Genomic DNA, 54,448 nt, shown 5'->3' with positions numbered 1-54,448 from the left:
GAAGGCGGCCGCCCCCGCCGCCAGTATTCCAACGCCCAGCAGCAGTGCCAGTTTACCGCCGCCACGGCCGCGGTCTTGTCCCGTCTCGTACGTGTCCATGGGAAAACCTCCGTTCGAGTCGGTAACAACCGGGCGGAGGGCAATGTTCCCGAGATACGCCACCACGGGATCATGCCGGGACAACACGCGAAAAAACGCTCAGGTGAAAACCGGAAACCAGTAACCCCCAAATGACGTCGGACCGAAAGGCGGTCAGTGACAGCACTGGCCCGCACGACCTTCGTCACGAACCGCCACCCCGGTCCCAACCGTCAGACCACCCGCCGGCGCCTCAGCGCCACGAAGTTCGACACCAGAAGCGCCCCGATCACCACCGCGCCCCCGATCATCGCCCAGCGCCCCGGGTCCTCGCCCACGATCGCCCAGACCAGCAGCGGCGCCAGCACCGATTCCAGCAGGATCAGCAGCGACACTTCCGGCGAGCTGATATAGCGAGGCCCCAGCGTCAGGAAACAGGTTGCCACGGCAATGAACGCCCCGTGGCCCAGAAACAAGTGCCACTGCGCCTCTACCGGCGGCCCCGGCTCGATGAACGGCCAGATCAAAAGCGCCGCCCCGATATAGGCCAGCGGAATCGCCGGGATCATCGAGATATCCTTCAGCCCCCTGACCGCCGTCAGCGCCCCCGAATACGCAATGCACACCGACAGCGCGTAGAGATCCCCCGACCAGTGCGCCACCGCGTTCTCACCCGAGCCATAGGCGATGATCGCCAGCCCCCCGATCACCGCCAGCATGGTCATCACCACCCGCCGGCTGATCGGCTCGCCCAAAAACACCCGCGCGAAGATGGCCGAGAAGATCGGCATCGAGGCGAAGATGAACACCACGTTCGCCACGCTCGTATGCGTCACCGCCAGCACGAAGCCCGGCGCCGTGTACCCGATCAGCACCATGTAGATCACCCCGGGCCAGCCCGAGCGCAGAACCTGCCCGAACCCCTTGGTGCCCTGCACCGCCAGAAGCCCCAGAAGGATGATCCCCCCGGCACTCATCCCGCGCCAGAACGCGGTCACCATCGGCTCGGCATCAATGAGCCGCACGTAAAGCGAATCCGGCACCACGAACAGCACGCCCAGCGTGGTGATGATCAGACCTTTGAGATGCTCGTTCATGGCGCAAGCTGAACGGGTTTTTGACCGGAAAGTAAAGTCCCGCGCCTACCGCCCGCCGGCCAGCCGTTTCAGCATCGACCGCAACAGCGCCGTCTCCTCGTCCGAGAACTGCGAGGTCAGCCTTGCATCGTATTGCCGCGCCACCTCGTGCAGGTCGCGATAGGCCGCCCGACCGGCCGTCGTCAGGTCGAGATACTCGAACCGCCGGTCCGCCGCGTGCCGCTCGCGCGTGATGAACCGCCGCGCCGCCAGCTTCTGCACCGCCCGGCTCACCTTGGTCTTGTGAATGACCGCCCGCTCGCCGATCTCCTTGGCGGTCATCCGGCCATAGATGCCGAGGTGGAACAACACCCGCCACTCGGTCCGCAACATCCCGTAGCGGCCCTTGTAGATCGTCTGGAACTCCTGCCCCGAGGCCTCCGCCGCCTGGTTCAACAGGTAAGGCAGGAAATCCGCCAGCTCGAATGTCTCGTCACATGTATCGCGCATCATGGTCAGCCATGTAGCCTTGTTAGTTACAAATTCAACTGTTAGCTCCATGGGACAAGGAGGACCGCTGCCATGAACCGCCAGACCAAGTCCCATGGCCTGACCCAGGCCGCCACGCCCGTGGGCACGCATGAAGGCTACATGCCCGGTTTCGGCAATGATTTCGAGACCGAGGCCCTGCCCGGCGCCCTGCCCCAGGGCATGAACTCGCCCCAGAAATGCGAATATGGCCTCTACGGCGAACAGCTCTCCGGCACCGCCTTCACCGCCCACCCGCCGGAACGCACATGGACCTACCGTATCCGGCCTTCCGTCAAGCACTCGGCGCGCTACACGAAGATCGACCTGCCCCACTGGAAATCTGCCCCCAACGTCGATCCCGACGTGATCTCGCTGGGCCAGTACCGCTGGAACCCCGTCCCCCATTCCTACGAAAGCCTCACCTGGCTCACCGGCATGCGCACCATGACCACCGCCGGAGACGTGAACACGCAGGTGGGCATGGCCAGCCACATCTACCTCGTCACCGCCTCGATGGAGGATGCCTATTTCTACTCCGCCGACAGCGAGCTGCTGGTCGTCCCGCAGGAAGGCCGCCTCCGCTTCTGCACCGAGCTCGGCATCATCGACCTGGAACCGAAGGAAATCGCCATCCTCCCCCGCGGCCTCGTCTACCGGGTCGAGGTGCTGGAAGGCCCCTGCCGCGGCTTCGTCTGCGAGAACTACGGCCAGAAATTCGAGCTCCCCGCCCGCGGGCCGATCGGCGCCAACGGCCTCGCCAACCCGCGCGACTTCAAGGCGCCGGTGGCGGCCTTTGAGGACCGCGAAACCCCCTCCACCCTCACCATCAAGTGGTGCGGCCAGTTCCACGAAACGCAAATCCCGCAAAGCCCGCTCGACGTGGTCGCGTGGCACGGCAATTACGCCCCCTGCAAGTACGACCTGCGCACCTATTCCCCGGTCGGCGCGATCCTCTTCGACCACCCCGACCCGTCGATCTTCACCGTGCTCACCGCCCCCTCCGGCGTCCCCGGCACCGCGAATATCGACTTCGTCCTCTTCCGCGAACGCTGGATGGTGGCCGAGGATACCTTCCGCCCGCCCTGGTATCACAAGAACATCATGTCCGAGCTGATGGGCAACATCTACGGCCAGTACGACGCCAAGCCGCAGGGCTTCGTCCCCGGCGGCATGAGCTTGCACAACATGATGCTGCCCCACGGCCCCGACCGCGACGCGTTCGAGAAGGCCTCGAACGCCAATCTCGGCCCCGACAAGCTCGACAACACCATGTCCTTCATGTTCGAAACCCGCTTCCCCCAGCACCTCACCCGCTTCGCCGCGACCGAGGCGCCGCTGCAGGACGATTACATCGATTGCTGGGACAGCCTCGAGAAGAAATTCGACGGCACGCCGGGTCGCAAATGATGCGCAATCGAGTATTTCCGGAACAATGAAAGCCCCGGACAGCGCCCCCATGGACAGCGTGACGATCCTCGGCAGCAAGGGCGGCCCGGCGATCCGCCCGGGCTCGGCCATGCCGACCTCCATACTGGTGCGTATGGCTGGGCAAACCGTGCTGATCGACGCAGGGCTGGGGGCGGCGGCGGGCGTCTGCCGCGCGGGCGTGGCCCTGACGGAGATCGACGCGGTGCTCGTCACCCACCTGCATTCCGACCACTACCTCGAACTCGGGCCGCTCCTCCACACCGCATGGACCGCCGGCCTCAAACGCGAGGTGCCGATCTATGCCCCCTCCGGCCTGCCCGCCTACTGGGAGGGTTTCCGCGCCTCGATGGCCTACGATATCGACACCCGCACCGAGGATGAAGGCCGTCCCGATTTCGACAGCCTCTTCCCCATCCACCGGCTCGACGACCACCTCGACCTGACGCTCGGCAGCCTGCGCATCACCGCCCTCCCCAACCACCACCCGCCCGTCACCGAAAGCTACGCCCTCCGCTTCGACGCCCCCTCCGCCAGCGCCGTTCTCTCCGGCGACACCGCCCCCATCCCGGCCATGGTCGACTTCGCCGAGGGCGCCGACCTCCTCGTTCACGAGGCCATGCTGACCGACCACATCACCGCCATCGTGAACCGCATGGGCTATGCCGATGACCGCCTCCTGAAGCACATCCTGCGCAGCCATACCGCCGCCCATGACGCCGCCAAACTGGCCGAGCGCGCGGGCGTGTCACAGCTCGCCCTCAACCACCTCATCCCCTCCGGCGAGCCCGGCGTAACCGAAGACACATGGCGCGCCGAGGCCGCCCCCCATTTCTCCGGCACGCTCCACGTCGCCCATGACGGGCTGACCCTCCCCCTGAAAGCCACGCCATGAAATACGCCACCCTCGACAACGGCACCCCCGACGGCCAACTCGCCCTCCTCTCCGATGACGGTGAAACCTGCCGCCTGCCCGACGGCGCCACACTGCAATCCCTCCTCGACGGCACCGAACCCGCCCCGGATGGCCCGGAGACGCCCTTCGTTGAGACAGACTGCCTTTCCCCCCTCCCCCGCGCCTTCCAGTTCCTCGACGGCTCGGCCTACGTGAACCATGTCGACCTCGTCCGCCGCGCCCGCGGCGCCGAGATGCCCGAGCGCTTCTGGCACGACCCGCTCATGTACCAGGGCGGCTCCGACAGCTTCCTCGCCCCCACGGCGCCCATCCCCGGCGACCCGTCATGGGGCATCGACTTCGAGGCCGAGGTTGCCGTCATCACCGGCCCGGTCCCCATGGGCGCCACCCGCGATCAGGCCCGCGCCGCCATCCGCCTTGTCCTCCTCTGCAACGACATCTCGCTCCGCGCCCTCATCCCCGACGAGCTCTCCAAGGGTTTCGGCTTCGTCCAGTCGAAACCCGCCTGCGCCTTCTCGCCCCTCGCCATCACCCCCGACGCCCTGCCGGGCTGGGACGGCGACAAGCTCAACGGCACCGTGCACGTGGAGCTCAACGGCAAACCCTTCGGCCGTGCCGATGCCGGCGAAGACATGACCTTCGACTTTCCCACCCTCATCGCCCATGCCGCGAAAACCCGCCACCTCGCCGCCGGCACCATCATCGGCTCCGGCACCGTCTCCAACCGCGACGCGGATGGCGGCCCCGGCAAACCCGTCCGCGACGGCGGCCGCGGCTATTCCTGCATCGCCGAACAGCGCATGGTGGAAACCCTTCTCGAAGGCGAGGCCAAGACCCCCTTCCTCCAACCCGGCGACCGCGTCAGGATCTGGATGGAGGACGACACGGGCCGCCCGCTCTTCGGCACCATCGACCAGACGGTCGCCTCATGACCTCAGCCAGCGGCCTGCCATTCCTTCACCGCCTCCAGCGGCCACAGCAGCATCAGGATGTTGAGCGCCAGCCCGTCGCGGATCACGATCGCGGTCAGCACCTCGAACCCGATCACCACCGCCACGCTCACCCAGACCGGCACGACCCGGGCCAGCGCGAACCCCACCCACATCGCCGCGATGTCGGACACCGAGTTGAGAACGCTGTCCCCCATGTAATCGGAAGAGACCGTGGAATCCCGGTACCGCTGGATCATCGCATCGGTGTTCTCCACGATCTCCCACCCGCATTCGACCACCGTGGCAATCACCAGCCGCCAGCCAATCGGCACCCGCGGCACCACCAGCCAGAGCGCGCCATAGAACAGCAACCCGTGCAACAGATGGCTCGGCGCGTACCAGTCCAGAACCTGCTGGTTCGCCTCCTCGGTGCCGATCGTGCCCCACAGGTCGACATAGCCACAGGGGCACACCCCCGCCCGGCCCATTGCCAACAGGATCACCGCCGTCACAACGGTGATCAGGAACGTCAGAACATAGGGCAACCGGCTCTGCATCATGTCACGAACCCAAGCACAGCCCCCCGCCCCTGTCCATCTCAGAAAGGAGCCCCCCATGTCCAAGGCCTTCGCCTCCCAAGGTGATCTCACCGAGAAAACCATCAGCTTCACCGAGGTCGGAAACGGCCTCTGGGCCTTCACCGCCGAGGGCGACCCCAATTCCGGCGTCATCATCGGCGACGACAGCGTCATGATCGTCGAGGCCCAGGCCACCCCCCGCCTCGCGAACAAGGTCATCGAGAAGGTCCGCGAGGTCACAGACAAGCCGATCACCCACCTTGTCATGACCCATTACCACGCCGTCCGCGTCCTCGGCGCCTCGGCCTACGGCGCGCCGCAGATCATCATGGGCGACACCGCCCGCGCCATGGTCGCCGAACGCGGGCAGGAAGACTGGGACAGCGAATTCCAGCGCTTTCCCCGCCTCTTCGAAGGGCATGAGAGCATCCCCGGCCTGACATGGCCCACCACCACCTTCTCCGACAGCATGACCGTCTATCTCGGCAACCGCCGGGTCGACCTCATGCATCTGGGCCGCGCCCATACCGCGGGCGATATCGTCATCCATGTCCCGGACGAGAACGTCATGTTCACCGGCGACATCGTCGAATACCACTCCGCCTGCTACTGCGGCGACGGGCATTTCTCCGACTGGGGTGACACGCTCGATGAAATCAAGTGGTTCGACGTCGACGCCATCGCGCCCGGCCGGGGCGACGCGCTGATGGGCCGCGAAATGGTCAACGCCGCCATCGAGAACACCCGCGATTTCGTGGAAAGCACCTACCGCCCCGCCGCCCGCGTCGCCGCTCGCGGCGGCACGCTGAAAGAGGCGTGGGACGCGGTGCGCGCCGCCTGCGACCCGAAATTCTCCGATTACGCGATCTACGAGCACTGCCTGCCGTTCAACGTCGCCCGCGCCTATGACGAGGCGCGCGGCATCGACACCCCCCGCATCTGGACGGCCGAGCGTGACGTGGAGATGTGGGAACAGTTGCAGGGCTAATGATGCACTTGCCCGTCAGCCCCGGCCTTCCGGCCTCACAGCGTCAGCCGCGCCTCCGGCTTGCACACCTCCTGCTTCAGCGCCACGGCGCCGGGCAGGTTGGCGGGTTTCGGCATGTGCCACGCGGCGGGGTGGATCACCTTGGCCGTGGGCCGCGCCTCGTCGGCCTCGGCGGCGGTCTCTTCCACCGCCTCTTCCTCGACGGGACCCATCAGGTAAACCGTGGCAAGCGTCGCGAACACCACCAGCGTCGCCAGCGTCAGCAGGATAAGCCCCGCCAGCGGATTGACCAGGAACGACACCGCGAACACCACCAGAAGCAGGCCACCGGCAACCCCGGCCCCGCGATGGAACGGATCGGCCCGCCGCAGAACCGCGCCCAGCGCCGCCATCAACAGCCCGGCCCCGGCCACGCCCGTCATCGCCAGGTTGACGGGGTTCAGGTTGATCGGCCGCAGGCTCTCGCCCACCACCGGCACCACGGCGACCGCGAGGCCGCCCAGGATACCGGCGCCGGCCAGCCCGATCAGGCCCAGCCCGGCCTCGCGGCCCTGTTTATCACTAGCACTCATATCGGCGGCAGACACGTCGTTACTCCCCAGGTCTGTTCGTTCTGGAGGGTCAACACCGCCGCCGCCCGCCCTGTTCCGAAAATTCCGCGCCACCCCACCGCCCGTTGCGCCCGCGCCACACAAGACCGTCTCGAGCCCCGCCCATGACCCGCCTCTTCGACACCCCGCTCTACCCCTATGCCCGCCATCCCGACCAGGACGCCGCAAACCCCGTCCGCCACCCGGTCATCGTCATCGGCGCCGGCCCCGTCGGCCTCGCCGCCGCGCTCGACCTCGGCCAGCAGGGCGTGCCGGTCGTGGTGCTCGACGAGAATGACAAGGTCTCCCACGGCTCCCGCGCCATCTGCTTCGCCAAGCGCACCCTCGAGATCGCCGACCGCCTCGGCTGCGGCGACCCGCTGACCGACCGCGGCGTGCGCTGGAACCTCGGCAAGGTCTTCTTCGGCGACCGCAAGGTCTACGAGTTCAACCTCCTCCCCGAGGACGGCCACCGCCGCCCGGCCTTCGTCAATCTCCAGCAATACCACCTGGAAAACGACATGGTCGCCCGCCTCCGCGAATTGCAGGAGGGCGGCGCCCCCATCGACCTCCGCGGGAACAGCCGCGTCACCGACATCGCGGCCCATCCCGACCACGTCGCCCTCACCGTCGACACGCCCGACGGCCCCTATGCCCTCGAAGCAGACTACGTCATCGCCTGCGACGGCGCCGGCTCCCCCACCCGCGACAGGCTCGGCCTCGGCTTCACCGGCCGCGTCTTCGAAGACAACTTCCTCATCGCCGACGTCACCATGCAGGCCGATTTCCCGACCGAACGCTGGTTCTGGTTCGACCCGCCCTTCAACCCCGGCCAGTCGGCGCTGCTGCATAAACAGCCCGACGGCGTCTGGCGCATCGACCTGCAGCTCGGCTGGGACATCGACCGCGAAAAGGAGAAAGAGCCCGACCGCGTCCGCGCCCGCGTCCGCCAGATGCTGGGCGACGACGTGGCGTTCGAGCTCGAATGGGTCTCCATCTACACCTTCCAGTGCCGCCGCATGGACCGCTTCCGCCACGGCCGCGTCCTCTTCGCCGGCGACGCCGCACACCAGGTCTCGCCCTTCGGCGCCCGCGGCGCCAATTCCGGCCTGCAGGACACCGACAACCTCTGCTGGAAGCTCCGCCTCGTGCTGGCGGGCGAGGCGCCCGAGACCCTGCTCGACAGCTACGACAGCGAACGGGTCGAGGCGGCCGACGAGAACATCCTCAACTCCTCCCGCTCCACCGATTTCATCACGCCCAAGTCGAAAACCAGCCGCCTCTTCCGCGACGCCGTGCTCGACCTCTCCGAACACCACGCCTTCGCCCGGCCCTTCGTCAATTCCGGCCGCCTCTCGGTGCCCTGCATCCACGCAGGCTCCCCGCTCAGCGCCCCCGACGCCCTGCCCGGCGGCCCGTCCCGCACCCGCCCCGGCGCCCCCTGCCCCGATGCGCCGCTCGGCAATGGCTACCTGCTCGACCGGTTGCGAAACGGCTTCACCCTCCTCGCCCTCGGCCGCGCGGCCCCCGAAATCCCCGGCACCACGCCCCTCGGCCTGCCGGAGGTCACCGACGCCCTGCGCACCCGCTACCTAGGCCAAGCCCCAAGCGCCCTTTACCTCCTCCGCCCCGACCAGCACGTCGCCGCCCGCTGGGCCGACGCCACACCGGCAGAGATCGAAACCGCCCTCACCCGCGCCAAGGGAGGCCACGCATGACCCTCACCCTTACCCCCAACATCGACGCCCCCGACGACCTCTACGCCGACCTCCTCGCCGCCCACGAGGGGCTGACCGACGACCAAAGCGCCGCCCTCAACGCCCGCCTCATCCTCATCCTCGCCAACCACATCGGCGACCGCACCACCTTCCGCGAAGCCCTGAAGGCCGCCGCCCCGAAACCCTGACCCCCCGCTTTCATCTTTCCAGAAATACTCGATCCCCCCGGCCGCCTCCCATGCCACGGCCGCGGCGACCCCCCGCATTTTCATTGTTCCAAAAATACTCAAATCCTCCCGCCCCAACCCACCAGCCCGCTCCCGAGTCCCCGTAGGGTGGGTGACCCCCCCCCAGGTCCCCCCGTCCCACCACTTCCTGTAGACCCCCGCACCCCATCCCGCGTAGGGTGCGCCAAGACCAACACGAGGAAAGGCCCGCCCCATGTCCGCCCCCGAAAACACCTTCAAGACCGCCCTCAAACGGGGCGATCCCCTCTACGGCTGCTGGGCCGGCTTCGCCGATCCCTACCCGACCGAGGTACTCGCCACAGCCGGGTTCGACTGGCTCGTGCTCGACGCCGAGCACGCCCCCAACGACCTGCGCACCATCATGGCCCAGCTCCAGGTGCTCGAGGGCAAACCCTGCCACCCCGTCGTCCGCCTGCCCATGGGAGAGGCATGGGCCATCAAGCAGGTGCTCGACGCCGGCGCCCAGACCCTGCTGATCCCCATGGTCGACAGCGCCGATCAGGCCCGCGACCTCGTCCGCGCCATGCGCTACCCGCCGCAAGGGATCCGCGGCTCCGGCGCGGCCCTGGCCCGCGCCTCGCGCTTCTCCTCGGTGCCCGACTACATCACCACCGCCAATGACCAGATGTGCCTTCTGGTGCAGATCGAAAGCCGCGCCGCGGTCGCCGCGCTCGACGACATCCTCGCGGTCGAGGGCGTCGACGGCATCTTCATCGGCCCCTCCGACCTTGCCAACGACATGGGCCATGTCGGCGACAGCAACGCACCCGAGGTTCGCGACACGATCAAGGATGTCCTCGCCCGCGCCGCCGCCTCCGACACCGCCGCCTGCATCCTCGCCACCGACCACGAGACCGCCCTGACCTACCGCGACTGGGGCGCCCAGGTCATGGCCGTGGGCATCGACGTGCTGATGCTGGCCCAGACCGCCCGCGCGGTCGCGCAGAAATGGCGCGATGGCTAGGCGGCACCTGCTGGCCGATCTCGGCGGCACCAACACGAGGCTGGCGCTGGCCCAAGACGGCCGGCTCCTTGCCGGCACGCACCGCCGCTACCGCAACGACGATTTCGCCAGCTTCGAAAACGTCGTCACCGCCTACCTCGCCGACCTTTCCCCCGGCCCGGTCGACGCAATCTGCGCCGGCGTCGCCGGCCCGGTGCTGGGCGAGACGGCGCAGCTCACCAACCACCACTGGCACGTCGACGCCGCCCGCCTCCGTGACGTCACCGGCGCGGGCCCCATCCACCTGATGAACGACCTGCAGGCCCAGGGCTACGGGCTCGACGATCTGCCGCCCGACACGGTCCAGACCATCTTCCCCGGCCAGCCCGCCCCGCAAGACGCCCCCCGCCTCGTCCTCAACCTCGGCACCGGCTGCAATGTCGCGGTGATCCACAGCCGCGCCGATGGCATCTTCGTCCCGCCCGCCGAATCCGGCCATTCCGCCCTGCCCCACGCCACTGGCCGCGTGGGCGCGCTCTTCGACCACCTGCGCGGCGTGCAATCCCACATGCCGATGGAAACCGCCATCTCCGGCCCCGGCCTCTCCAACACCCACGCTTTCCTCACCGGCGCCGACCTCTCCCCCACCACCATCGCCACCGCCGCGGCCCGGGGCGACCCGGCCGCCCTCGACACGCTCGCCCTCTTCGCCGAAGCCCTCGGCCTCATCGCCGGCAATTTCGCCCTGCACCACCTGCCCGCAGGCGGCCTCCACCTCACCGGCAGCCTCGCCCCCGTCATCGCCCCGCACCTGCCCGCCTCGGCCTTCCTCGCCCGCTTCACCGCTCGCGGGCCCTATACCGACATCGTCCGCGCCATCCCTGTCCGGCTCGTGACCTGCGACACGCTCCCCTTGCTGGGATGTGCGCGATATCTGCGACAGGTAACGGCCGGTTAAGCCGATCCGGCACATACTCCACCCCGACACCAACGGAGTCCTCCCATGTCTCGAACCCCACCCCGCACCACGTGCGCACTCAATGACCTTCGCGACATCGAAACCGTCCTCGCCCATTCCGGCGGCGAGCCCGTTGAAATCCTCACCGAGTCGGGCCGCATCGGGCATTTCGTCCCGCAGGCATGGGTAGAGAAGCACGAGATCATGACGGAAGACGCGCTGATCGAAAAGCTCCGAGAGCACGCGACCTGATCACCGCATTGGAAATGGCCCAATGGCTCCGCACAAAACCTGGTGAATCCGGCCCCGCCTGACCACAAGCCCTTCCCCCGTCCCGCGCCCTCTGTCATACTGCCTTCAACCAACAAACCAAAGAGCAGCAGCATGGCCGACGACCTTCTCACCGCCACGGAACCCTCCGACTACAACGCCGCCTCCATCGAGGTGCTGGAGGGGCTCGAGCCCGTCCGCAAGCGCCCCGGCATGTATATCGGCGGCACCGACGACCGCGCGCTGCACCACCTCGTGGCCGAAATCCTCGACAACTCGATGGACGAGGCCGTCGCCGGCCACGCCTCCCGCATCGAGGTCACGCTGCACGAGGATCACTCCGTCACCATCACCGACAACGGCCGCGGCATGCCGGTCGACGAACACCCGAAATTCCCCGGCAAATCCGCGCTCGAGGTGATCCTCTGCACGCTGCACGCCGGCGGCAAGTTCTCGGGCAAGGCCTACCAGACCTCCGGCGGCCTGCACGGCGTCGGCGCCTCCGTGGTCAACGCCCTTTCCGACATCATGATCGTCCAGGTCGCCCGCAACAAGGCGCTCTACGAACAGCGCTTCTCGCGCGGCAAGCCGCTGGGCAAGCTGGAACAGGTAGGCCAGGCCCCCAACCGCCGCGGCACCACCGTCACCTTCCACGCGGACGAGGAGATCTTCGGCTCCCACCGCTTCAAGCCGCACCGCCTCTTCCACTCGATCCGCTCCAAGGCCTACCTCTTCTCGGGCGTGGAGATCCGCTGGAAATCCGCCATCCCCGACGGCGACACGCCGATGGAGGCCAGTTTCCACTTCCCCGGCGGCCTGTCGGACTTCCTCCGCGAAACCCTCGGCACCGCCTCGACCTATGCCGAACGCCCCTTCGCCGGCACGGTCGAGTTCCAGGAACGCTTCGGCACCCCCGGCAAGGTCGAATGGGCCATCAACTGGACCCCCTCGCGCGATGGTTTCCTGCAGAGCTACTGCAACACGGTCCCCACCCCCGAAGGCGGCACCCATGTCGCCGGCTTCTGGGCCGCAATCCTCAAGGGCATCAAGGGCTATGGCGAGCTCGTGAACAACAAGAAGGCCGCCAACATCACCCGCGAGGACCTGATGACAGGCGGCTGCGCCCTCGTCTCCTGCTTCATCCGAGAGCCCGAATTCGTCGGCCAGACCAAGGACCGCCTGGCCACCACCGAGGCCCAGCGCCTCGTCGAGAACGCCGTCCGCGACCATTTCGACAACTGGCTGGCCTCCGACACCAAATCCGCCGGCGCCATCCTCGATTTCCTCGTCCTCCGGGCCGAGGAGCGCCTCCGCCGCAAGCAGGAGAAGGAGACCCAGCGCAAATCGGCCACCAAGAAGCTCCGCCTGCCCGGCAAGCTGGTCGACTGCACCTCCAACGCCCGCGAAGGCACCGAGCTTTTCATCGTCGAGGGCGACTCGGCCGGCGGCTCCGCCAAGATGGCCCGCTTCCGCCAGACCCAGGCGCTCCTGCCCCTGCGCGGCAAGATCCTCAACGTGCTCGGCGCGGCCAGCTCGAAGCTTGGCTCCAACGCCGAGATCAACGACCTCACGCAAGCGCTCGGCGTGGGCCTCGGCTCCCGCTTCCGCATCGACGATTTGCGCTACGACAAGATCATCATCATGACGGATGCGGATGTCGACGGCGCCCACATCGCCTCGCTGCTGATGACCTTCTTCTTCACCCAGATGCGGCCCCTCATCGACAACGGCCACCTCTACCTCGCCTGCCCGCCGCTCTACCGGCTGACCCAGGGCGCCAAGCGCGTCTACTGCCTCGACCAGGCCGAGCGGGACGACTGGCTCGCCAAGGGCCTCGGCGGCAAGGGCAAGATCGACGTCTCCCGCTTCAAGGGCCTCGGCGAAATGGACGCCAAGGACCTCAAGGAAACCACGATGGACCCCGCCACCCGCAAACTCATCCGCGTCACCATCGACGAAGACGAACCGGGCGAAACCGGGGATTTGGTGGAGCGGCTGATGGGCAAGAAGCCGGAATTGCGGTTCCAGTACATCCAGGAGAATGCGCGGTTCGTGGAGGAGTTGGACGTTTGACCCTACGGTCAACGCCAACGTCACCCCGTCGGGTGGGTGCCAACCCACCTACCCCCGACTTCGACGACCCACAAAAAGGTGGGTTCGCACCCACCCTACGCCCCTTGTCTCTCGCCGAATTCCCCCTCTACCGGGGCGCCCCATTCTGGCGGCACGCGTCCCAGGCGCATATCTCGGTGTATCGACGAATACCGCCATTCCGAAGCGTCTTCGACCAGCCCGTGCTTTACCGGGTTCCCCCAGCAATAGGCCACGTGTGCCCGATAGTCGGCTTCGTCCCTGATGCGGTGCTCCCAATAACGCCGTTGCCACAGGCCCCGCTCGCCCTTGATACGCTTGCTCCGGCTCCTTCCTCCCGACAAACCGGTACGCTTGGTGAAAATCGTCTTGATCTCCTTCCAACGCGTCGGAAAATCGCAGTCTCTCTCGGGCAAAGACCAGACAGCATGCAGATGGTCGGGCAGTACAACCATCGCCTCGATCACGAACGGACGTGCCAGACGCACCATACGAACTGCTGCCCGCAGATCCTCGATATGCGTGGTCAAGGCATCTGACCCGCGATCCGCAAGATTGACAGTAAAGAAGTACAGGCCGCCAGCGGCAAGAGAGCGACGATAGTTCGGCATGACAGGATTATCAGCGCAATGTGGTTAACGGCGCGTTATCCCCCGATCGGCACTTCGCATCCCTCGAAAAAAGGTGGGACAATTCAACTGCATAGGATGCACTATCCAGGTTACCCGGCCGGGACGACACGCCTCGGCCCCCGATACCTTCCATCCCCGCCGGGCGCGCACCCCCATTTTCGCCCGACCCACTCCCCCCCACAACCCCAACTTGAAATCCCCCTCCTCCAAGCTCAAATACCTCCATAACTCCCCGTGACACCCGGTAAATCATGCGCCGCGCCATCGCCCTCCCCACCGCTCTCCTCTTCGCCGCCGCGCTCGCCGGATGCGCCACCCCGCGGCAATCCTGCATCTACAGGGCCACCGGCGATTACCGCGCCGCGCAGGAGAAGATCGAAACCATCGAGGAGAACCTCGAACGCGGCTACGCCCTCCACCGCGAGCAGGAACCCTACTTCGCCGGCCGCACCTGCTACTACCGGCATCCCGCCACGCTCGAAGTGCTGCCCTATTCCTGCTCCTCGACCTACTGGCGCACACGCACCACGCCGGTCGCCATCGACGCCGATCTCGAGAAGGAAAAGCTGCAACGCCTCCGGCGCGAGCTGCCCGCCCTGCAGGCCCGCGCCGCCGCCGGCACCCGCCAGTGCCAGGCCCAGTACCCGGAGGAAGGCTAGGCACTGCCGCCACGCCTCAACCCCATGCTGAAACCCCTCCTCCTCCTCGCCGCCCTCGCCCTCACCGCCTGCACCCCCCTGCAGAACTGCACCTACAGCGCCACGCGCGATTTCCGCACGCTCGAACACGACATCCGCGAAACCGAGGAAGCCCTCGCCCGCGGCTACCGCACCGAGCGGCGCACCGTCCCCCGCACCGTCTTCACCACCTGCGTCCGCCGCGACCCGGCCACGCAGAAGCCCATCGCCTTCCCCTGCCGCGACACCGTCTTCCGGACGGAAACCATCCGCGTCCCCATCAACCGCGCCCGCGAGGCCCGCAAGCTGGCCGAATACCGCGCCGCCCTGCCCGCCGCACAGGCCCGGGCCAGCGCCGGCGTCCGCCAGTGCCAGACCACCTATCCCGAGGATGCCTGACCCGCGCCCCATTGCGTCCCGCGCGGCCCGTTAACCCCGCCTCCGCCGGTGAAAAACACCGACAAAATACCGACGTTATACCGACGCGATACCGACACGGCATTTTGCCCTGAAATCAGCCCGTTAACCCCGATTCGCCCCCTGGCGACACGCGTGGGAGGAATCTTCCCTCTACCCGCCCCGTTAATCCCTTGCTAACGTCCCGGTCATGCGCTGGTTCATCCTCCTCTCCTGCCTCCTGCTTCTCTCCTGCGGCCGCCCCCTGACGCCCGCGGAAAAGAGCTTTGCCAAGCAGATGCACGGCGACACGCTCGACGTCTCCCGCATCCGCTTCAACAACGGCGCCCTGATCGGAGAGACCACCTATCTCCGCCAGAAACGCCCCCGCCTCGCCTGCCGCGAGCGCATCCTGCCGGAACCCAGGACCGAGAAGGTCACCGTCTCCCCGGCGGCATTTGTCTTCAACAACAACGTCTTCTTCGCCCGCGACTGGTACGCGCCCGACTACATGTCCGAGTATCCCGAGAAGTTCGACCTCGTCAGCGCCATGCTCTTCGCCCATGAAATCGTGCATGTCTGGCAATGGCAGAACCGGGCGAAAACCGGCTACACGCCCTTCCGCTCCGCCGCCGAGCATTCCCGCTCCGACGATCCCTACCTGTTCGACATCACCACCAACGCGAACTTCCTCGATTACGGCTACGAACAGCAGGCCTCGATCGTCGAGGAATACATCTGCTGCGCCACGCTCGACCCCGACGCGCCACGCACCAAGCGCATCGCCGAGATGCTCCGCGGCGCCTTCCCGATGAGCCGCCTGCACATTCCCGAGAAGGTGCTGATCCCCTGGAAAGACGCGGAAATCGAGAATATCTGCCGCTAGGCGCTAGCCCTCGGCCTGGATGCTCGCGAGATACACCATCAGCGCCGCCAGCGGCCGCGGCGTCGGCGTCAGAACCCCGTCGCCCGTATCCACCGGCACCGTCTCGCCCTCCAGCAGCAGGCCGAATTCCGGCATCTCCTGCCCCGGCTGCCCGGCCCGCTCGTACCCGTCGATCACGCTCAGCACATGCGCCGTCGGAAACGCGCCGCCCCGCTCCAGCCGCGTCAGGTCCGCCGGCCGCGGATCCTGTGACGCCGCCCACGGCCCGTCGCCCTTGCCCGACACCCCGTGGCACTGCGCGCAATTCTCCATGTAGAGCGCCTGTCCTTCCGACGGCTGCGGCATCGACGGCGCGACACAGGCCACGGCCGCACCCCCCAACAGTCCAAGGATTATCCAACGTGTCATGCCTGCCCCCTCGCTCCGGTTCTGCCGGGAATTGTCAGTTGCCCCTGTTCTAGTCCGGCGGCAAACTCCGCGTCAACGAGGGGGAGGACACCCATGCGCAGCTTCGACGAGATTTTCGCCATCGCCGCCGAGCGGAAAGGCGGGCCGGACGCGCTCGAGGCGCAGCTTTCAAGGCCGAAATCCCCCGCCGACCTCGCCGCCATCCCCGACGACCGCTGGCTTTCCCAGATGTCGAAATCCATCTTCCAGGCGGGCTTCAACTGGAAGGTCATCGAGAACAAGTGGGACGGCTTCGAAACCGCTTTCGACGGGTTCGACGTGGGCCGCTGCGCCTTCATGGACGACGCGAAATTCGACGCGCTCGTCGCCGACAAAAGCATCGTCCGCAACCCGATCAAGATCGCCACGGTCCGCGACAACGCCGCATTCCTGCTGGAACTGCGCGACGAGGGCGGGGCGGGCCAGGTGCTCGGCGGCTGGCCGTCCGACGACTACGCAGCACTGCTCGACATGCTGAAGAAACGCGGGTCACACCTCGGCGGCAATGCCGGGCAGTACGCCATGCGCTTCATGGGCCGCGACAGCTTCATCATGTCCCGCGACGTGGTCGCCCGCCTCGTGGCCGAAGGCGTGATCGACAAGCAGCCCAGCTCGAAAACCGCGATGAGATCGGTCCAATCCGCCTTCAACACCTGGATGGACCAATCCGGCCGCTCCCTCACCGAGATCAGCCGCGTGCTCGCCATGTCCGTCTGATTGGGGGCCAGCCACAACAAACAGAGGCGCCCCCGCCCTTCATCTTGCCAAAAATATTCCCGCCGGAGGCATCCGACAGCACAGCCGGACGCCTCCGCCAAAGGGGTCAGGCCAGCTTGCCCGCCAGCGCGTCGTCGATCAGCTTGACCGTTTCGTCGACACCGTAAAGCGCGATGAACCCGCCGAAACGCGGTCCCTGGGAGGCCCCCAGAAGCACCTCGTAAAGCGCCTTGAACCAGTCGCGCAGCGGGTCGAACCGGTCCCGCCCCACGGCATAGACCACCGATTGCAGCGCCTCGTCCTCGACCGGCCCGTCATAGGCGGCCAACTGGTCACGCAGCTCGGTCAGCGCCTCGCGCTCGGCCTCCGTCGGCGCGCGGTAGGTCTTGGCCGGCGCCACGAAATCCTCGTAATACTTCACCGCGAAGCCGGCAGCCGCATCGAGGTCCGGATGCGTCTCGGGACTGGCCTCGGGCGCGTAGCGGCGGATGAAGCCCCAGAGCTGGTCCTTGTCATGCGCATGCGCGACCGAGGCGAGGTTCAAGAGCATCGCGAACGGCACCACCATCCGGCTTTCCGGCACGTCGCCGTTGTGGATGTGGTAGACCGGGTTCGCCACCTGCTGCGCCGCGTCCTGCCCGGGATAGGCGCGCAACTGCTGGTGATACTCGTCCACCGCCCGCGGGATCACGTCGAAATACAGCCGCTTCGCCGTCTTCGGCTTCTGGTACATGAAATACGACAGGCTCTCGGTCGAGGCATAGCTCAGCCACTCGTCGATCGAGATGCCGTTGCCCGACGACTTGGAAATCTTCTGCCCGTTGTCGTCGAGGAACAGCTCGTAGGTGAAATGCTCCGGCGCCTTCCAGCCCAGGATCTCGCAGATCCGGTCATAGATCGGCGTGTTGGTCGAATGGTCCTTGCCATACATCTCGAAATCGACGCCCAGCGCCGCCCAGCGCGCGCCGAAATCCGGCTTCCACTGCAGCTTCACGTTGCCGCCGGTGACAGGCAGGGTCCATTCCTTGCCATCCTCGTCGTCGAAGGTGATCGTGCCGTCCTTGGCGTTCACCTCCTTCATCGGCACATAGAGCACGCGGCCGGTCTCGGGGTGCAGCGGCAGGAAGATCGAATAGGTCTGCTGCCGCTCCTCGCGCAAGGATTTCAGCATCACCTTCATCACGTCGTCATACCGCTCGGCGGCGCGCAGCAGCACCTCGTCAAACTGGCCCGTGTTGTAGAACTCGGTGGCCGAGATGAACTCGTACTCGAACCCGAACGTGTCGAGGAACCGGCGCAGCATCGCGTTGTTGTGATCGCCGAAACTGTCATGCGTCCCGAACGGATCCGGCACCGAGGTCAGCGGCTTCTGCAAATGCTCCTTCAGCATCTCCTGGTTCGGCACGTTGCCCGGCACCTTGCGCATCCCGTCAAGGTCGTCGGAAAAACAGATCAGCTTGGTCGGGATGTCCGAGATCAGTTCGAACGCCCGACGGATCATCGTGGTGCGCAACACCTCGCCGAATGTGCCGATATGCGGCAAGCCGCTCGGGCCATAGCCCGTCTCGAACAGCACGTAACCCTTCTCTGGCGGCGCCTTCTCGTACCGTTTGAGAACGCGGCGCGCTTCTTCAAAAGGCCAGGCTTTCGATGAGAGGGCGGCGTCGCGCAACTCTGACATTTGGGTCTCTCCGGTTCATAAGCGTCGCGCATGGCTATACGCGAAGGTCGCACGGCTTCCTATTGCCGACGGGCGGGACAGTCAATATTCTGCACTGCAACAAGACCCGGAAAGGACAGCCCGTGCCCGAGCAAATTCCCCACCCCCTCACGCCGCAGGATTGCCTCGTCGCCGTGATGATCGCGGTCTCGGCCTCCGACGAGTCGATCCGCACCGCCGAGCTTCTGACGATCGAAAGCCTGGTGAACAACCTGCCGATCTTCGCCACCTACGATCTCGACCGGATGAAGGTGATGTCGCAGATGGTGTTCGAGCTGTTCTCCGAGGAGGACGGGCTCGACGCGCTGTTCGGCCTTGTCCGCGACAACCTGCCCGAGCGGCTGTTCGAGACCGCCTACGCGCTCTCCTGCGACGTGGCCGCCGCCGACGGGGCGCTGACGGAAAGCGAGCTGCGCCTGCTCGAGGAAATCCGCTTCGAGCTCGAGCTCGACCGCCTGCACGCCGCCGCCATCGAGCGCGGAGCGCGCGCGCGCCACATGACGATCTGAGCTTGCCGGGTTCCCTTGCCGGCATTTCGCGCTTAACTGTGACAGACAGACAACCGGAGGTGATCCCATGCGCTGCGTCTTCGTGAACATCCGCTGCAAGCCGGGCACGTCCTACCGCGTGGCCGAGGAGATCGCCCTGCGCGAAATCCATTCCGAGCTCTACTCGACCTCCGGCCCCTTCGACCTGCTGCTCAAGCTCTACGTCCCCGAACCCGAGGATGTGGGCCACTTCATCAACGAGCACCTGCTCGACATCGAGGGCATCGAACGAACCGAGACGACCCTGACCTTCAAGGCGTTCTGAAGCGGTCACGGCCGGTGGGTTCGCACCCACCCTACGGGCGATCGGCGCCCTTGCCACCTCCCGCCCCGGGCCTGACCCGGGGCCTCCGGTGGGCCGGAACGGGTGAGTGGCACCGGCGTTGCGCAGGGTGGGTGCCAACCCACAACGGAATACGGGGCGCTTGCCACCTCACGCCCCGGGCTTGACCCGGGGCCTCCTGTGGGCCGGAACGGGTGAGTGACGCAAGTGTTGCGTAGGGTGGGTGCCAACCCACCAAACCACCCCGCAGCCTTAACCCGTTCTCCACCCTTCGCCCCGATCCCCCCCCTACGCGATGATCTCGAACTTCGTCACGTCGACCATCCCGCGGTCGGTGATCTTCAACGCCGGAATCACCGGCAGCGCCAAAAATGCCAGTTGCAGGAAAGGTTCCGTTAACTCCACGCCAAGCCCCTTGGCCGCATCGCGCAGCTCGACCAGCCGGTCGCGCACCACCTCGAACGGCTCCAGGCTCATCAACCCCGCCACCGGCAGCGCCAGCTCCGCCAGCACGTCACCACCCCGCGTCACCACGAACCCGCCTTCCAGCTCGCTCAAACGGTTCGCGGCCAGCGCCATGTCCTCGTAATCCTGCCCCACGCAGACGATGTTGTGATGGTCATGGCAGACGGTCGAGGCAATCGCCCCCGCCGTCATCCCGAACCCCCGCACGAAGCCCGTGGCGATGTTGCCGTTCTTCCCGTGCCGCTCGACCACCGCGATCCGCGCCAGGTCACGCGCCACGTCCGGGCGCTTGTCGCCATCGGCAATGGCAATCTCCTCGCGCAGATGCTCGGTGATGATCTTTCCTTCAAGGATTCCAATCACATCCGTCTCTTCCCGGTTGCCCGTGGCCCGGAAATCCTCGGCCCGAACCCGCGGCGCATTGACCGAACCACGCCCCACCGGCGCGATCTCCTCCCTTGCCGCGAAAGCCGCGTCATCCGCCACCACGCCCCCGCACAGCACCACCCGCGCATCGCAGGCTTCCAGCGAGCTCACCGCCACGATATCCGCCCGGTATCCCGGCGCCACCAGCCCCCGGTCCTTCAGCCCGAACGCCTCCGCCCCGGAAAGCGACGCCGCCCGGTACGCCGCCAAGGGCGAACAGCCCAGCCGGATCAACTCGCGTATCATGAAATCAAGATGCCCGTGCTCGGCGATATCCAGCGGGTTCCGGTCGTCGGTACACAGGCACATGTAAGGCGCCGTCACGTCGCTCAGCACCGGCTGCAACGCCTCCAGATCCTTGCTGACCGACCCCTCCCGTATCAGCACCCGCATCCCCTTGCGCAGCTTCTCCAGCGCCTCTTCCGCACTGGTCGCCTCATGCTCCGTGCGGATCCCGGCGGCGCAATAGGCGTTCAGGTCCTTCCCGGACAGCAGCGGGCAATGCCCGTCCACATGCCCGCCCTCGAAGAGCCGCAGCTTGGCCATCGCCCCGGGGTCACGATGAATGACACCGGGATAATTCATGAACTCCGCCAGCCCGATCCCCGAGGGATGCCCCCTCAGCGGCGCCAGATCCTCCGCCTCGATCCGCGCGCCGGCGGTCTCCATATCCGTCGACGGCACGCAAGAGGACAGCTGCACCCGGATATCCATCACCGTCCGCTCGCTGGCCTGCTGGAAATACCGGATGCCTTCCACCCCGATCACGTTGGCAATCTCGTGCGGGTCGCAGATCACCGTCGTTACGCCCCTCGGCGCGACACAGCGGTCGAACTCGAACGGCGTCACCAGCGAACTTTCGATATGCAGATGCGTGTCGATGAACCCCGGCACCAGCACCAGCCCGCTGACGTCGATCACCTCGCGCCCCTCGTACTCCTCGCCGACGCCGACGATCCGGTCGCCACAGATCGCCACGTCCCCCCTGATCCGCGCGCCGGTCACGAGGTCGAACACCTCGCCCCCGCGCAGCACCCTGTCCGCCGGTGCGTCCCCGCGCCCCTGCGCGATGCGTGTCTCCAGATCGGCCATGTCCACTGCTCCTTCTTGGTCCCGCGATGTTGCCCGTTTCGCCCCGCCCCGCCAATGCCGCATTTTTCCAACGGTCAAGCCCTTTGCGCCCTCTCGCGCCTTCCTTGGCAAGAACCCGCGTGCTAAGGTCCGGCAAAACAAGGCGATGCGGGCACACAATCGGAATGACAGCCAAAGACAGGCGGGACGAGATGCCGGTCCTCGTGGTGGACCTCGACGGAACCCTGATCCGGTCCGACTCGCTGTATGAGACCTTCTGGGCGGGCATGTCCGAGGATTGGGGCACCGCCCTGGCCGCCCTCCGCGCCCTGACCAGCGGGCGCGCCGCGCTCAAGAAATCCATGGCCGGCCGCACCGTGCTCGAGCCCGAGCACCTGCCCTACAACACCGTCGTGCTCGACTATGTCCGCGACTGGCGCGCCAATGGCGGCCGCGCGGTCCTTGTCACCGCCGCCGACAGCAGCATCGCCAGCGCGATCTCCGATCACCTCGGCCTCTTTGACGAGGCGCATGGCTCCGACGGCCAGCACAACCTCAAGGGCGCGGCCAAGGCCCGCTTCCTCGAAGAGCGCTACGGCGCCGGCGGCTTCGCCTACATGGGCGACAGCAGCGCCGACCTGCCGGTCTGGGACGCGGCGGCCAAGGCGGTCTCAGTCGATGCCTCGCCCGCCCTGCAACGACAGGTCAAGGCCCGGGGCGGCGACAGCGAACACCTCCGAAGCGACACGAAATCCGGCTACCTCGCCGCCCTTCGCCCGCACCAGTGGCTCAAGAACGTGCTGGTCTTCGTGCCGCTCGTCGCGGCGCAATCTTTCACCGGGCCAGACATCCTCAACACCCTCCTCGCCTTCATTGCCTTCAGCCTCGTCAGCTCCAGCGGCTACCTCCTCAACGACCTGATGGACCTGCGCGCCGACCGCGCCCACCCCCGCAAATGCAAGCGCCCGCTGGCCGCGGGCCGGGTGCCCATCGCCCACGGCACGGCGATGATGCCGCTGCTGCTGCTGGGCGGGCTGCTGACGGCGTTCATCGCCGGGCCGCAACTGCTGGGGGTGATCTTCGGGTATTTCGTGCTGACCACGGTCTACTCCACCTGGCTCAAGCAGCGCGCCGTCGCCGATATCGGCACGCTGGCGGGGCTCTACACCCTGCGCATCATCGCCGGGGGCATCGCCACCGGCCTCGGCCTGTCGGTCTGGCTGCTGGCCTTCTCGATGTTCTTCTTCTTCGCCCTGGCCGCGGTCAAGCGGCTGGCCGAGCTGGTCGACCTCGAGAAACGCGGCATCCGCACCGCCAAGCGCCGCGGCTACCATGTCGAGGACGCGCCGCTGATCTCGCAGATGACCACCGCCTCGGGCTATATCTCGGTGCTGGTCCTCGCGCTCTACGTCAACACCTCCGCGGTGCAACAGCTCTACACCGCGCCCTGGTTGCTCTGGGGCATCTGCCTCGTGCTGATGTACTGGATCAGCCGCGTCGTGCTGGTCACCCATCGCGGCAGGATGGATGACGACCCGATCGTCTATGCCATGCGCGACCGCACCAGCCTTGTCTGCATCCTTCTGGTCGCGCTCTTCGCCGGCGGAGCCTCGGTGCTGTGAGCCGCGGAACGCTCATCCTGCGCTATGCCGGTTTCGCGGTGCTCGCGGTGCTGGTCAACCTCGCCACGCAGCGGCTGGTGCTGGCCTTCGACTGGCCCACGCCCGGCGCAGGCCTGGCCGCCGCCATCGCGGCGGGCACGGCCACCGGGCTGGTGGTCAAGTACCTGCTCGACAAGCGCTGGATCTTCTACGACACCGAAGGGGGCGTGGCCAATCACGGCCGGAAATTCGCGCTCTACACCACCATGGGGCTGGTCACCACGGCCATCTTCTGGGGCACGGAAACCCTGTTCTGGCTGCTCTGGAAGACCCACGCCATGCGCGAGGCGGGCGCGGTCCTCGGCCTCACCATCGGCTATGTCACCAAGTACCAGCTCGACCGCCGCTTCGTCTTCGCGCCCATGGCCCGGGCGGAGGCGGCGGAATGAAGCTCTCGGGCTGGGGCCGCTACCCGGTGGCCGACTGCACGGTGACCGCCCCCCGCACGCCCGACGCGCTGGCCGAGGCCCGCAAGAACGGCCCGCTCATCGCCCGCGGCAATGGCCGCGCCTATGGCGACAGCGCCATGAACGAGGACAACACCGTCTCGATGCGCCATTTCAACCGGCTCATCGCCTTCGACCACACCACCGGCCAGCTCACCGCCGAGGCGGGCGTCCTGCTGGGCGACGTGATCGCTGCGTTCCTGCCGCGCGGCTGGTTCCCGGCGGTCACGCCCGGCACCAAGTTCGTCACCCTGGGCGGCATGGCGGCGGCGGATGTTCACGGCAAGAACCACCATGTCGACGGCGGCTTCGGCAACACTATCGACTGGCTCGGCATCATGGGGCCCGACGGCACCGTCACCCGCTGCTCGCGCGAGGAAAACGCCGAGCTCTTCGACTGGACCATCGGCGGCATGGGCCTGACCGGCGTGATCCTCCGAATGGCGATCCGCCTGCGCCGCGTCGAAACCGGCTGGATCCTCCAGCACGCGCAACCTACCCCAAACCTCGCCGCCGCGATGGAAGCGTTCGAAGCGGCCCCCGACGCCCCCTATTCCGTCGCATGGATCGACTGCCTCGCCACCGGCGCGAACCTCGGCCGCTCCATCGTCATGCTGGGCGAGCATGCCCCCCTCGACCGCCTGCCCAACCGCTACCGCCAGATCCCCTTCGGCCCCCCGCCCGGCCGCACCCGCAGCGTGCCCTTCCCCCTCCCCGGCTTCGCCCTCAACCGCTGGACGGTCGGCGCCTTCAACGCCACCTACTACCGCGCAGGCACCCGCAACGCCGGCACCAGTTACGTGCCATGGGACACCTATTTCTACCCGCTTGACGGCATCCTCGGCTGGAACCGCATCTATGGCCGCCGCGGCTTTCTCCAGTTCCAGTGCGTCCTGCCCGACGACACCGCCCGCGCCGGGCTCGAGGCCCTGCTCACCGCCACGGCCGAGGCCGGCCAGGGCTCCTTCCTCGCCGTCCTCAAGAAGATGGGCCCGGAAGGCGGCCGCTTCTCCTTTCCCATGCCCGGCTACACGCTGGCGCTCGACTTCCCCGTTTCAGACAAGGTGCTTACCCTCATGACCCAATTGGACCGGATCACGCTCGACCATGGCGGGCGCTTCTACCTCGCCAAGGACGCGCGGCTCTCGCGCGACATGTTCCACGCCACCGATCCCCGCGCCGGGGCCTTCGCCGCCATGCGCCGCGAGACCGGCGCCGATACCGGCTTCGCCTCGATGCAATCCGAAAGGCTGGGGCTATGAGCGGCGGTCCGGTCCTGATCCTCGGCGCCCGGTCCGATATCGGCATGGCCATCGCCCGCGCCTATGCCGCCGACGGCCACGCCGTCCAGCTCGCCGCCCGCAACGCCGACACGCTCGAACCCGAGCGCAACGACATCGCCCTCCGCCACGGCACCGAAATCACCCTGCACGAACTCGACGCGCTCGACTACGACAGCCACGACGCCTTCCTCGACAGCCTGCCCGCCCTGCCCGACACCGTGGTCTGCGCCGTGGGCTACATGGGCGACCAGCCGGAGAACGAGGCCGACATGCAAGCCGCCCGCCTCGTGCTGCGCTCCAACTTCGAGGGCCCCGCCAACCTGCTCGCCCTCCTCGCCAACCGGTTCGAGACCCGCGGCTCCGGCACGCTCATCGGCATCAGCTCCGTCGCCGGCGACCGGGGCCGCGCCACCAACTACGTCTACGGCTCGGCCAAGGCGGGCTTCACCGCCTTCCTCTCGGGCCTGCGCAACCGTCTGGCAAAGAAGGGCGTCCACGTCATGACCGTCAAGCCCGGCTTCGTCGCCACGAAGATGACCGAAGGCATGGACCTGCCCGAGAAGCTGACCGCCGACCCCGACAAGCTCGCCCGCGCGGTGCTGCGCGCCGCGAAAATGCGGCGCAACATCATCTACGTCAAACCGGTCTGGTGGCTGGTGATGCTGATCATCCGCAACATCCCCGAGGCGATCTTCAAGAAGCTCAGTATCTGACGCCTACTGCTGCGCCAGCTGCGCGGCAGCGCCCAGCGTGCCCCGCCCGATCATCGCATCGAGCGCCCCGGTATACAGCCCGCGCTCCTGCAGGATCGTCTGGAAGTTCAGCGCCGTCTCCCGGTCCCAGCGCGGCGTATAGCCGTTCACCGTGCCACGCAGCTCGTCCACCCTTAGATCGCCGGTTTCCAGCGCCGCGATATACAGCTCCGCCGCGCGCACCGGGTCGTACTCTACACCGTCGCCCTGCTCGTACATGAAGCCCAGCTCGTTCATCGCCTTGGCATCGCCCTTGTCGGCGGCGCTCTGCACCCATTTCAGTCGCACCTCCGGGTCGTCGAACATGCCGTCGCCCTCGTAGAACGCCTTCAGCGCCGCCTCGGCCTCGGCACTGCCCTGCGCGGCGGCCTTCTCGTACAGCTCCGCCGCCTTGATCGGGTCGGGCAGGTCCAGCTCCCGCGCCAGTCGGCCCGGAACGCTGCGCGGGTTCATGTAGATCTCGGCCAGCCGGAACTGCGAAAAGTGATAGCCCGCATCGGCCGACTCCGTCAGCAATTCGAGCATCCGGTCGAAATCCTGCCGCACGCCCCGGCCAAGCTGGTACATGATCGCCAGCGTCGACATGGCCGGAATGTCGCCGCCATCCACGGCCTTCTGATACTCTGCCACCGCGCGCTTGTGATCCTCCCGCACCGGGCCGATCCCGAAATTATAATAGTCGCCCAGCTTGGTATGCGCGGCCGCGACACCCGCCTCACCGGCCATGCCGAACACCTCGAGCGCCCGCTCGTGCACGCCCTCGCGCTGCATGATCACCGCCAGATGGAACATCGCCCCGGCATCCGGCTCGGCTCCGATCACGGCGGCCTCGCAATGCGGGCGGGCGGTGCCCAGCGTGTTGAAATACGTATTCAGCGCCTCCCGGCTGACCGGCGCGCCGGCATCGGGCGTTCCGGCAATCTCGGCACAGGCCTCCGCCGCGGATTGCGCGAAACCGCCGTCCGGCACCATCGCCGCCCCCAGCAATGCCGTTGTTGCCGCAATCCCCAGTGTCACACGCCGCATGTCAAATCCCTTTTCAAAACATGACCGAACAAATCCATCGGGCCCAGGCCCCCTGCTATATACCGATCAAATTGCCAGCCCTTCCGGCAAAAAGCTACTGGTCATTGCAGCGCAGGTTGTTGACGCGGCAGAAACAATGCCGGCCTAACCCCCCGGCTTTCCCCGCCAACCGGCGAAGTACCGGCAAATCCCCGCAAAGCCTTGCCGATATGGGCGGGTTCCTGCCGCTTGACGCGGCGTTCGGACACCATCGTTGACCGGTTTATTGAAGCGTCAATTAATCGCTTCTAAGGGACAGTGCATGACAACCGAATCTGCAAACCAGCCGGAAACCTTGATGCCGCGCGATTTGCCCCGTCGTGCTGCGCCGAAAGGCGCGGCGATCGTCGGGGTCTATTTGCTGGGTATGACCGCCATCGCGGCCAGCGCCTACGCGCTGCGCGACCAGGGTTTCACCGCACCCGATATCGTCACCGAAATCACCGACAGCCTGCCCCTGCCCGATGGCCTCGCCGACCTCGATGCCGCGCCGCATCTCGGGCTGCTCTCCCGCCCGGCCGGCCCCGCCGAGGCGCCGAAGCTGGCCGCGCTCAGCGCGCCCGACACGCGCCTGACCGAAGATCTCTTCTCGCCGCTCTCGCGCATCTTCGCGGGCAAGCCCTCGGTCCTCCCGCCCGAACGCCCCGCCTTCGGTGAGGCGCCGTCGCTCGAAATCCTGCCCGACGGCACCGAAATCGCCGAACCGCTCGAGCTTGACGCGCTCACACCGGACGAGCCTGGCATCGTCACCGCCTCCCTGCGTCCGCGCCTGCGCCCGCAGACGCTCGAGACCGGGCCGGCCGACGACAGCTCCGACCTGCGGCTGGCCAGCCTGTCGCCCGCCCAGATGAAGGCGCTTCTGGCCCCGGAAACGCCCGCCGAAACGCCCGCCACCCCCCGCATCGCCAACAGCTCGGGCAAGTGCCCCAGCCAACTGGCGCGCGACATCCCCCGCCGCTCCGGCAGCGCCCGCGGCGCCCAGGCCGTGCTTGCCAGCGTCAAGAACGTCGATGGCGTCAAGCGCGACCAGGCGGTGCTGCGCGAAATCCTCGGCGGCAACATGCCCGGCTTCATCCGCAACCTCGCGCCGGTCAACATCGGCGGGCGCGCCGCCGATGGCAGCAATGTCAGCATCACGCTCTGCGTGACGCCCGATTACCTCGCGCTCGGCAGTGACCGTGACTACGTGCGCGTTCCGCTCGGCCTGCGCGCCGCCACGCGGATCGGCGAGCAGTTCAACATGATCCTGCCCACCCCGCGCATGGTCGACACGATCTACCGCCAGGCCGACCTGCGCCTCTCGCCCCGCCCGATGACCCCGGGGCCGCAGATGACCTCGACCAACTATTTCATGCGCCACAACGCCACGGTCGAGGCCCAGCGCCAATCGGCCGGCGCCGCGCCGGGCACGCTGATTTCCGGACACAAGAAAGACGTGGTACTGACGACGCGCCTCGCGTCGAACCGGGGCCGCGTGGCGATCTACGGCTGGCACCGCAGCAACGGCCAGCCGATCCAGCCGCTCAGCACGGTCCACGGCGCGGGCTATGCCGATTACAGCCACGGCGTCCGGCTGGTCAGCCGCACGGCCTTCCTGAATGGCAAGTCGATCGACCTGCGCACGCTGATGGCCGACCCGCGCTATGCCGGCCTGCTCAGCAGCGAAGGGCCGATATCGGGGCCGAACCTGCGGATGGCGGCGCTCGCCTCCAACTGAGGCAAAAACGCTGAAGCGACACGAAAAAGGCGCCCACAGGGGCGCCTTTACGTTTTGTTAACCGCGGTTAACGAAACCTTACTTCACATCCTTGAAGCAGCGGAAGCCCAGGTGGTAATTCCGATGGCTGTTCGACGCCATCACCCGCCCGCCATGCCAGTATGGCGCGCGCCAGCGGCTCCAATGCGTATGCGCCCGCACCGTATCCCAGATGAACCAGCTCCCCTTCATCTCGGTCACGCCCAGCTTGCGGCTGCCCCGGCTCGACATCTCGTCGGGCGACAGCGGCAGGTTCATGTGCTCGGCGGCATTGCCGTCGATATCATAGACCCCCAGCGGGCTCTTGCAGGCCGGAAAGCTTCCCGCCGGATAGGTGTTCGACCCACAGCCGGTAAAGCTCCCGCCATTGCACCCGCCATTCTTGAAGCTGCCGGTGGCACAGACCCCCGCCTTCCACTGCGGCCCGATCGAATACCGCGCCGACGCCTGGTACTTCGCGTTATGCGCCGCCCGCGCCGCCTGAACGCTGCGCCCGAAGAAGTAATCCGGCGGCGTCAGCGCCCCGTGCGAGGCGCCTTCCCACTCATGCGCGTCGCCGATCCGCTTGCCCTCGGCCCAGCACAGCTCGGCCGCCTCGTTCGCCTGCACCCATGTCACCGGGTACATCCCCGGCACGTTCGGATACTCGAACATGTCGGCACAGACCTTCGCATCGCCCGGGCTCTCCGACGCCGGATCGTAGAGCGGCGCCATGTAGGGCTCGCCACAGATCCGTTCGAACTCGGCATTGCGGTAATAGCTCTTCGGGTCCTGCCCCAGCTTCGCCGCCAGTTGCTGCGGCGTCAGCGGGTGGCGCGTCACCGACGGGTTGCCCTGCCCCATGTAGCGCGACCCGGCAAAGATCGACCGGATCCGCTGCATTTCCGCCCCGCTCAGGCCCCGCGCGGCCTGCATCTCGCGGAACATCCTCTCGTTGTTTTCCTGAAGCGTCTGCGCCTGTCCGGGCAGCGCCCCGACCATTACCAGAAGCCCCGCCGCCAGAACGGCCCTCGAACGTTTCAGCATGCTCTCTCCCCGATAGTTATTTTCTGAGCAGGTAAACAAAGTCACGGTTGTCGGAGAACCCGACGAAACGGGCGATCGGATGGCCGTCATTGCCCTGCGCATCCACCGCCGACATCCCGTTCACAAGGTGATGCGGCACCACGCGCCCCTCCTCGTTGGTATAGAGCGCCATGTAGGTATGCTCCTGCGAGTTCATGTCGAGCAGCATGGCATGGTCACAGCCATAGGCCTGGAAGGTCCGTGCCTGCGCCGACGGCGTGGCCGAGGAGAAATAGGCGTAAATCAGGAACTTGCGGCCATTGACCTCCTTCATGCAGGCCCCGCCGCGCAAGGTCCGCAAATCGGCTTCGGCCGAACCGGACCAGTTGCCACCAAGCCAGCTTGTCACCTGGTCGCCCGGCACGCCGTTCTCGATCAGCGGCACGCCGTTCTGCCGCGCGAACCGCACCCGCGGCAGCAGCTCGCGATCCGCCTCGGTCCATGTCCGCATGTGGATCGAGCCGTCATCCAGCACGAAGATCGTCGACAGGCCCGGATGCAGCTTGCTGAAGATCACCCCGTTGGCCAGGAACCCGTAATGGTGGCCGTAATTGGTGAACGCCTTGTCCCCGGCGCGCCACGCCCCGTGATCGCGCTTGAACCCGCCGGCGAACGTCGCCGCCACACGGTCGGTCAGCGACGGGCTCAGCATCCCGGTCCGCACCAGCGGGTCGGACCGGTTGAACCCGTCCGGCCCCGGCAGTTGCCAGTTCTTGCCCGCCCCGCTCGGCCGCGGCGACCAGTCGAGGCGCGGGTGATCGGTGCCCACCTCGTAGCCCAGCTCGAACTGCGACAGGTCGAACGCCACGAGATACACGTCGGCCCGGTTCTCCACGCCATCGAGCCAATGCGTCTCGCCCTTCCGGTTCAGGATATCGGGGTGGATCATGCCGGGCTGCATCGCGCTGGCATAGATGCCGGGCGCGTCCTTCACGGCATACCAGCTTCCGGCCTGCATCCCGCCATCGGCCCCTTCCAGCTCGAAGCCGAAATAGGCCCGGAACACCGGATGCTGCGACAGGTTGGCCTTGCCGAGCGAGGCCGCCACATCGCCGGTATCGCCCCCCGCGACCACTTCGCCCGACACCATGTAGGCATCTTCGTAAAACGAGCCCTTGATGATCCCGACGATGCTCTCGCCAAAGATCACGTTGTCGCGCAGGAACTCCGCCACCGCCTCGCGGTTGCTCCGCGAGCCGCGCACATGGTTGCGCACGAACGCCCGGTCATCGCAGATCGGCGCATAGGGCAGGCCCGAATTGACCGCCTTGTCCAGCTCCGAATTCCGCCCGTTCCACGGCGTACAGCGTTCGACCAGCCCGTTATTCTCGAAGATCAGCGCCGGGCTGTCCGTCGTCCGAAGCGAGACAGTCGTCTCGTCCGGGTCGGTCAGCTCGAGGTGATAGGTGGTGGTCTTGGTATGCCGCGCGACGGTGGTGACATCGAGCAGGAACCACGTATTGAACGCCGGGTTGAGCGAGGTCAGGGTAAATTCCGTCCCATCCGCATCCTGCGTCGTGGCGGACCGCCGGAAAGGCTGAACCTCCCGAATCGACTTCGGCCTGTCGGCCTCATACTCCGCCCATTGTTTCTCCAGAAGCGCCCCGTCAGCCGATTCAAGATCCGTGGCCCCCGCATGCGGCGCAGATCCCAAGGCAGCCGCAACAACCGCGGCGCCCGCGGTCGATTTCCAAAAATTCCTGATTTTAAACACCGATTCATCCCTTGCAATTGCCTGTAATACAGGCGTTTGCGTTTCCCCTTGAAGGGTCCCCGAAAATGCAGGTGACGCCCCCAAGCACACCGAACGGAATCATGCTATTGCGAGAGCGTTGCTTTCTCAAGATGTTGATCAGGGTCGCGGTAAAAGCAGCGGCGGCTGTTGCCGGGCTGCTTCGCAGGCACGGCCGACCGCCCCACTGGGCCGATCGCTCAGACCCGCTCGGCCACGAAGGGCGCGGCATACGCCCCGGCCTTCGACGTGCGCAGCCCGGTGGAGACCAGCGTTTCCATGAAGCCCACGGCACAGCCGATCCCGTCGATGACCGGCAGGTCGAACCGTCGCGACAGGCGCGACCGCAGCTCGGACATGCCAGCACAGCCCAGGATGATGCAATCGGCCATGTCCTCGTCGATGGCCCGTTTCACCTGGCCCGTGATCAGGCGTTCCGCATCGCGCCCGCCGCCTTCGACCTCCAGCACCGGCACGTCGCTCGCCCGCACCGAGACACAGCGCGCCATCAGCCCGTAGCGCGTCAGGTTCGCCTCCAGCCCCGGAACGGATCGCGGCAGCGTCGTCACCACCGAGAACCGGGCCGAGATCAGGCTGGCCGCGTGATAGGCGGCCTCGCCGATCCCGATCACCGGCACGTCCAGCATCGCCCGCAGCGCGTCGACCCCGGTATCGTCGAAACAGGCCACGACCAGCGCGTCGATGTCCGGATAGCGCGCGGCCTCGGCCATCAGCCCCGGCAGGCAGGCCGCCACGTCGTAATAGCCCTGTATGCTCGCCGGGCCCCTCGCCGGGTTGCTGGCGACGATCTCGGTGCCCGGCCGCGCCGTCGCCCGGGCCACCTCGGCGATGGCCCGCGTCATCGACGCGGTCGTGTTGGGGTTCACGACATGGATCTTCATCCTTTCGCCCCTGTCCGTTCGCCGGGCTGCCAGGGGTTGCCGTCCGACGGGTCGAACCGGCTCGCGCCCCACATCCCCGCGGGCTCGTCGATCAGGCAGGCAAGCCCCGTCCGCTCCAGCGCGCGGATCAGCTCCGCCTGCGCCGCATCGAGCACGGCATCGACCTCCATCGTCAGCACCCGGCGGTTCTCCATCACCAGCCGACCGTCGCTCACCACGCTGTCCACATCCGAAGCGGTGGCGAAATGGGTGAGCCGCGTCAGCGGCATGTTCGCCGGGTAAAGATGCGGCTTGCGCATGTCGACCAGCACGATATCCGCCTTCTTGCCCACCTCGAGCGAGCCCAGCTCGTCGCCCAGCCCCAGCGCCTCGGCCGCGTCGATCGTCGCCATCTCCAGCACCTTGCCGGGCGGCATCCATGCCGGATCGGCAAAGTGGCGGCGGTGGTAAAGCATCGCCTGTTTCATGTGCCGGAACATGTCGAACCCGCGATCCGGCGCCCCGGCATCCGAGCCCAGAACGACGCGGATCCCTTCGTCGATCAGCTCCGGCGCCGGGCAGCGGCCATAGATCGACATGATGGCGGTCGGGTTGTGAACGATGCTGGCGCCGGTCTCCCGCAGCGCGGCAAAATCCGCCTCGGTCAGGTCGACACTGTGCGACAGAAGCGCAAAGGGCCCCAGCGTGCCCAGCTCCTGCGCCAGCGCGATGGTGCCGTCGCGGTGGCCATCCTGCGTGTAGATCACCCCGTGGCGGACGCGCAGGTCGGCCACGGTCTCCGACATCTCGCGGATCGCCTTCGCGTCGCCCGCCTCCTCCATGTGGTGCTCGTGATAGACCGGCATGATCAGCGCGATCCCGGTGCGCCTGTCGAGCACGCCGTCATGGCGGCGGATCAGGTCCTCGCACACCTCCATCTGGCGTTCGAAACCCAAGGCAACGTCACGCGCCTCGCCCCCCTCGAATACCTTGTAGGGTTTCGGAAAGGGCGGCCGCCCCGGCCCCACGGCCAGCACGGTGCGCAGCCCGGATGCGGTGGTCGCGGCACAATGGGCATCACCGAAAACCGGGTCGTCGGTGCGGTAGATATCGGCCCCGCCCCCCAGCAATGTCAGGTTCGTCGTCACCCCCGCCATCAGCCGCTCGAGCTGCGCCAGATCCGCCTCGGCGCGCCAGAAATCGACGGTCGAGCCGCGGGCATAGATCTCCTCGCAGGCAGCGAACCAGGCGCCGGTGTTCCCCGCCCCGAGCGACCGCACGAGGCCGTGCCCGGCATGGGAATGGCTGTCGATCAGCCCCGGAATCGCGGCCATGCCGCGCCCGTCGATCACCTTCTCCGCCGTGGCGTGCTCCGCCGGCAGGTCGGCATCGGGGCCGACATGGACGATCCGGTCACCGTCAACGGCAATCGCCGCGTCCTCGATCACCCGGCGCCCGGCATCCACGGTCAGGGCGGTCACGTTGCGGATCAGCAGATCGGTCATGAGGCGGCCCTCCGGAGCGGGTAACTTGAGGAAAAGATCTCGGACAGCGGCGGGTGGCCATGCGTCCGGTCGGGATACTGGCGGACCAGCCCGTCGAACTGGGCCTGCGCCCGGGCCTGCATCGCCGCCTCGTCCACCCCCGGGATCACGCCGTCGCGCATCACCACGCGCCCGTCGATCACCACGGTGCGCACGTCCCGGCCCGAGCCGTTGAGCATCAGCGTCTGGATCGGGTCGATCACCTGCCCCATCGCCGGGTCGTCCAGCCCGATCACCGTGATATCGGCGCAGGCCCCCGGCTCCAGCCGGCCAAGATCGGACCGGCCCAGCGCCTTGGCCCCGCCCAGCGTGGCGGCGTCGTACATATCCTCAGACCGCACCGCCTGCGCGCGGCCGGCCGCCATCCGGCCCATCATCAGCCCGACCTGCATGTTCAGGATCATGTCAGGCGGGTGCGTGTCGGTGCCCATGCCGATGGTCAGGCCGGCCTCGCGATAGGTGGCGAAATCGTCCAGCGCCAGCCCACCCCGCGCCATCACCAGCGGGCAATGGGCCAGGCTCGCGCCCGACTCGGCGAGGATCCGAAGGTCCGGCGCCTCGTGGGTGATGCCGTTGCGCCCAGAGATCACGGTGAGATGCGGCAGGATGCTCCGCTCCGACAGGAAGCCAATCGCCGACAACCATTCCGCCGGGCTCTTGCCGTGAAGCCGCAGAACGCTTTCATATTCAAAGACCGACTGGCAGCAATGCAGCCGCACCGGCACGCCGAGATCGTCGGCGGCGGCCGCCGTCCGGCGCAGCAGCTCCTCGGTACAGGTCTCGATCCGGTCGGGCGCCAGCATCGTCCGGATCAGCCCACCGGCCCGCCCCTCGTGCCGGTCACAGAACGCCTGCGCCGCCTCCAGCCCTTCAAGCCCGCGCGCCTCGTCGAAATGGAAATCGATCCGCCCGTCATCGGTGACGAAGGTGTTCCCCGTCCGATAGGCCGGCCCGAGATAAACCCGCAGCCCCAAGTCCTCCGCCGCCTCCGCCGCGGCGGAAAACTCCTCCGGCGTCTCGCCCCATTCGCGGTAGAAGATCGAGGCAATGGGCAACGCGGTGGTGATCCCGTTGCGGATGAGCCGGGCAAAGGCATAGCGCTTCTGCCACGCAAGTTCCTCGGGCGTGTACATCTCCCGCGGCCCGGCACGCATGTAGCTTGCGGGCCAGACGCGCCCCTTCTTCCACGCGGGCTGGTTGTCGAAGCCAAGCACGGTCGTATCGAGGTCCGACAGCGCATCGAGGTCGATGAAACCGGGGCCGAGCACCGCCTCGCCACACTCGATCCGCCGGGCCACCTCGCCGGGGAAATCATGCCCGACAAAACTGATCCGACCGCCCTCGAACGCCACTTCGCCGTTCTCGAACAGCACGTGCCGCCCGTCCTCGTGGCCGACGACCCAGCGGGCCGTCATCAGGGTGATGCCTGTCTTCCTGTCCGCCATCACGGCGCCTCGGTCAGGGTCTTGCCGTCGCGCGCCACGACCGCCCCGTTCTTGAGCACCAGCCGCCGCGGCGGGTGCGCCACGACCGCATGCGCCACGGCCTCGGCCTCGACCAGCACGAGATCGGCAACGCACCCCTCGTTCAGGCCGTACCCTTCAAGCCCCATCACCTCGGCCCCACCATGGGAACAGCACCAGAGCGCATGCTCGACATCCGGATCGGTCCGGAAATTGTTGCGCAATCCCAGCAGCATGGCACGCTCCAGCATGTCGGCATTGCCATAGGGCCCCCACGTGTCGCGGATGCCGTCGGAACCGGCACAGAGGGTGATCCCCCGCTCGCGCAGCTCCGCCGCCGGCGGCACGGGGCGCGACGGCGTGGCGACCGTGGCAATGAAGACCTTCTCCTCGGCAAGCTGGCCCATCAGCCCGTGCGCCCTCGCCCGATCGGCCATGCCAAGGCAAAACGCGTGGCTGATCGTGACCTGCCCCTGCATCCCGTGCGCCCGCGTCCGGTCGAGGATCATCTCCATCGAGAACGCACCCAGCTCATCGGGTTCATGCAGGTGAATGTCGATCGGCTTGCCATGTTTCTCGGCCATCGCGAACACCGCATCGAGCTGACCTTTCGGATCGCGGTCGATCCCGCAAGGGTCGAGCCCGCCCACCACGTCGGCACCGTTCGCCAGCGCGGTGTCCATCAGCTCGGCCGTGCCGGGGCGGCTCATCATGCCTGATTGCGGGAAGGCGACGATCTCGATGTCCACCTGCCCCTTGAGCACCTCGCGGGTCTGCGCCACCCCCTCGAACCCGGCGAGGCCGATCTCGGTGTCGATATCCACGTGGCTGCGGATCGCGGTCGAGCCGTGCGACAGCGACAGAAGCGCCTGCCGCATCGACTGACGGTGCGGGTCGATGTTCCACTCGGTCTTCAGCCGCCGCTCGGTGTCGATCTTGTCGATCAGCCGTGGTCCGGCCTGGTGCGGGCGCCAGCCCATGCCCCAGAGGGATTTGTCGAGATGGGTATGCGCCTCGACCAGCCCGGGCAGAAGGATGGCCCCTGCCCCGTCTTCGGTATCAGCGCCCTCGGCCGTTTGCCCCGGTGCGACCTTCGCAATCCGCCCCTCGCGGATCAGGATATCGGTGGCCTCCGCCCCCCACGGGCGGACGTTCTGCAACAACAGCGTTCCACTCATTCCATTACCTTCCTGTCAGTCAGTCACGCGATGCGCGCGGTTTGCAGCGCCGCGGTCGGCAACAGCTCGAACTGGTCGTTCGAGACGATGTAATTGTCGGCATGCAGCCGGGCGATGGGCTGATATTTGTCGGGCCGCACGTAGCGCCCGTTCTCGTCGAGGCATTCGTCGCGCACATGCATCTGCACGACCTCGCCCAGCACGATCGACCGGCGCGGATATTCCAGGATCTGCGCCACCCGGCATTCCATCGCGCAGGGCGCCTCTTTCACCCAGCCGGGCTCGATCTGCCGCGAGGGGGCAAGCGACAGGCCCGTCACCTCCAGCTCGTCCACGCCTTGCGGAAAGTTGATGCCGCAATCCACCATTTGCTGGGCGATGGCCATGTCGCACATGTTCACCACGAATTCCCGGCTACGGCGGATATTGGTGATTGTGTCCTTCGGCGCGCCGTCGGGGCGCACCTGGATGCCGAGGATCACCAGCGGCGGGTCTTGCGAGAAGACGTTGAAGAAGCTCATCGGTGCGGCGTTCGACGTGCCGTCCTCGTCCAGCGTGGTGACAAGGGCGATCGGGCGCGGCGCGACGAAGCTGCACAGCAGGCGATAGCGGTCGCGCTGGTCGAGCTTGGTGAAATCGACCTCCATCAGGCACCTCCGGCGCTGGCGCGCAATTGCATCGTCGGCGCGTCACTTTGCGCCTGTTGCCCCTTGGCCAGCGGCGGTATGCGCCCCTCCTCGGCCGCATGACACGACACCCGCGCGTCGCCCGGCATCGCCCGCAATTGCGGCGGCTCGGCCTTGCAGCGGGCATTGGCCAGCGGGCAGCGCGGATGGAAGGTGCAGCCCGGCGGCGGGTTGATCGGGTTCGGCACCTCTCCCGCCACCGGCGCCCGGTCGCGCCGTGTCATCTCCATGTCGGGGATCGTGTCCATCAGCAGGCGGGTGTAGGGATGCGTCGGGTTGTGGAAGACCTGCTCCGCCGGGCCCACCTCGACCAGCCGGCCCAGGTACATGACGCCCACGTAATCCGACATGAAATCGACCACGGCAAGGTCATGACTGATGAACAGGTAGGTCAAACCCAGCTCCTCCTGCAGGTCGCGCATCAGGTTGAGGATCTGCGCCTGCACCGACACGTCGAGCGCCGAAGTCGGCTCGTCGCAGACAAGGAAGTCGGGGCGCGAGGAGATGGCCCGCGCGATCGAGATGCGCTGCCGCTGACCGCCCGAGAATTCATGCGGGAATTTCTCGCCATCGCGCGCGTTCAGCCCGACCAGTTCGAGCAGGCGGCCGACCTCGTCACGCTCCTCCTGTTTCGAGCCCACCAGCCCGAACGAGCGCAGCGGCTCGGCGATGATGTCCCGCACCCGCCAGCGCGGGTTGAGGCTGGCATAGGGAACCTGAAAGATCATCTGGATGCGCCGGCGATACTCGGCCCGCTGCGAGGCTTCCAGATCGGTCAGGTCGGCCCCGTCGAAGATCACCTTGCCCTCGGTCGGCCCGTAGAGCCCGACCACCAGCTTGGCCACCGTCGATTTGCCGCAACCGGATTCCCCCACGAGGCTGAAGGTCTTGCCCTTCGGCACGGCGATATCCAGCCCGTCGACGGCGCGCAGATGCTGTACCGGCTTGCGCTCGATCACCCGGTTCAGAAGCGGCGGCGACAGGTCAAAATGCTTCTTCATTCCAGTGATGGAAAGAAGCGGCTCTGTGCCCTGGGTTGTCACGGTCTGCATCACTGGGCTCCTTCATACAAAAGGCAGGCGACCTGCCCGTTATCGACCTTCACGGCGGAAGGTTTCACGCGGGTACAGGCCTCGGTCGCTTTCGGGCACCTGGGGTGAAAGGTACAGCCCGACGGCAGGTCGGTCAGCCGGGGCATCGCGCCGTCGATCTGCGTCAGGCGTTTCAGCCCGCCACCGACCACCGGGATCGAGCCCATCAACCCCTTGGTGTAGGGGTGACGCGGGTTCTTCACGACCTGTTCCACCGGCCCGATCTCGACCAGCCGGCCGGAATACATCACTGCCACCCGGTCTGCGGTTTCGGCGATGACACCCATGTCATGCGTGACGAGGATTACCGCCGCCCCGTGCTCGCGGCACATCTTCTTGAGCAGCGCGAGGATCTGCGCCTGGATCGACACGTCGAGCGCCGTGGTGGGCTCGTCCGCGATCACCAGCTTCGGATCGGCACAGAGCGCGAGCGCAATGACCACCCGCTGCCGCATCCCGCCCGAGAACTGGTGCGGATAGTGGTCCACCCGCTGTTCCGGGGCCGGAATACCGACCTCGGACAGAAGGTCGATGGCCCGCTTCCGGGCGGCCTCTTTCGACATGGACATATGCGTCTGGATCGTCTCGATCAGTTGCTTGCCCACGGTCAAGAGCGGGTTCAGGCTCGTCAGCGGATCCTGGAAGATCGCGCCGATCTTGCGCCCCCGCAGCGGGCGCATCGCATCCTTCGACAGGGTGTCGATGCGCTGCCCCTCGAAATGGATCTCGCCGCCGCTGATATGGCCGGGCCGTTCCAGAAGGCCGGTGATCGCGGTGCCGGTCAGCGATTTGCCGGCGCCGGATTCCCCCACCATTCCAAGGATTTCCCCGGGCGCGAGGTCGAAGGTGATGTTGTCGACCGCGCGCAGCGGCCCGTGACGGGTGTCGAAGGCACTCGACAGGTCGCGCACCTGCAGCAGCGGGTCGGCGGAATGGGTCATGGTTTGCATCTGTCCGTCTCCTCAGCGCAGTTTCGGGTTGAGCGCGTCGCGCAGCCAGTCGCCCAGCAGATTCACCGCCAGCACCAGCGCCACAAGCGTCAGCGAGGGGAAGATCACGATCCACCAGGCACCCGAGAACAGGTACTCGTTGCCGATGCGGATCAGCGTGCCCAGCGACGGGTTGGTCGGCGGCATGCCGACGCCGAGGAACGACAGCGTCGCCTCGATCAGGATCGCCATGGCAAGGTTGATGGTCGCGATCACCAGCACCGGCCCCATCACGTTGGGCAGGATGTGGCTGAAGATGATCGCCGGCGGGCGGCGGCCCACAAGCTGGGCGGCCAGCACGTATTCGCGGTTCTTTTCGACCAGTGTCGAGCCGCGCACGGTGCGGGCATATTGCACCCAGGTGGTGATGGTGATGGCGAAGATAAGCACCACCAGCGCCGCGCTGTCATGCAGTTCGCGCGGCAGGATGCCCCGCGCGATCCCGCTGACCAGCAGCGCCACCAGAATGGTCGGAAAGCTCAGCATCACGTCGGCGATGCGCATGAAGAAGGCATCGACCATCCCGCCGAAATAGCCGCTGACAAGGCCGACGACGACCCCCAGCACCATCGCCAGCGCGACGCTGATGAAGCCCACCGCCAGCGAGATGCGCGAGCCGTAGAGGATGGCCGAGAACACGTCGCGCCCCTGGTTGTCGGTGCCCAGCAGGAACCGCGGGTCGCCCCCCTCGGCCCAGGCCGGGGGCAGCTCGCTGTCGAGCAGGCTGAGCGTCGAGACGTCGAACGGGTTGTGCGGCGCGATCCAGGGCGCCAGCGCGGCAGCAAGGATCATGCCGATGGTCACGACGAAGGCGATCATGGTGATCCGCGAGGTGCGGAAGTTGTAGAACAGGTCGCTGCCGAAGAAGGCGGCGAGCCGTGAGTGTTTTCCGATGAGGGTTGCCATGGGTCGGATCTCCTTGGATCAGGCGCGGCCCGCGCGGATCGACAGGCGCGGATCGATGGCGAAATAGAGCAGGTCGACGACCATGTTGATGACGACGAAGACCAGCGCGACCAGCACGAGATAGGCCGACATCACCGGAATATCGCCGAAGCTGACGGCCTGAATGAACAGCAGGCCCATGCCCGGCCACTGGAACACCGTCTCGGTGATGATGGCGAAGGCGATCATCGCGCCAAGCTGCAGCCCGACGATGGTGATCACCGGCATCAGCGTGTTGCGGAAGGCATGACCGAAATGCACCGCCCGGTTGGTCAGGCCCCTTGCCCGGGCGAAACGCACGTAGTCCGAGCGCAGGGTCTCGAGCATCTCGGCCCGCACCAGACGCATGATCAGCGTCACCTGGAAGAGGCCCAGCATGATTGCCGGCAGGACCAGCGATTTCAGCCCGCTCACCGTCAGAAGCCCGGTCGACCACCAGCCGATATCGACCACGTCGCCGCGCCCGAAGGAGGGCAGCCAGTTCAGCCAGACCGAGAAGACGAGGATCAGCAGTATACCGGTCACGAAGGTGGGCACCGATATGCCGACCAGCGACAGGATCTGCATGGAATTGCTGAGAAATCCCTTCCTGTGCAGCGCCGTGTAGATGCCCATCGGCACGCCCATCGCCAGCGCGAAGATCGCGGCGGCCAGCACCAGTTCCAGCGTCGCCGGAAGGCGCTCGGCGATCAGGTCACTGACCGGGCGCTTGTTGCGGTAGGAGATCCCGAATTCGCCCTGTGCCGCGCCGGTGACGAAGCGCGCGAACTGGGTGGTGACGGGGGCGTTGAGGCCAAGCTGTTCGCGCAGATCATGTCGCTCTTCCGCCGAGGCGTTCTCGGGCAGCATGCTGTTCACCGGGTCGCCGACGAATCGGAACATGGTGAAGGCGATCAGCGCCACGGCCAGCATGACCAGGACGGATTGGATCAGACGCCGGAGGATGAAGGCTGTCATGGGAACGGACTCCGGAAGTTGGGGTTACACGGTCGCATCGGTTGCGGCCTGCGGCCCGCGCGACGGGGAGAGGCGCCGCGCGGGCCGGGCCGTGACCCACCTTACTCGATGGTGGCGTACCAGAGGCGCGGTTTGTTATCCGCGGTGACGCTCAGGTTGACCCCGTCGCGTACGGCCCAGGCCAGCGGCTGCTGGTGCAGCGGGATGATGGCGACCTCGTCGCGCGCGATCTTGAGCGCGTCCTTCATCATCTGCGTGCGTTTTTCCTCGTCGAGCTCGGTCGCGATCTTTGTGGTCAGCGCGTCGATCTCGGGGTTGGAGTAGCCGCCGGGGTTCCATGCCCCCATACGGTCGCCCGGCGTGTGCAGCAGTGCCGACAAAACGCTGTAGCTGTCCAGCATCGGCAGCGTCGCCCAGCCCACCATGTAGATGTCTGCCCCGCCGGCCAGCACCTTCTCGAAATGCTTCGAACTGGTCTGTGCCGTCAGCTGCGCCTTGATGCCGATCCGCGCCCACATGGCGGTGATAGCCTGACAGAGTTCCTCGTCGTTGACATAGCGGTCATTCGGGCAATCCAGCCCGACTTCGAAGCCGTCGGGATAGCCTGCTTCCTCCAGCATGCCCTTGGCAGCCTCGGCATCCGCCGCGGGACGGGTATCGAGTGCCTCGTCAAAGCCGGGCACCTGCGGCGCCACGAGCAGCGCGGCGTTGCGCGACCGGCCCCGCATGATCTTGTCCTGGATGAGGTCCATGTTGATGGCAAGCTGCATCGCCTCCCGAACCTTCTGCTTCTTCAGCGGATTATCATCGGTGAGGTTCGAATTGTGCAGCGTGTCGGCATAGTTCAGGCCCAGCATGATCGTCCGAAGGCTAGGAGTTTCGATCACCGAAACACCGTCTGCCCGGTTGATCCGCTCGATATCCTGAAGCGGCGCCGGCGTGATGAAATCAAGCTCGCCCGACAGCAGCGCGGCGATCCGCGTGGCGTCCGAGCCGATGGGGCTGAACTCGATCCGCGTGAGATTGTGCTGCGGTTCGTCCCACCAGCCCTCGTTCACGGTCAGAACCGTGCGCGCATCGGGCTGCCGGCTTTCGAGGATGAAAGGGCCGGTACCGTTAGAATTGGCGACCGCGTAATTTTCCTTGCCCCGGCGCATGTCGGCGGGCAGCAGGGCGTCGTGCTCTGCCATCCACTCCTTGTCGAGAATGAGGATGTTGGTGAGGTAGTTCAGCACGATCGGGTCGGGCCCCTTGAGGATCAGGTCGACCGTCAGGTCATCGACCTTCTCGGCACTCTCAAGCCCCGGCAGGTTGCTCTTGACTGGCGAGGTATCGTGGCTTGCGCGCTCCAGCGAGGCGACGACATCGTCCGCCGTGAAGGCGTTGCCGTTGTGGAAGGTCACACCATCACGCAGCTTGAAGCGCAGGCGCGTCGGCTCGACGAATTCCCAGGAGACGGCCAGCGCGGGCTCGACCTCGAGGTTCTCGTTATACCGCACCAGCCCCTCGTAGACGTGGTTCAGAAAGCCGATCGTGTTGCTTTCCGTCATCGAGTGCGGGTCCATCGCGGCGATGTCGGTGGAATCGGCCATGCGCAGCGTGTTTGCCGATGCAAGGCCCAGGCTGAGGCCCAGGGCCGCGATCGCGGTTCCGGTGAAAAGTCTGAAGTTCATCTCTAACTCCCGTTGGTTTGTCGATGCCCCTCTGCGCTTCTTCAGGCGCGGTTTCAGGCGGTGCGCCCCGGCAGAGTGGAATGGATACACCGGGGCCAATGTCAGGAGGATTCCATAATTGTGTACAAAAGTAAAATAAAATCGTACACAATCTTTCAAAGGCTTTTATACAAGCGTTGTATACGTTATGTTGTGCCCTATTGATGGACCGTATGGATCGCGGGAGGTACGGCTTTGCTGCCCCGTTCAGGACCGACGCCGGAAGAGAGGCATGAATGAACAAGACATCGACCCTTTCCACAGCGTCCGTCGGCGGCGAAACCGTCGATAGCGATCAGATTTACAACAGGATTTTCGACGCGATCGTTGATCACAACCTCGCCCCCGGGACCCATCTGAAGGAAGACGAGCTGTGCGAGATCTTCGGCATCGGACGAACCCGGATGCGGGCGGTCCTGTCGCGTCTTTCTGCCGACCACGTGGTCGACCTTGTCGCCAACCGGGGTGCTTTTGTCGCCCAGCCCTCGGTCGAGGAGGCGCGCGAGGTCTTCCGCGCCCGCCGGGTGATCGAATGCCATCTTGCCGAGCGGGCGGCCCGGAATGCGAGCGACACGATTCGCGAGGCGATGCATGCCCACCTGCAGCACGAGAACCATGCTCGCGCCGCGGGCGACGTGGTGCAGGTCATCAAGCGCTGCGGCAAGTATCACCAGGTCCTTGCCGATCAGGCCGACAGCCCGATCATGGCGCATTTCGTCCGTGAACTGATCGCCCGCTCCTCGCTGATCATCGCGGTGTACGAGGCGAAGAACCCCGACGAGGCCGAGCTGGAAGAGCATACGCGGCTGACCGAACTGATCCTCGAGGGCAAGGGGGCGGAGGCCGCCACGCTGATGGACAGTCACCTGCGCGGCATCGAAGGTCGGCTCGATTTCTCGTCCAAGGACAAGGGCAAGCTCGACCTCCGCTCCAGCCTTCTGAACAAGTAGCGAAGGCCGGAAAGGGCCTCACGCCGTGGGCACGGTGCCGCCGTCGATCACGTACTCTGTGCCGGTGATGCTGCCCGCCCGGTCGGACGCGAGAAAGGCAACGAGGCTCGCGATCTCGTCCGGCTTCGATGGCCGTCCGATCGGCACACCGCCCAGCGACTGCATGATCATCTGTTTGCCGTCTTCGACACTGACGCCATGTTCCGCAGCCAGGCGTTTCGCCAGTTCGATCGAGGATTCCGTCTCGATCCAGCCGGGCGAGACCCGCACGACCCGCACGCCGCTGGGGGAGACCTGTTTCGACAGGCTCTTGCTATAAGTGGACAAGGCCGCCTTGGCCGCGGCATAGGCCGTGGTGGCCTCTGGCAGGGGCAGCTCCCTCTGGATCGACGTGACATGGATCACCACGCCGGAGCCCCGGGCCACCATCTCGGGCACAAGCGCCCGGTCCAGCCTCACGGCAGCCATCAGGTTCAGGTCGAGCTCCTTTTTCCATTCCCCGTCATCCAGGGCGGCAAAGCCGCCCGCCGGGGCCGACGACCCGCCCAGCATGTGGACGATGACATCGACCCCTCCAAGCCGCTCTCGCACGGCATCGCTCAGCGTGGCACAGCCTTCGGCCGTCGTCAGGTCCGCCGCGACGAAATGCCGGTCGTCTATGTTCGGCGGCCGCGTCCGGGCCGTCGTGAGCACATGCGCCCCGAGTTCCCGGAACAAGGCCACGGTCGCCCGTCCGGCACCGCGGGTGCCGGAGGTGATGAGGGCCCGTTTGCCCTCGAGCGTCAGAAACGGTGTCATGGGACGATTTCCAGCTCTGCGATCTTGTCGCCCTTGAGGACGAAGAAGTACCGCAGGTCCACCGGGCTTCCGGGGAAGTTGCCGACGAGATGGCTGGTGACGACCGTGCGCTTGTCATCCTTAGACAGGTCGAACGGCTCGACCGTATAGGTGTATTGGGTCGAAGCGTTCGCCATCCACTGCCGGATGGCATCGCGGCCGGTATAGGTGTTGCCCTCGTCGGTAACGGTCGCGTCCTCGGTGAAGCATTCCGAGATCGCCTGCGAGTTGCCTTTCTTGTCCGCCGAGAAATAGGCGGCGATCACGTCGGGGAGTTCGATGGACATGGTCATTCTCCTTGTCAGGGTTGCGATTTCAACGGCGGGTGCCGACGGCACCGTCCGAGCTTTTGGTTCTGGATGAGATTTGCGCCTTGGGCACGAAGGTCAGGGCGGCGACCGCATCGACGGGTTCGGGCTGCAGGCCTTTTTCGCGATCCTCGAACGAGGCATCGAGAAGTATGCGAAGCGACCTGTTGGGCTCCATCGGCAGGAAGGAGATCATGCAGACCTCTTCGAGCGACGCGGCTTCCGCCACTTCGACGAGCTCTTCCTTGAGATCCTCGCGCGTGTAGGTGATGATGTAGTTGTAGTCCTGCTCGAGCGTGAGGAGCTTGTGCTGCCTCATGCTTTCCGGCACATCGCTTTCCTTGAAGTTCCAGAGGAACTTGGCCGGTCCACCGACCACAGGGCCGCCGAACACGAGCTGCCGGGCGATGAGCTGATCGAGAATCCGATAGGCTTGTACCGTCTGCTCGGCACTGATGAAAACCTGATAGTACTGCATCTTTTCAACTCCGTTGCTGTCTGACGGCAATTTAGGGCTTTGACTGCGTCCAGATAACGAGGATAAATCTAGATGCGGAATTACGGTTTTCGGGACAATGAGAAACCACAAACTCACCGAGTTCGACGCGGTGCTGGCCGTCGCCCGCAGGGGCACGTTTCGCGCGGCGGCGCTAGATGTCGGAATGTCGACAAGCGCGCTCAGCAACGCGATTGCCAAGCTGGAAGGTCAGTTGGGGGTGCGCCTTTTCAACCGGACGACGCGCAGCGTTTCCCTGACGGGCGCGGGGCAACGCTTCGTGGATCAGGTCAGCCCCGCGCTGATGGACATACACAGCGCGCTCGACACCGTGCGGTCGGAGCAGGAGACGCCCTCCGGCGAGTTGCGCATCAATACCTTCGCCACCGCGGGGCGAGAGATCCTGTCGCCGCTCATCCTCGAATATCTCCGGCGTTTCCCGAATGTCCGGATCGACGTGGTGACCGAGGGCAACCTGGTCGATGTCGTGGCCGACGGGTTCGATTTCGGAATACGGAGCGAAGCGCTGGTTCCCAGCGACATGATCGCGATCCCGCTGGGGCCTGCAAGGCGCCACGCGGTTGTCGCCTCTCCCGCCTATTTCGAGAACCGTGACAGGCCGCGCGTCCCCACCGACCTAGCTGCGCATGCCTGCATTCGTGTCCGGCTGCCCAACGGGGCGCTGTTCCGCTGGAAGTTCGAATCCGAGGGGCAGCCCGTGCAGGTCGACGTCGACGGCCCGATCACCCTGGACGAATCCAGCCTTGCGCGCATGGCGGTGCGCGAGGCCGTCGGAATCGGCTATTTCATGGAATCCGACGTGCTCGAGGATATCGAGGCCGGCCGCCTCGTCCGGCTGCTCGAAGAGTATACGCCGGCGCTGTCGCCGCTGTGCCTCTACTACCCCAGCCGCCGCAATCCGCCCGCAGCGTTCAAGGTCTTCGTCGATCTTGCCCGCGAACTGGCCCGGTCATCGCGGCAGCGGTGACCGGGCCGGCCTCAGGCGCAGCGTGCATGGTGACGATATCGCGTGAACCGAAGGCACGCCGCCAATTTGGTCAATCCAGCGTCAGCCGGACATCCGTCCCTTCCCGGGCAAGGTGCGAGTAGGGACAGGCGGCATGCGCCTCCTCGACAAGTTTCGAGGCGAGGTCCTTTTCCAGGCCGGGAAGATGAATGGAAAGAGCCACGTCCAGCGCAAAGCCGGCGCCCTCGTCGCGCGGGCCGATGCCGACAGTGGCCGAGACGCGGCTTTCGTCGGAAAGCTTCTGCTTGTGCTTGCCGGCGACGAAGTGGAGCGCACTGAGGAAACAGGCCGCGTAGCCGCTGGCGAAGAGCTGCTCGGGATTGGTGCCGTCACCGCCTGCGCCGCCAAGTGCCTTGGGCGTCGAAAGCGACAGGTTGAGCGATCCGTCATCGACGGCGGTGGTGCCCGTACGACCTCCGGTCGCCGTGGCGCGGGTTTCGTAGAGAATTTTCATTGGGGCCTCATAAATGGGGAAATGATGAAGGACGCAGGTCAAGCCCGAATCCCCCACCGATATAGACCGAATCCGACCATCCCATAATCTGGTCGAAACGGTATGTCCTGTTTCGACCGGCGGGATTATGCTCGGCGGTTCACCCTCGCGGCCGGGCCACGGCTGGCGGGTCGCGAGGGGTGTTTTTGCGACTTTACACCGCCGGCTGCAGTTTGGGATCGTCAGATGGGCAGGCACACTTGACCGACAGGCTCCTCTGCCCCAGGGCCACCGTCAGGAACGCCGCCACGCCCGATGCAACCGACACCCAGAACCCGTTCTCGGGTCCGTAATTGTCGACCACCCAGCCGGCGACGAATGCCCCAAGGGCCATACCGATGCCGATCCCGGTCATCACCCAAGTCACGCCCTCGGTCAACATCGAGGCGGGAACCCGGCGTTCGACTAGGCCGAACGCCGTGATGAACGTGGGAGAGACCGCGATGCCGCTGACGAACACGGCGAAGGCAAGCACGGCCACAGAACCGCTGGCGAAGAGCAGCGGAACCGCCGTCGCGGCGAGAACCCCGACCGCGATCAGCAATTGGCGTTGAAGCGGCATCTGCGGATTGAGGGCGCCAAGCACGAGGCCAAGCACGAACGAGCCCACCGCATAGACACCGATCACAAGGCTTGCCGCATCCGGTTTCCCGAGCGCTTCCGTGATTGCCACCGCACTGACCTCGGCCGTGGCGAAGATGGCCCCGACGAAGATCAGGGTCAGCGTGACGATCTGCACGGGCCGCAACAGGATGGCCGACCCCTGCGCCCGCTCCTCGCCCGTCCATTCGACCACCTTGGGCTCGGTCCCCCGTTGCAACAGAAAGGCAGCGCTCCCCACGGATAGAAGGATCGTGCTGGCAAGAATGCCGGCCTCCGGAAAGAACGAGACCGACAGCCCGACCGACAGCGACGCGCCGGCGATGTAGATCAGCTCGTCGGCGGCGGATTCAAAGGCGAAGGCGGTATTGAGCTCCGGCCGATCTCGGAAAATCACGCTCCACCGTGCGCGCACCATGGCTGACATGCTCGGCATCGCGGCGGCGAGGAAGGCCGAGACGAACAAGGCCCAGTTCGGCCATCCAAAATGCGTTGCGGCTATAAGGGCCAGGAACGCCGCGGCCGAAATGATGGTGGCCGGGGCGACGATCCTCAACTGCCCGAACCGGTCGACAAACCGCGATATCTGCGGCGACACGAGCGCGTTGGTCAGTGCGAAAACCGCTGCCACCGCACCGGCCAACCAGTATTCGCCATGGGTCTGCGAGAGCATCGCCACGATGCCGATCGGCGCCATGGCGATCGGCAGCCGCGCAACGAACCCGGCTGCCGAGAACCCCTTGGTACCGGGAACACGAAAGATGACCGCATAGGGATTGGACATCCGATAACTCCTTGATTCGTGCCGAAACACATTTTACATACGAAGTGTATGCCAATGGAGTTAATCGCATACGCCGCGTATGTCAATATACATACATGGCGTATGCGAGCTGAGGAGAAACGATTGCGAAAACCCCGCAAGGAAATGATCGCCGAGACCCGTGCCAAGCTGATCGCGGCCGCGCGGCACGCGTTCGGCACGGTTGGCTACGCCGACGCCTCGATGGACGATTTCACCGCCGCGGCGGGCCTGACCCGCGGCGCGCTGTATCACCATTTCGGCGACAAGAAGGGCCTGTTCCAAGCCGTGGTCAAGCAGATCGACACAGAGATGACCGGGCGCCTTGCAGAGATCTCCGCGCGCGCGCCGTCCCTTTGGCAGGCCGTCGTCGACAACTGGATCGCGTACATCGAAATGGCGCTTGAGCCGGAGATCCAACGCATCATGTTCCTCGACGGTCCGGCGGTGCTGGGCGATATCTCCCAATGGCCGGACACGAATTGCTGTGTCATGGATCTGAAGAACAAGCTCGAGGCCCTCAAGGCCGAGGGGCGGCTGGCGGATGTGGATCCCGAGGCGGCCGCGCGCCTCATCAACGGCGCCAGCATTCATGCCGCAACCTGGATTGCCAGTTCCGACACACCCGAAGAGACTTCCCGCAAGGCCGTCGCAGGGTTTCGTGCGCTGCTGGCCGGGCTCTACGCCGGCGAGATCGATCCCAGGGCGAACCACAGCTAAAGCCTGCCTACCGGGCAAAGCGCGAACCCGACCACGACCGAGCCGACCGGATCAACGCTTTTCCTTGGCCACCTCAACAATCATGTTCCGCAACCAGATGTGCCGTGGACTCTCCTGATGCCGCGCATGCCACAAAAGTCTCATGGTGAAACCAGCCAGGGGCAGGGGCGGTGGACGCGCGTCAAGTCGGTCGCGCGCGGCCTCTGTTCGCGCCAGGCTGGATGGAATGGTCAACAGCAGATCGGACCTGGCTGCAATTTCCAAGGCGGCCAGGAAACTCGGGACACGAACCTGAACCCGTCTGGTTTGCCCAAGCTCGGCGAGGGCTTCGTCAACCGCCGACCGGCCCGTCCCCGCAACGCTGACGGCGATGTGGCCTAGGTCGAGATAGCGCTCAAGCGTGAGGTCCAGGCCCCTCGCCGGGTGATCCCTGCGCATCAGGGTGACGTAACGATCGTCATAGAGAGCGCGTGCGTGGATGCCCGAAGGTGCATCGCCGATGACACCGATCAGGGCGTCGGCGGTGTCGCTGCCGAGTGCCTCGAAGACGGGCCCCGCAAGCGGATGGATTTCCAGGTCAAGCGCCGGCGCCTCGGCTTGCAGCCTGGCCAGGAGGGAAGGCGCCAAAGTGGTGGCCTCGAGGTCAGGCATCAGAAGACGAATGGTGCCAACCGCGTCAGCCGGGACGAACTCTCTGGCGCTCATCAGATCGCCGGCATCTGCGAGCAATCGCTTCAAACGGGGCTGAATGTCTTCGGCGCGGGCGCTCAGGCAATAGCCTCCGCGGTCCTCCACGAGCAGGGGATCGGCAAAAGCCATGCGCAACCTGCCAAGCGCGCGGCTTACCGCTGGTTGGCTCATGTTCAGACGCCCGGCTGCCCTGGTGACGCTCCTTTCCTCGAGGAGCACGCCAAGCATCACCAGCAGATTCAGGTCGACGTTACGCAATTCCAGTTCGTGCATGGTGACTATATAGCACATGCATTAGACGCATGGCACGGATTCAATTACGCCTACTGACAGGATTTCTTGGCATCATGAAAGGAGCCGGTCATGCACGTGGTATTCGGAGCAGGAGGGCGCACGGGCGGAGAAGTCGCGCGGGCGCTTCTGGCAAGGGGCGAGGCCGTAAGGGTCGTCGTGCGGCGGGAGGCACAGGGCGAGGTCTGGGCCTCGCGCGGTGCCGAGGTGGCTGTCGGCGACCTCGAGAGCAGCGCCAGCATTTCGGCTGCACTCGAAGGCGCGGATTCGGCGTTCTTCCTCAACCCGCCCCCCGTGGCCGGCGATCCCTTCCAGAGCACCGCGAAGGTTGCGGCCGCTCTCGTGGTCGCGCTGCGAACAGCAACCCTGTCCAAAGCCGTGGCCCTGTCCTCGATCGGCGCTCAATTCGAGTCCGGAACCGGGGTGATCGCGACCCTCAACCGGTTCGAGCAGGCCCTGGACGGATCATCCGCGCCCTCGATTGCCTTTCTGCGGTCGGCATACTTCATCGAGACCTGGGAAGAGGTCATCGTACCGGTTCGGCAAGACCTGCTTCCGACCTTCATCAGACCGGATCAGAAAATCGCGATGGCCAGCACCATCGACGTGGGCGACGCCGCGGCCGAGCTTCTTTGCAGCGACTGGAGCGGCCGGCGCATTATCGAACTATCCGGCCTTGCGGACTGGAGCGCAGCCGATATCGCCGATGCCTTCTCGGCGCAACTCGGGCGCACGGTCACACCCCAGTTTGTTCCCGCCAGCGCGCGCGCTGCGGCCCTGGCCGAAGCGGGCGTGCCGGCGGAAGTGGCCGATTCCCTGATCGGGATGTACGAGGGGATCGCCAACGGCTTGTTCGTCCGGGACAACCGGAACATCCAATGGCGCGGCAAGACAACGATCGAGACAGCCGTGTCGCGGATGGTGGACCGGCACTCTGAAAGTGATAGGGGCCGAGAAGCGCCCAGGCCTCTGGAAGAAAGCCACCGCACGAGCGCCCATGACATCGCATCGCCGGGCTGAAGATCGCCTGTCGTGCCGGTGGACATTACGCGCGAAAAAGCCACCATCCACGTACCGGCGAGCTCTGAGACAAGTTGGCTTAATCAAACAAAAAAAGCCGCGCCCTTTCGGGTGCGGCTTGTTCGCTTTGATTGGTTGCGGGAGCAGGTCAGGCGGTATGACACCGGCTTGAGAACAGACACAGTCACATTTCACTGCGCAGCGGCTTCAAGCCTTCGGTCGCAAGCACGGTCCGAACTGTCTCACGGCTTTCGACCTTTTCCACGAAGGCCTTGAACGCATCCGGGGTCTCAAGTCCGATCATCGCAGCCCAGCGGAGCATGACGTAGAGAAAGGCATCCGCACCTGTGAACCGTGCGCCGAAAAGGGTCTCACCATCGAGCCTTGAACCGATCCACCGAAACCGCGGCACCAATGTCTCGCGCAGTCGGGCTTGTTCCTCTTCGTCCTCCAGAAAGAAAAGCGGGATGAACGGCTTGTGAATCTCCGTCGAGATGAAGGCGAGCGTCTGCAGGTGGCGGGTACGTCCCAGCTTTCCTTCTGGAAGGAGCACGGCTGATTGACCAGCGATCCAATCGAGGATCGCGACGTTTTCGGTCAGCAGCATGCCGTCGTCGAGCCTCAATGCCGGTACATAGCCGTTCGGGTTGATCTGCGTATAATCGGTGCCGTCCTCGAGCGTGCGTTCAAGGATGTTGACCTGATGCGCGTGGAAATTCAGCTTTTGCTTCCCTGAGCATGATGTGAGTTGCCTGAGAGCAGCTGGTCGGGGTGTATTAGAAGTCCATGGCTGGTCGCCTTTGTTTGCTGGATGTTGTGACTCATCGCGTCTCGACAGTCGCAAATCCGGGCACGGCAGATCAGAGGCAGATTCATCGCTTTCGGGGCAAAACGGCCATCAGTCCAGGCCACGAATGCGGTTGCGCTGGCGGTACTGAGCCGGGGTAACACCGGCACGGCGCTTGAACAGCCTGCGGAAGAACGTCGGATCCTCGTAACCCACGGCGGCCGAAATCTCTTCGATGGCCATATCATCGGTTTCGAGCATCTGCTTGGCCTCCTCGATCCGGAGGGCCTGTACGTACTCGACAGGCGTATATCCGGTGGCAGCGGAAAAGCGGCGCTTGAAGCTACGTTCCGACAGACCTGAGCGGTGGACCATGACAGTGACGGGCGCCGGGGTGTCATAATGGTCGACAAGCCATTCCTGGATCTTGGATATGACTGCATCACTGTGTTGGCGTGGCCGTGCCATGGAGGCGAAGGGCAATTGCCCATAGCCCCTGTCGCCGAGCAGAAACAGGCGTGCGACTCGAGCAGCTTCTTCCGGGCCGCAGAAACGCCCGATCAAATACAGCGCGAGGTCCTGCCAGGAGGACGCGCCGCCCGTTGTGATCAGTTGGCCGTTGCGCCCGCTGTCACAGAGAATCCGTTCAGACCGGAACTTGACACTGGGATAGCGGTCGCGGAACAGGTCGGCCATGGTCCAGTGGGACGCGGCTTCTGCACCATCTAGGAGGCCCGCTTCCGCCAATAGCACGGCTCCGCTGCACGTTGAGCAGATGAGCGAGCCGTGGTCGACGTGGCGGCGCACCCACGCGATCTCCTCGAGCCATCGACGGTCGAGCACATCGTCCCGGTTCAGGTGGATATCGCAGACGACGATGACGTCTGCACAGGTCCCGTTCAGATCTCCCTCGGGTGTGACCTGCAAACCGGTGCTGGAGCGGAACGACCCGGTGCCGCGCGCCACGAGCGTCGGGTGGATTGGGCGGGACAGCGCCTTCTCGTTTGTGCCGGTGTCAGCGAGGACTTCATGCAGGCCGAACGCGGCCATCGTCCCGCTTTCCGGCAGGCACAGGATAGAAACGCGAAGCGGCTCTGGGGGACACGGGCGTATCGGCATGTGCCAACCTTGGCACAAATGCCCCGATACCGTCGAGTCTGCCGCTAATCTTCTAAGCTGATCAAGCCCATTCTCGCTCCACTTCAGAAACAACATCTCGAAAGGACACTGACATGAGCATCGAAGAGGGCACGGTTGAGCTGACAAGGAAGTATGATCAGCCGGTTGCAGACGTTTTCTCGGCCTGGTCGAGCGAGGAAGCGCAGCGGAAATGGGGGGATCCGGGAGAAGGCTGGGACCTGACCTTCGATCAATTCCGCTTCACGGTTGGCGAAACCGACATTTGTCGCTTCGGCCCCAAGGGCGGTTCGACCTACATCAACGAAAACCGCTACTTGCAAATCGAACCCGGACTGCGGATCGTTTATACAACAACACTGACGTGCGGCAACCGGCTCACCTTCGCGGGAACGGTCGCCATCACCTTCGAGGCGACGAAAGGGGGGACCAGGATGAAGCTGATCGAACAGGGGCTCTACTTCGATGGCCAGGATGACGTGGCCGGGCATCGGTCCGGCTGGGACGGAATGCTGGAAGCTCTTGGGAATTTTCTTCGCAGTCCTTGCTGAATGCTTGATCCGAGATGGGCTGCGGCCTCTTCAACGAAGCCCGGCAGTTCGGCAACCAACGCGTTCATTTTCTGAGTGTCTGTAGCCAACCGCGAAGCCGATCTGCAAAGCCGTCATCGTCGAGCGTCAGCCCATCCTCTTGCTTGGTGATGGAGGCACCGAACCGGCTCCGATCATGGCGACGGCCGAAACGTTCCGGGCGCTAGTGGAGAAGGTCTCACTCATTCCCGACACCGGAGATCTGGCCATGGCCCTGCGCAGCACTTTGCTGCGATCTACGGGCGGCAAGACAAAACCCCGACCTCTTTTCGGAGACCGGGGTTTTGTTAAGCCTGCCACAGCAGGAATTATTGGTTGCGGGAGCAGGATTTGAACCTGCGACCTTCAGGTTATGAGCCTGACGAGCTACCAGACTGCTCCATCCCGCGCCATTGCGTTGGACCGCCTCGAATTGTCTGGAATGAGAGGCGGCATCGTCAGAGAGATACCAATCAAGGGTCTTACTAGGTTTGGCGGCGACCTACTCTCCCACGTCTTGAGACGCAGTACCATCGGCGCTAAGGCACTTAACGGCCGGGTTCGGGATGGGACCGGGTGTTTTGCTCTTGCTATGACCACCAAACCAAGAAAAACCCTTGAATTCCAAGTCAGTACACTTCGGTGTATGCTTTTGGTCCAGCCAAAGTCTGGCTTTTACTGGATCAAATCAAGCCTATCGGACAATTAGTACCGGTCAACTGAACGCGTTGCCGCGCTTACATCTCCGGCCTATCGACGTGGTCGTCTACCACGGTCCTCAGGGATACCTTGTTTTGAGGGGGGCTTCCCGCTTAGATGCCTTCAGCGGTTATCCTGTCCGATCATAGCTACCCTGCACTGCTGCTGGCGCAACAACAGGTCCACCAGTGGATCGTTCACCCCGG

General features: G+C 65.7%; 56 protein-coding genes, 1 tRNA gene and 2 rRNA genes (1 of these 59 cut by a window edge). 26 read left to right on the top strand and 33 right to left on the bottom strand.

The window, feature by feature from the left end:
* The 3 genes from RLN94_RS08700 to RLN94_RS08690 form a co-directional block, all read right to left on the bottom strand.
* Window positions 1-99: the beginning of a hypothetical protein gene (locus RLN94_RS08700; protein ID WP_350131100.1), read on the bottom strand. It extends 138 nt beyond the left edge of the window; only the first 99 of its 237 coding nucleotides appear in the window; its start codon is at window positions 97-99; its stop codon lies beyond the left edge, outside the window.
* A gap of 212 nt (window positions 100-311) precedes the next feature.
* A complete protein-coding gene (locus RLN94_RS08695; RefSeq protein WP_350131099.1) occupies window positions 312-1,175 on the bottom strand; it encodes a DMT family transporter in 864 nt (287 codons plus the stop codon).
* A gap of 45 nt (window positions 1,176-1,220) precedes the next feature.
* Window positions 1,221-1,667, bottom strand: coding sequence for a MarR family winged helix-turn-helix transcriptional regulator (locus RLN94_RS08690; protein WP_350131098.1), 447 nt, complete (start codon window positions 1,665-1,667; stop codon window positions 1,221-1,223).
* A 69-nt stretch (window positions 1,668-1,736) separates the two neighbouring features.
* Here RLN94_RS08690 and hmgA point away from each other — a divergent pair, with 69 nt between their 5' ends.
* Genes hmgA through RLN94_RS08675 form a run of 3 tightly spaced genes read left to right on the top strand, consistent with a single transcriptional unit; the run spans window position 1,737 to window position 4,958 of the window.
* Window positions 1,737-3,092 (top strand): homogentisate 1,2-dioxygenase, encoded by a 1,356-nt coding sequence (hmgA, locus tag RLN94_RS08685; RefSeq protein WP_350131097.1) that lies wholly within the window; start codon window positions 1,737-1,739, stop codon window positions 3,090-3,092.
* A gap of 49 nt (window positions 3,093-3,141) precedes the next feature.
* Complete coding sequence (locus RLN94_RS08680; RefSeq protein WP_350158606.1) at window positions 3,142-4,005, top strand: MBL fold metallo-hydrolase; 864 nt, start codon at window positions 3,142-3,144, stop codon at window positions 4,003-4,005.
* Window positions 4,002-4,958, top strand: a complete 957-nt coding sequence (locus RLN94_RS08675; protein WP_350131095.1) for a fumarylacetoacetate hydrolase family protein — start codon at window positions 4,002-4,004, stop codon at window positions 4,956-4,958. Before RLN94_RS08680 ends, RLN94_RS08675 begins: the two co-directional genes overlap by 4 nt.
* Window positions 4,959-4,960: 2 nt before the next feature.
* Here RLN94_RS08675 and RLN94_RS08670 read toward each other — a convergent pair whose 3' ends face one another.
* Window positions 4,961-5,518 carry a DUF2585 family protein gene (locus RLN94_RS08670; protein WP_350131094.1) on the bottom strand — a complete coding sequence of 186 codons (558 nt, stop codon included), beginning with the start codon at window positions 5,516-5,518 and terminating at the stop codon, window positions 4,961-4,963.
* Window positions 5,519-5,573: 55 nt separating this feature from the next.
* Here RLN94_RS08670 and RLN94_RS08665 point away from each other — a divergent pair, with 55 nt between their 5' ends.
* Complete coding sequence (locus tag RLN94_RS08665) at window positions 5,574-6,524, top strand: MBL fold metallo-hydrolase (protein ID WP_350131093.1); 951 nt, start codon at window positions 5,574-5,576, stop codon at window positions 6,522-6,524.
* A 35-nt stretch (window positions 6,525-6,559) separates the two neighbouring features.
* On the opposite strand, the gene RLN94_RS08660 is transcribed toward RLN94_RS08665, so the two are convergent.
* Entirely contained in the window at window positions 6,560-7,111 is a 552-nt protein-coding gene (locus RLN94_RS08660; RefSeq protein ID WP_350131092.1) for a hypothetical protein, read from the bottom strand.
* Window positions 7,112-7,239: 128 nt separating this feature from the next.
* Between RLN94_RS08660 and RLN94_RS08655 the strand changes: the two genes are divergently transcribed.
* From RLN94_RS08655 to parE, 6 genes are all read left to right on the top strand, one after another.
* Entirely contained in the window at window positions 7,240-8,832 is a 1,593-nt protein-coding gene (locus tag RLN94_RS08655; protein WP_350131091.1) for an FAD-dependent oxidoreductase, read from the top strand.
* Window positions 8,829-9,020: a DUF2783 domain-containing protein gene (locus RLN94_RS08650; protein WP_350131090.1), complete on the top strand. Its 192-nt coding sequence runs from the start codon at window positions 8,829-8,831 to the stop codon at window positions 9,018-9,020. The genes RLN94_RS08655 and RLN94_RS08650 overlap by 4 nt, the downstream gene beginning before the upstream one ends.
* Before the next feature lie 253 nt (window positions 9,021-9,273).
* Complete coding sequence (locus RLN94_RS08645; protein ID WP_350131089.1) at window positions 9,274-10,044, top strand: HpcH/HpaI aldolase family protein; 771 nt, start codon at window positions 9,274-9,276, stop codon at window positions 10,042-10,044.
* Window positions 10,037-10,981 carry a glucokinase gene (locus RLN94_RS08640; protein ID WP_350131088.1) on the top strand — a complete coding sequence of 315 codons (945 nt, stop codon included), beginning with the start codon at window positions 10,037-10,039 and terminating at the stop codon, window positions 10,979-10,981. Before RLN94_RS08645 ends, RLN94_RS08640 begins: the two co-directional genes overlap by 8 nt.
* Before the next feature lie 45 nt (window positions 10,982-11,026).
* The gene (locus tag RLN94_RS08635) at window positions 11,027-11,233 is read left to right on the top strand and encodes a hypothetical protein (protein ID WP_350131087.1); all 207 of its coding nucleotides are present in this window, start codon (window positions 11,027-11,029) and stop codon (window positions 11,231-11,233) included.
* Window positions 11,234-11,365: 132 nt separating this feature from the next.
* Window positions 11,366-13,324, top strand: a complete 1,959-nt coding sequence (gene parE, locus RLN94_RS08630) for a DNA topoisomerase IV subunit B (protein ID WP_350131086.1) — start codon at window positions 11,366-11,368, stop codon at window positions 13,322-13,324.
* A gap of 95 nt (window positions 13,325-13,419) precedes the next feature.
* On the opposite strand, the gene RLN94_RS08625 is transcribed toward parE, so the two are convergent.
* On the bottom strand, window positions 13,420-13,953 hold the full coding sequence (locus RLN94_RS08625) for an REP-associated tyrosine transposase (RefSeq protein ID WP_350131085.1): 534 nt from the start codon (window positions 13,951-13,953) through the stop codon (window positions 13,420-13,422).
* 272 nt (window positions 13,954-14,225) lie between these two features.
* On the opposite strand from RLN94_RS08625, the gene RLN94_RS08620 reads away from it, so the two are divergent.
* From RLN94_RS08620 to RLN94_RS08610, 3 genes are all read left to right on the top strand, one after another.
* On the top strand, window positions 14,226-14,633 hold the full coding sequence (locus tag RLN94_RS08620; protein ID WP_350131084.1) for a hypothetical protein: 408 nt from the start codon (window positions 14,226-14,228) through the stop codon (window positions 14,631-14,633).
* 24 nt (window positions 14,634-14,657) lie between these two features.
* Complete coding sequence (locus RLN94_RS08615; RefSeq protein ID WP_350131083.1) at window positions 14,658-15,050, top strand: hypothetical protein; 393 nt, start codon at window positions 14,658-14,660, stop codon at window positions 15,048-15,050.
* 208 nt (window positions 15,051-15,258) lie between these two features.
* Window positions 15,259-15,933 (top strand): hypothetical protein, encoded by a 675-nt coding sequence (locus RLN94_RS08610; RefSeq protein WP_350131082.1) that lies wholly within the window; start codon window positions 15,259-15,261, stop codon window positions 15,931-15,933.
* A gap of 3 nt (window positions 15,934-15,936) precedes the next feature.
* Here RLN94_RS08610 and RLN94_RS08605 read toward each other — a convergent pair whose 3' ends face one another.
* On the bottom strand, window positions 15,937-16,341 hold the full coding sequence (locus tag RLN94_RS08605; RefSeq protein ID WP_350131081.1) for a c-type cytochrome: 405 nt from the start codon (window positions 16,339-16,341) through the stop codon (window positions 15,937-15,939).
* Between the two features lie 93 nt (window positions 16,342-16,434).
* On the opposite strand from RLN94_RS08605, the gene RLN94_RS08600 reads away from it, so the two are divergent.
* Entirely contained in the window at window positions 16,435-17,097 is a 663-nt protein-coding gene (locus tag RLN94_RS08600; RefSeq protein WP_350131080.1) for a DNA-3-methyladenine glycosylase I, read from the top strand.
* A 106-nt stretch (window positions 17,098-17,203) separates the two neighbouring features.
* Here the strand turns inward: RLN94_RS08600 and RLN94_RS08595 are convergent, their stop codons facing one another.
* Window positions 17,204-18,778 (bottom strand): lysine--tRNA ligase, encoded by a 1,575-nt coding sequence (locus RLN94_RS08595; protein ID WP_350131079.1) that lies wholly within the window; start codon window positions 18,776-18,778, stop codon window positions 17,204-17,206.
* A gap of 122 nt (window positions 18,779-18,900) precedes the next feature.
* Here RLN94_RS08595 and RLN94_RS08590 point away from each other — a divergent pair, with 122 nt between their 5' ends.
* Together RLN94_RS08590 and RLN94_RS08585 are read left to right on the top strand one after the other, a co-directional pair.
* A complete protein-coding gene (locus RLN94_RS08590; protein WP_350131078.1) occupies window positions 18,901-19,326 on the top strand; it encodes a tellurite resistance TerB family protein in 426 nt (141 codons plus the stop codon).
* Window positions 19,327-19,393: 67 nt separating this feature from the next.
* Entirely contained in the window at window positions 19,394-19,630 is a 237-nt protein-coding gene (locus tag RLN94_RS08585) for an Lrp/AsnC family transcriptional regulator (protein WP_350131077.1), read from the top strand.
* A 306-nt stretch (window positions 19,631-19,936) separates the two neighbouring features.
* Here the strand turns inward: RLN94_RS08585 and ade are convergent, their stop codons facing one another.
* On the bottom strand, window positions 19,937-21,631 hold the full coding sequence (gene ade, locus RLN94_RS08580) for an adenine deaminase (protein ID WP_350131076.1): 1,695 nt from the start codon (window positions 21,629-21,631) through the stop codon (window positions 19,937-19,939).
* Between the two features lie 164 nt (window positions 21,632-21,795).
* Here ade and RLN94_RS08575 point away from each other — a divergent pair, with 164 nt between their 5' ends.
* The 4 genes from RLN94_RS08575 to RLN94_RS08560 are packed head-to-tail and all read left to right on the top strand — an operon-like array spanning window position 21,796 to window position 25,713.
* The gene (locus RLN94_RS08575; protein ID WP_350131075.1) at window positions 21,796-23,232 is read left to right on the top strand and encodes a UbiA family prenyltransferase; all 1,437 of its coding nucleotides are present in this window, start codon (window positions 21,796-21,798) and stop codon (window positions 23,230-23,232) included.
* A complete protein-coding gene (locus tag RLN94_RS08570) occupies window positions 23,229-23,660 on the top strand; it encodes a GtrA family protein (protein ID WP_350131074.1) in 432 nt (143 codons plus the stop codon). The genes RLN94_RS08575 and RLN94_RS08570 overlap by 4 nt, the downstream gene beginning before the upstream one ends.
* Window positions 23,657-24,979 (top strand): FAD-binding oxidoreductase, encoded by a 1,323-nt coding sequence (locus tag RLN94_RS08565; RefSeq protein ID WP_350131073.1) that lies wholly within the window; start codon window positions 23,657-23,659, stop codon window positions 24,977-24,979. The genes RLN94_RS08570 and RLN94_RS08565 overlap by 4 nt, the downstream gene beginning before the upstream one ends.
* Entirely contained in the window at window positions 24,976-25,713 is a 738-nt protein-coding gene (locus RLN94_RS08560) for an SDR family oxidoreductase (RefSeq protein WP_350131072.1), read from the top strand. The genes RLN94_RS08565 and RLN94_RS08560 overlap by 4 nt, the downstream gene beginning before the upstream one ends.
* Before the next feature lie 3 nt (window positions 25,714-25,716).
* Here RLN94_RS08560 and RLN94_RS08555 read toward each other — a convergent pair whose 3' ends face one another.
* Entirely contained in the window at window positions 25,717-26,778 is a 1,062-nt protein-coding gene (locus tag RLN94_RS08555; protein ID WP_350131071.1) for a tetratricopeptide repeat protein, read from the bottom strand.
* Between the two features lie 337 nt (window positions 26,779-27,115).
* On the opposite strand from RLN94_RS08555, the gene RLN94_RS08550 reads away from it, so the two are divergent.
* A complete protein-coding gene (locus RLN94_RS08550; RefSeq protein WP_350159027.1) occupies window positions 27,116-28,534 on the top strand; it encodes a hypothetical protein in 1,419 nt (472 codons plus the stop codon).
* Between the two features lie 78 nt (window positions 28,535-28,612).
* Here RLN94_RS08550 and RLN94_RS08545 read toward each other — a convergent pair whose 3' ends face one another.
* The 12 genes from RLN94_RS08545 to RLN94_RS08490 all read right to left on the bottom strand — a co-directional run bounded on the left by RLN94_RS08545 (window position 28,613) and on the right by RLN94_RS08490 (window position 42,777).
* Window positions 28,613-29,599, bottom strand: a complete 987-nt coding sequence (locus RLN94_RS08545) for an SUMF1/EgtB/PvdO family nonheme iron enzyme (protein WP_350131069.1) — start codon at window positions 29,597-29,599, stop codon at window positions 28,613-28,615.
* 16 nt (window positions 29,600-29,615) lie between these two features.
* Window positions 29,616-31,292 carry a hypothetical protein gene (locus RLN94_RS08540; protein WP_350131068.1) on the bottom strand — a complete coding sequence of 559 codons (1,677 nt, stop codon included), beginning with the start codon at window positions 31,290-31,292 and terminating at the stop codon, window positions 29,616-29,618.
* Window positions 31,293-31,570: 278 nt separating this feature from the next.
* Window positions 31,571-32,272, bottom strand: coding sequence for an aspartate/glutamate racemase family protein (locus tag RLN94_RS08535; protein WP_350131067.1), 702 nt, complete (start codon window positions 32,270-32,272; stop codon window positions 31,571-31,573).
* Window positions 32,269-33,756, bottom strand: a complete 1,488-nt coding sequence (locus tag RLN94_RS08530; RefSeq protein ID WP_350131066.1) for an amidohydrolase family protein — start codon at window positions 33,754-33,756, stop codon at window positions 32,269-32,271. Before RLN94_RS08530 ends, RLN94_RS08535 begins: the two co-directional genes overlap by 4 nt.
* The gene (locus RLN94_RS08525; protein ID WP_350131065.1) at window positions 33,753-35,240 is read right to left on the bottom strand and encodes an amidohydrolase family protein; all 1,488 of its coding nucleotides are present in this window, start codon (window positions 35,238-35,240) and stop codon (window positions 33,753-33,755) included. The genes RLN94_RS08530 and RLN94_RS08525 overlap by 4 nt, the downstream gene beginning before the upstream one ends.
* Window positions 35,240-36,436 carry an amidohydrolase family protein gene (locus RLN94_RS08520; RefSeq protein WP_350131064.1) on the bottom strand — a complete coding sequence of 399 codons (1,197 nt, stop codon included), beginning with the start codon at window positions 36,434-36,436 and terminating at the stop codon, window positions 35,240-35,242. Before RLN94_RS08520 ends, RLN94_RS08525 begins: the two co-directional genes overlap by 1 nt.
* A 23-nt stretch (window positions 36,437-36,459) precedes the next feature.
* Window positions 36,460-37,083, bottom strand: coding sequence for a flavin reductase family protein (locus tag RLN94_RS08515; protein WP_350131063.1), 624 nt, complete (start codon window positions 37,081-37,083; stop codon window positions 36,460-36,462).
* Complete coding sequence (locus RLN94_RS08510; protein ID WP_350168804.1) at window positions 37,083-38,174, bottom strand: ABC transporter ATP-binding protein; 1,092 nt, start codon at window positions 38,172-38,174, stop codon at window positions 37,083-37,085. Before RLN94_RS08510 ends, RLN94_RS08515 begins: the two co-directional genes overlap by 1 nt.
* Window positions 38,174-39,163, bottom strand: coding sequence for an ABC transporter ATP-binding protein (locus tag RLN94_RS08505; protein ID WP_350168802.1), 990 nt, complete (start codon window positions 39,161-39,163; stop codon window positions 38,174-38,176). Before RLN94_RS08505 ends, RLN94_RS08510 begins: the two co-directional genes overlap by 1 nt.
* Window positions 39,164-39,175: 12 nt before the next feature.
* Entirely contained in the window at window positions 39,176-40,108 is a 933-nt protein-coding gene (locus RLN94_RS08500; RefSeq protein WP_350159029.1) for an ABC transporter permease, read from the bottom strand.
* A gap of 18 nt (window positions 40,109-40,126) precedes the next feature.
* Window positions 40,127-41,104, bottom strand: a complete 978-nt coding sequence (locus tag RLN94_RS08495; protein ID WP_350131391.1) for an ABC transporter permease — start codon at window positions 41,102-41,104, stop codon at window positions 40,127-40,129.
* Window positions 41,105-41,205: 101 nt separating this feature from the next.
* Window positions 41,206-42,777 (bottom strand): ABC transporter substrate-binding protein, encoded by a 1,572-nt coding sequence (locus tag RLN94_RS08490; protein WP_350131393.1) that lies wholly within the window; start codon window positions 42,775-42,777, stop codon window positions 41,206-41,208.
* 275 nt (window positions 42,778-43,052) lie between these two features.
* Between RLN94_RS08490 and RLN94_RS08485 the strand changes: the two genes are divergently transcribed.
* A complete protein-coding gene (locus RLN94_RS08485) occupies window positions 43,053-43,766 on the top strand; it encodes a GntR family transcriptional regulator (protein ID WP_350131395.1) in 714 nt (237 codons plus the stop codon).
* A gap of 18 nt (window positions 43,767-43,784) precedes the next feature.
* On the opposite strand, the gene RLN94_RS08480 is transcribed toward RLN94_RS08485, so the two are convergent.
* The 3 genes from RLN94_RS08480 to RLN94_RS08470 are packed head-to-tail and all read right to left on the bottom strand — an operon-like array spanning window position 43,785 to window position 45,389.
* Window positions 43,785-44,564 (bottom strand): SDR family oxidoreductase, encoded by a 780-nt coding sequence (locus RLN94_RS08480; protein ID WP_350131397.1) that lies wholly within the window; start codon window positions 44,562-44,564, stop codon window positions 43,785-43,787.
* The gene (locus RLN94_RS08475) at window positions 44,561-44,890 is read right to left on the bottom strand and encodes a nuclear transport factor 2 family protein (protein WP_350131399.1); all 330 of its coding nucleotides are present in this window, start codon (window positions 44,888-44,890) and stop codon (window positions 44,561-44,563) included. The genes RLN94_RS08480 and RLN94_RS08475 overlap by 4 nt, the downstream gene beginning before the upstream one ends.
* Before the next feature lie 28 nt (window positions 44,891-44,918).
* Entirely contained in the window at window positions 44,919-45,389 is a 471-nt protein-coding gene (locus RLN94_RS08470) for a hypothetical protein (protein ID WP_350131401.1), read from the bottom strand.
* 97 nt (window positions 45,390-45,486) lie between these two features.
* Between RLN94_RS08470 and RLN94_RS08465 the strand changes: the two genes are divergently transcribed.
* On the top strand, window positions 45,487-46,395 hold the full coding sequence (locus RLN94_RS08465) for a LysR family transcriptional regulator (RefSeq protein ID WP_350131403.1): 909 nt from the start codon (window positions 45,487-45,489) through the stop codon (window positions 46,393-46,395).
* A 70-nt stretch (window positions 46,396-46,465) separates the two neighbouring features.
* Here RLN94_RS08465 and RLN94_RS08460 read toward each other — a convergent pair whose 3' ends face one another.
* Complete coding sequence (locus RLN94_RS08460; protein WP_350131405.1) at window positions 46,466-46,888, bottom strand: organic hydroperoxide resistance protein; 423 nt, start codon at window positions 46,886-46,888, stop codon at window positions 46,466-46,468.
* A 193-nt stretch (window positions 46,889-47,081) separates the two neighbouring features.
* Complete coding sequence (locus RLN94_RS08455; RefSeq protein WP_350131407.1) at window positions 47,082-48,311, bottom strand: MFS transporter; 1,230 nt, start codon at window positions 48,309-48,311, stop codon at window positions 47,082-47,084.
* A 123-nt stretch (window positions 48,312-48,434) separates the two neighbouring features.
* Here RLN94_RS08455 and RLN94_RS08450 point away from each other — a divergent pair, with 123 nt between their 5' ends.
* Window positions 48,435-49,049 (top strand): TetR/AcrR family transcriptional regulator, encoded by a 615-nt coding sequence (locus RLN94_RS08450; RefSeq protein WP_350168797.1) that lies wholly within the window; start codon window positions 48,435-48,437, stop codon window positions 49,047-49,049.
* Window positions 49,050-49,100: 51 nt separating this feature from the next.
* On the opposite strand, the gene RLN94_RS08445 is transcribed toward RLN94_RS08450, so the two are convergent.
* Complete coding sequence (locus tag RLN94_RS08445) at window positions 49,101-50,012, bottom strand: LysR family transcriptional regulator (protein ID WP_350131411.1); 912 nt, start codon at window positions 50,010-50,012, stop codon at window positions 49,101-49,103.
* Window positions 50,013-50,102: 90 nt separating this feature from the next.
* Between RLN94_RS08445 and RLN94_RS08440 the strand changes: the two genes are divergently transcribed.
* Complete coding sequence (locus RLN94_RS08440; protein WP_350131413.1) at window positions 50,103-51,050, top strand: NmrA family NAD(P)-binding protein; 948 nt, start codon at window positions 50,103-50,105, stop codon at window positions 51,048-51,050.
* 184 nt (window positions 51,051-51,234) lie between these two features.
* On the opposite strand, the gene RLN94_RS08435 is transcribed toward RLN94_RS08440, so the two are convergent.
* Together RLN94_RS08435 and RLN94_RS08430 are read right to left on the bottom strand one after the other, a co-directional pair.
* Window positions 51,235-51,894, bottom strand: coding sequence for a glutathione S-transferase C-terminal domain-containing protein (locus RLN94_RS08435; protein ID WP_350131415.1), 660 nt, complete (start codon window positions 51,892-51,894; stop codon window positions 51,235-51,237).
* Window positions 51,895-51,948: 54 nt separating this feature from the next.
* Entirely contained in the window at window positions 51,949-52,887 is a 939-nt protein-coding gene (locus RLN94_RS08430; protein ID WP_350131417.1) for a GlxA family transcriptional regulator, read from the bottom strand.
* 182 nt (window positions 52,888-53,069) lie between these two features.
* Between RLN94_RS08430 and RLN94_RS08425 the strand changes: the two genes are divergently transcribed.
* Entirely contained in the window at window positions 53,070-53,525 is a 456-nt protein-coding gene (locus tag RLN94_RS08425; protein WP_350131419.1) for an SRPBCC domain-containing protein, read from the top strand.
* A gap of 351 nt (window positions 53,526-53,876) precedes the next feature.
* Here the strand turns inward: RLN94_RS08425 and RLN94_RS08420 are convergent.
* The 3 genes from RLN94_RS08420 to RLN94_RS08410 form a co-directional block, all read right to left on the bottom strand.
* Window positions 53,877-53,953, bottom strand: a tRNA-Met gene (locus RLN94_RS08420).
* A 79-nt stretch (window positions 53,954-54,032) separates the two neighbouring features.
* Window positions 54,033-54,147, bottom strand: a 5S ribosomal RNA gene (gene rrf, locus RLN94_RS08415).
* Window positions 54,148-54,227: 80 nt separating this feature from the next.
* Window positions 54,228-54,448: ribosomal RNA gene (locus RLN94_RS08410) — 23S ribosomal RNA — on the bottom strand; the annotation flags it as partial.

Source organism: Roseovarius sp. (assembly GCF_040223625.1).
Classification (GTDB): Bacteria; Pseudomonadota; Alphaproteobacteria; order Rhodobacterales; family Rhodobacteraceae; genus Roseovarius.
Note: the sequence above shows the minus strand (reverse complement) of the source record. Positions and strands in the feature narration are given on the sequence as shown.

Excerpts from the sequence above, each read along its gene's own strand:
- RLN94_RS08695 (WP_350131099.1), bottom strand. The coding sequence starts at position 1,175 with ATGAACGAGCATCTCAAAGGTCTGATCATCACCACGCTGGGCGTGCTG.
- RLN94_RS08690 (WP_350131098.1), bottom strand. The coding sequence starts at position 1,667 with ATGATGCGCGATACATGTGACGAGACATTCGAGCTGGCGGATTTCCTG.
- hmgA (WP_350131097.1), top strand. The coding sequence starts at position 1,737 with ATGAACCGCCAGACCAAGTCCCATGGCCTGACCCAGGCCGCCACGCCC.
- RLN94_RS08680 (WP_350158606.1), top strand. The coding sequence starts at position 3,142 with ATGGACAGCGTGACGATCCTCGGCAGCAAGGGCGGCCCGGCGATCCGC.
- RLN94_RS08675 (WP_350131095.1), top strand. The coding sequence starts at position 4,002 with ATGAAATACGCCACCCTCGACAACGGCACCCCCGACGGCCAACTCGCC.
- RLN94_RS08670 (WP_350131094.1), bottom strand. The coding sequence starts at position 5,518 with ATGATGCAGAGCCGGTTGCCCTATGTTCTGACGTTCCTGATCACCGTT.
- RLN94_RS08665 (WP_350131093.1), top strand. The coding sequence starts at position 5,574 with ATGTCCAAGGCCTTCGCCTCCCAAGGTGATCTCACCGAGAAAACCATC.
- RLN94_RS08655 (WP_350131091.1), top strand. The coding sequence starts at position 7,240 with ATGACCCGCCTCTTCGACACCCCGCTCTACCCCTATGCCCGCCATCCC.
- RLN94_RS08650 (WP_350131090.1), top strand. The coding sequence starts at position 8,829 with ATGACCCTCACCCTTACCCCCAACATCGACGCCCCCGACGACCTCTAC.
- RLN94_RS08645 (WP_350131089.1), top strand. The coding sequence starts at position 9,274 with ATGTCCGCCCCCGAAAACACCTTCAAGACCGCCCTCAAACGGGGCGAT.
- RLN94_RS08640 (WP_350131088.1), top strand. The coding sequence starts at position 10,037 with ATGGCTAGGCGGCACCTGCTGGCCGATCTCGGCGGCACCAACACGAGG.
- RLN94_RS08635 (WP_350131087.1), top strand. The coding sequence starts at position 11,027 with ATGTCTCGAACCCCACCCCGCACCACGTGCGCACTCAATGACCTTCGC.
- parE (WP_350131086.1), top strand. The coding sequence starts at position 11,366 with ATGGCCGACGACCTTCTCACCGCCACGGAACCCTCCGACTACAACGCC.
- RLN94_RS08625 (WP_350131085.1), bottom strand. The coding sequence starts at position 13,953 with ATGCCGAACTATCGTCGCTCTCTTGCCGCTGGCGGCCTGTACTTCTTT.
- RLN94_RS08620 (WP_350131084.1), top strand. The coding sequence starts at position 14,226 with ATGCGCCGCGCCATCGCCCTCCCCACCGCTCTCCTCTTCGCCGCCGCG.
- RLN94_RS08615 (WP_350131083.1), top strand. The coding sequence starts at position 14,658 with ATGCTGAAACCCCTCCTCCTCCTCGCCGCCCTCGCCCTCACCGCCTGC.
- RLN94_RS08610 (WP_350131082.1), top strand. The coding sequence starts at position 15,259 with ATGCGCTGGTTCATCCTCCTCTCCTGCCTCCTGCTTCTCTCCTGCGGC.
- RLN94_RS08605 (WP_350131081.1), bottom strand. The coding sequence starts at position 16,341 with ATGACACGTTGGATAATCCTTGGACTGTTGGGGGGTGCGGCCGTGGCC.
- RLN94_RS08600 (WP_350131080.1), top strand. The coding sequence starts at position 16,435 with ATGCGCAGCTTCGACGAGATTTTCGCCATCGCCGCCGAGCGGAAAGGC.
- RLN94_RS08595 (WP_350131079.1), bottom strand. The coding sequence starts at position 18,778 with ATGTCAGAGTTGCGCGACGCCGCCCTCTCATCGAAAGCCTGGCCTTTT.
- RLN94_RS08585 (WP_350131077.1), top strand. The coding sequence starts at position 19,394 with ATGCGCTGCGTCTTCGTGAACATCCGCTGCAAGCCGGGCACGTCCTAC.
- ade (WP_350131076.1), bottom strand. The coding sequence starts at position 21,631 with ATGGCCGATCTGGAGACACGCATCGCGCAGGGGCGCGGGGACGCACCG.
- RLN94_RS08575 (WP_350131075.1), top strand. The coding sequence starts at position 21,796 with ATGACAGCCAAAGACAGGCGGGACGAGATGCCGGTCCTCGTGGTGGAC.
- RLN94_RS08565 (WP_350131073.1), top strand. The coding sequence starts at position 23,657 with ATGAAGCTCTCGGGCTGGGGCCGCTACCCGGTGGCCGACTGCACGGTG.
- RLN94_RS08560 (WP_350131072.1), top strand. The coding sequence starts at position 24,976 with ATGAGCGGCGGTCCGGTCCTGATCCTCGGCGCCCGGTCCGATATCGGC.
- RLN94_RS08555 (WP_350131071.1), bottom strand. The coding sequence starts at position 26,778 with ATGCGGCGTGTGACACTGGGGATTGCGGCAACAACGGCATTGCTGGGG.
- RLN94_RS08550 (WP_350159027.1), top strand. The coding sequence starts at position 27,116 with ATGCCGCGCGATTTGCCCCGTCGTGCTGCGCCGAAAGGCGCGGCGATC.
- RLN94_RS08545 (WP_350131069.1), bottom strand. The coding sequence starts at position 29,599 with ATGCTGAAACGTTCGAGGGCCGTTCTGGCGGCGGGGCTTCTGGTAATG.
- RLN94_RS08535 (WP_350131067.1), bottom strand. The coding sequence starts at position 32,272 with ATGAAGATCCATGTCGTGAACCCCAACACGACCGCGTCGATGACGCGG.
- RLN94_RS08530 (WP_350131066.1), bottom strand. The coding sequence starts at position 33,756 with ATGACCGATCTGCTGATCCGCAACGTGACCGCCCTGACCGTGGATGCC.
- RLN94_RS08525 (WP_350131065.1), bottom strand. The coding sequence starts at position 35,240 with ATGGCGGACAGGAAGACAGGCATCACCCTGATGACGGCCCGCTGGGTC.
- RLN94_RS08520 (WP_350131064.1), bottom strand. The coding sequence starts at position 36,436 with ATGAGTGGAACGCTGTTGTTGCAGAACGTCCGCCCGTGGGGGGCGGAG.
- RLN94_RS08515 (WP_350131063.1), bottom strand. The coding sequence starts at position 37,083 with ATGGAGGTCGATTTCACCAAGCTCGACCAGCGCGACCGCTATCGCCTG.
- RLN94_RS08510 (WP_350168804.1), bottom strand. The coding sequence starts at position 38,174 with ATGCAGACCGTGACAACCCAGGGCACAGAGCCGCTTCTTTCCATCACT.
- RLN94_RS08505 (WP_350168802.1), bottom strand. The coding sequence starts at position 39,163 with ATGCAAACCATGACCCATTCCGCCGACCCGCTGCTGCAGGTGCGCGAC.
- RLN94_RS08500 (WP_350159029.1), bottom strand. The coding sequence starts at position 40,108 with ATGGCAACCCTCATCGGAAAACACTCACGGCTCGCCGCCTTCTTCGGC.
- RLN94_RS08495 (WP_350131391.1), bottom strand. The coding sequence starts at position 41,104 with ATGACAGCCTTCATCCTCCGGCGTCTGATCCAATCCGTCCTGGTCATG.
- RLN94_RS08490 (WP_350131393.1), bottom strand. The coding sequence starts at position 42,777 with ATGAACTTCAGACTTTTCACCGGAACCGCGATCGCGGCCCTGGGCCTC.
- RLN94_RS08485 (WP_350131395.1), top strand. The coding sequence starts at position 43,053 with ATGAACAAGACATCGACCCTTTCCACAGCGTCCGTCGGCGGCGAAACC.
- RLN94_RS08480 (WP_350131397.1), bottom strand. The coding sequence starts at position 44,564 with ATGACACCGTTTCTGACGCTCGAGGGCAAACGGGCCCTCATCACCTCC.
- RLN94_RS08475 (WP_350131399.1), bottom strand. The coding sequence starts at position 44,890 with ATGTCCATCGAACTCCCCGACGTGATCGCCGCCTATTTCTCGGCGGAC.
- RLN94_RS08470 (WP_350131401.1), bottom strand. The coding sequence starts at position 45,389 with ATGCAGTACTATCAGGTTTTCATCAGTGCCGAGCAGACGGTACAAGCC.
- RLN94_RS08465 (WP_350131403.1), top strand. The coding sequence starts at position 45,487 with ATGAGAAACCACAAACTCACCGAGTTCGACGCGGTGCTGGCCGTCGCC.
- RLN94_RS08460 (WP_350131405.1), bottom strand. The coding sequence starts at position 46,888 with ATGAAAATTCTCTACGAAACCCGCGCCACGGCGACCGGAGGTCGTACG.
- RLN94_RS08455 (WP_350131407.1), bottom strand. The coding sequence starts at position 48,311 with ATGTCCAATCCCTATGCGGTCATCTTTCGTGTTCCCGGTACCAAGGGG.
- RLN94_RS08445 (WP_350131411.1), bottom strand. The coding sequence starts at position 50,012 with ATGCACGAACTGGAATTGCGTAACGTCGACCTGAATCTGCTGGTGATG.
- RLN94_RS08440 (WP_350131413.1), top strand. The coding sequence starts at position 50,103 with ATGCACGTGGTATTCGGAGCAGGAGGGCGCACGGGCGGAGAAGTCGCG.
- RLN94_RS08430 (WP_350131417.1), bottom strand. The coding sequence starts at position 52,887 with ATGGCCGCGTTCGGCCTGCATGAAGTCCTCGCTGACACCGGCACAAAC.
- RLN94_RS08425 (WP_350131419.1), top strand. The coding sequence starts at position 53,070 with ATGAGCATCGAAGAGGGCACGGTTGAGCTGACAAGGAAGTATGATCAG.